At 70.1% G+C, this 56,805-nt stretch carries 48 protein-coding genes, 3 tRNA genes and 2 pseudogenes (1 of these 53 only partly in view); 21 read left to right on the top strand and 32 right to left on the bottom strand.

Annotated elements, in window-relative coordinates:
- Window positions 1-380, bottom strand: partial view of an ABC transporter permease gene (locus JIG36_RS47385; RefSeq protein WP_203383499.1) — the start only. It extends 448 nt beyond the left edge of the window; the window shows 380 of its 828 coding nt (coding positions 1-380); the start codon lies at window positions 378-380; the stop codon falls past the left edge of the window.
- Between the two features lie 56 nt (window positions 381-436).
- The gene (locus JIG36_RS47380; protein WP_203383543.1) at window positions 437-1,414 is read right to left on the bottom strand and encodes an ABC transporter substrate-binding protein; all 978 of its coding nucleotides are present in this window, start codon (window positions 1,412-1,414) and stop codon (window positions 437-439) included.
- A 263-nt stretch (window positions 1,415-1,677) separates the two neighbouring features.
- Here JIG36_RS47380 and JIG36_RS47375 point away from each other — a divergent pair, with 263 nt between their 5' ends.
- Window positions 1,678-2,604: an LLM class F420-dependent oxidoreductase gene (locus JIG36_RS47375; RefSeq protein ID WP_203383542.1), complete on the top strand. Its 927-nt coding sequence runs from the start codon at window positions 1,678-1,680 to the stop codon at window positions 2,602-2,604.
- A 6-nt stretch (window positions 2,605-2,610) separates the two neighbouring features.
- Here JIG36_RS47375 and JIG36_RS47370 read toward each other — a convergent pair whose 3' ends face one another.
- Window positions 2,611-3,246, bottom strand: a complete 636-nt coding sequence (locus JIG36_RS47370; protein ID WP_203383498.1) for a response regulator — start codon at window positions 3,244-3,246, stop codon at window positions 2,611-2,613.
- A complete protein-coding gene (locus tag JIG36_RS47365) occupies window positions 3,198-4,493 on the bottom strand; it encodes a sensor histidine kinase (RefSeq protein WP_203383497.1) in 1,296 nt (431 codons plus the stop codon). The genes JIG36_RS47370 and JIG36_RS47365 overlap by 49 nt, the downstream gene beginning before the upstream one ends.
- A 102-nt stretch (window positions 4,494-4,595) precedes the next feature.
- Between JIG36_RS47365 and JIG36_RS47360 the strand changes: the two genes are divergently transcribed.
- Window positions 4,596-5,603 carry a fatty acid desaturase family protein gene (locus JIG36_RS47360; protein WP_203383496.1) on the top strand — a complete coding sequence of 336 codons (1,008 nt, stop codon included), beginning with the start codon at window positions 4,596-4,598 and terminating at the stop codon, window positions 5,601-5,603.
- Here the strand turns inward: JIG36_RS47360 and JIG36_RS47355 are convergent.
- A complete protein-coding gene (locus tag JIG36_RS47355; protein ID WP_438870809.1) occupies window positions 5,600-7,348 on the bottom strand; it encodes a pyruvate dehydrogenase in 1,749 nt (582 codons plus the stop codon). The two genes, JIG36_RS47360 and JIG36_RS47355, sit on opposite strands and share 4 nt — an antisense overlap.
- 55 nt (window positions 7,349-7,403) lie before the next feature.
- Here JIG36_RS47355 and JIG36_RS47350 point away from each other — a divergent pair, with 55 nt between their 5' ends.
- The gene (locus tag JIG36_RS47350; protein ID WP_203383495.1) at window positions 7,404-8,183 is read left to right on the top strand and encodes an SDR family NAD(P)-dependent oxidoreductase; all 780 of its coding nucleotides are present in this window, start codon (window positions 7,404-7,406) and stop codon (window positions 8,181-8,183) included.
- Here JIG36_RS47350 and JIG36_RS47345 read toward each other — a convergent pair.
- Window positions 8,167-8,997, bottom strand: a complete 831-nt coding sequence (locus JIG36_RS47345; RefSeq protein WP_203383494.1) for an alpha/beta fold hydrolase — start codon at window positions 8,995-8,997, stop codon at window positions 8,167-8,169. The genes JIG36_RS47350 and JIG36_RS47345 overlap by 17 nt on opposite strands.
- A gap of 27 nt (window positions 8,998-9,024) precedes the next feature.
- On the opposite strand from JIG36_RS47345, the gene JIG36_RS47340 reads away from it, so the two are divergent.
- Window positions 9,025-9,756 (top strand): TetR/AcrR family transcriptional regulator, encoded by a 732-nt coding sequence (locus JIG36_RS47340; RefSeq protein WP_203383493.1) that lies wholly within the window; start codon window positions 9,025-9,027, stop codon window positions 9,754-9,756.
- On the opposite strand, the gene JIG36_RS47335 is transcribed toward JIG36_RS47340, so the two are convergent.
- From JIG36_RS47335 to JIG36_RS47310, 6 genes and pseudogenes are all read right to left on the bottom strand, one after another.
- A complete protein-coding gene (locus JIG36_RS47335; RefSeq protein ID WP_203383492.1) occupies window positions 9,698-10,387 on the bottom strand; it encodes an ArsR/SmtB family transcription factor in 690 nt (229 codons plus the stop codon). The genes JIG36_RS47340 and JIG36_RS47335 overlap by 59 nt on opposite strands.
- A gap of 94 nt (window positions 10,388-10,481) precedes the next feature.
- Entirely contained in the window at window positions 10,482-10,907 is a 426-nt protein-coding gene (locus JIG36_RS47330; RefSeq protein WP_203383491.1) for a DUF6069 family protein, read from the bottom strand.
- Window positions 10,900-11,355 (bottom strand): SRPBCC family protein, encoded by a 456-nt coding sequence (locus JIG36_RS47325; protein WP_203383490.1) that lies wholly within the window; start codon window positions 11,353-11,355, stop codon window positions 10,900-10,902. Before JIG36_RS47325 ends, JIG36_RS47330 begins: the two co-directional genes overlap by 8 nt.
- Before the next feature lie 173 nt (window positions 11,356-11,528).
- Window positions 11,529-11,846, bottom strand: a pseudogene (locus tag JIG36_RS54545) (ArsR/SmtB family transcription factor); the annotation flags it as partial.
- 68 nt (window positions 11,847-11,914) lie between these two features.
- Window positions 11,915-11,988, bottom strand: a tRNA-Arg gene (locus JIG36_RS47315).
- A gap of 4 nt (window positions 11,989-11,992) precedes the next feature.
- A tRNA-Met gene (locus JIG36_RS47310) sits at window positions 11,993-12,064 on the bottom strand.
- A 49-nt stretch (window positions 12,065-12,113) separates the two neighbouring features.
- Here JIG36_RS47310 and JIG36_RS47305 point away from each other — a divergent pair.
- Entirely contained in the window at window positions 12,114-12,506 is a 393-nt protein-coding gene (locus tag JIG36_RS47305) for a VOC family protein (RefSeq protein WP_236049821.1), read from the top strand.
- A 281-nt stretch (window positions 12,507-12,787) separates the two neighbouring features.
- On the opposite strand, the gene JIG36_RS47300 is transcribed toward JIG36_RS47305, so the two are convergent.
- A tRNA-Trp gene (locus JIG36_RS47300) sits at window positions 12,788-12,859 on the bottom strand.
- 711 nt (window positions 12,860-13,570) lie between these two features.
- Here JIG36_RS47300 and JIG36_RS47295 point away from each other — a divergent pair.
- Window positions 13,571-13,906 (top strand): hypothetical protein, encoded by a 336-nt coding sequence (locus JIG36_RS47295; protein WP_203383488.1) that lies wholly within the window; start codon window positions 13,571-13,573, stop codon window positions 13,904-13,906.
- Window positions 13,907-14,117: 211 nt separating this feature from the next.
- On the opposite strand, the gene JIG36_RS47290 is transcribed toward JIG36_RS47295, so the two are convergent.
- The 3 genes from JIG36_RS47290 to JIG36_RS47280 all read right to left on the bottom strand — a co-directional run bounded on the left by JIG36_RS47290 (window position 14,118) and on the right by JIG36_RS47280 (window position 18,817).
- A complete protein-coding gene (locus JIG36_RS47290; protein WP_203383487.1) occupies window positions 14,118-14,813 on the bottom strand; it encodes a DUF6745 domain-containing protein in 696 nt (231 codons plus the stop codon).
- A gap of 268 nt (window positions 14,814-15,081) precedes the next feature.
- Window positions 15,082-16,074: a TAXI family TRAP transporter solute-binding subunit gene (locus JIG36_RS47285; RefSeq protein WP_236049819.1), complete on the bottom strand. Its 993-nt coding sequence runs from the start codon at window positions 16,072-16,074 to the stop codon at window positions 15,082-15,084.
- Window positions 16,075-16,084: 10 nt separating this feature from the next.
- Window positions 16,085-18,817, bottom strand: a complete 2,733-nt coding sequence (locus JIG36_RS47280) for a TRAP transporter fused permease subunit (RefSeq protein ID WP_236049818.1) — start codon at window positions 18,815-18,817, stop codon at window positions 16,085-16,087.
- 188 nt (window positions 18,818-19,005) lie between these two features.
- Here JIG36_RS47280 and JIG36_RS47275 point away from each other — a divergent pair, with 188 nt between their 5' ends.
- Genes JIG36_RS47275 through JIG36_RS47265 form a run of 3 tightly spaced genes read left to right on the top strand, consistent with a single transcriptional unit; the run spans window position 19,006 to window position 23,004 of the window.
- Window positions 19,006-19,674 (top strand): dioxygenase family protein, encoded by a 669-nt coding sequence (locus JIG36_RS47275; RefSeq protein WP_203383485.1) that lies wholly within the window; start codon window positions 19,006-19,008, stop codon window positions 19,672-19,674.
- Between the two features lie 15 nt (window positions 19,675-19,689).
- Entirely contained in the window at window positions 19,690-21,366 is a 1,677-nt protein-coding gene (locus JIG36_RS47270) for an AMP-binding protein (RefSeq protein WP_203383484.1), read from the top strand.
- Between the two features lie 36 nt (window positions 21,367-21,402).
- Window positions 21,403-23,004 carry an ArnT family glycosyltransferase gene (locus JIG36_RS47265; RefSeq protein ID WP_203383483.1) on the top strand — a complete coding sequence of 534 codons (1,602 nt, stop codon included), beginning with the start codon at window positions 21,403-21,405 and terminating at the stop codon, window positions 23,002-23,004.
- Window positions 23,005-23,037: 33 nt separating this feature from the next.
- Here the strand turns inward: JIG36_RS47265 and JIG36_RS54540 are convergent, their stop codons facing one another.
- On the bottom strand, window positions 23,038-26,163 hold the full coding sequence (locus JIG36_RS54540; protein WP_203383482.1) for a YqgE/AlgH family protein: 3,126 nt from the start codon (window positions 26,161-26,163) through the stop codon (window positions 23,038-23,040).
- Between the two features lie 236 nt (window positions 26,164-26,399).
- On the opposite strand from JIG36_RS54540, the gene JIG36_RS47255 reads away from it, so the two are divergent.
- Window positions 26,400-27,812 carry an alanine and proline-rich secreted protein Apa gene (locus tag JIG36_RS47255; protein ID WP_236049817.1) on the top strand — a complete coding sequence of 471 codons (1,413 nt, stop codon included), beginning with the start codon at window positions 26,400-26,402 and terminating at the stop codon, window positions 27,810-27,812.
- Here the strand turns inward: JIG36_RS47255 and JIG36_RS54860 are convergent.
- Window positions 27,809-28,174 (bottom strand): AMP-binding enzyme, encoded by a 366-nt coding sequence (locus JIG36_RS54860; RefSeq protein WP_438870812.1) that lies wholly within the window; start codon window positions 28,172-28,174, stop codon window positions 27,809-27,811. The two genes, JIG36_RS47255 and JIG36_RS54860, sit on opposite strands and share 4 nt — an antisense overlap.
- 129 nt (window positions 28,175-28,303) lie before the next feature.
- A pseudogene (locus tag JIG36_RS54720) lies at window positions 28,304-29,390 on the bottom strand (AMP-binding protein); the annotation flags it as partial.
- Window positions 29,391-29,442: 52 nt separating this feature from the next.
- On the opposite strand from JIG36_RS54720, the gene JIG36_RS47245 reads away from it, so the two are divergent.
- The 3 genes from JIG36_RS47245 to JIG36_RS47235 are packed head-to-tail and all read left to right on the top strand — an operon-like array spanning window position 29,443 to window position 32,637.
- Entirely contained in the window at window positions 29,443-30,450 is a 1,008-nt protein-coding gene (locus tag JIG36_RS47245) for a zinc-dependent alcohol dehydrogenase (RefSeq protein ID WP_203383538.1), read from the top strand.
- Window positions 30,447-32,084, top strand: a complete 1,638-nt coding sequence (locus tag JIG36_RS47240; RefSeq protein ID WP_203383481.1) for an FAD-dependent oxidoreductase — start codon at window positions 30,447-30,449, stop codon at window positions 32,082-32,084. The genes JIG36_RS47245 and JIG36_RS47240 overlap by 4 nt, the downstream gene beginning before the upstream one ends.
- A 49-nt stretch (window positions 32,085-32,133) precedes the next feature.
- Window positions 32,134-32,637: a pyridoxamine 5'-phosphate oxidase family protein gene (locus JIG36_RS47235; protein ID WP_203383480.1), complete on the top strand. Its 504-nt coding sequence runs from the start codon at window positions 32,134-32,136 to the stop codon at window positions 32,635-32,637.
- A gap of 28 nt (window positions 32,638-32,665) precedes the next feature.
- Here the strand turns inward: JIG36_RS47235 and JIG36_RS47230 are convergent, their stop codons facing one another.
- From JIG36_RS47230 to JIG36_RS47220, 3 genes are all read right to left on the bottom strand, one after another.
- Window positions 32,666-32,836 (bottom strand): hypothetical protein, encoded by a 171-nt coding sequence (locus JIG36_RS47230; protein ID WP_203383479.1) that lies wholly within the window; start codon window positions 32,834-32,836, stop codon window positions 32,666-32,668.
- A gap of 320 nt (window positions 32,837-33,156) precedes the next feature.
- Window positions 33,157-33,897: an SDR family NAD(P)-dependent oxidoreductase gene (locus tag JIG36_RS47225; protein WP_203383478.1), complete on the bottom strand. Its 741-nt coding sequence runs from the start codon at window positions 33,895-33,897 to the stop codon at window positions 33,157-33,159.
- A 76-nt stretch (window positions 33,898-33,973) separates the two neighbouring features.
- A complete protein-coding gene (locus tag JIG36_RS47220; RefSeq protein ID WP_203383477.1) occupies window positions 33,974-34,318 on the bottom strand; it encodes a histone-like nucleoid-structuring protein Lsr2 in 345 nt (114 codons plus the stop codon).
- Window positions 34,319-34,600: 282 nt separating this feature from the next.
- Between JIG36_RS47220 and JIG36_RS47215 the strand changes: the two genes are divergently transcribed.
- Window positions 34,601-35,746, top strand: a complete 1,146-nt coding sequence (locus JIG36_RS47215) for a glycoside hydrolase family 12 protein (RefSeq protein ID WP_203383476.1) — start codon at window positions 34,601-34,603, stop codon at window positions 35,744-35,746.
- Window positions 35,747-35,988: 242 nt separating this feature from the next.
- Here the strand turns inward: JIG36_RS47215 and JIG36_RS47210 are convergent, their stop codons facing one another.
- From JIG36_RS47210 to JIG36_RS47195, 4 genes are all read right to left on the bottom strand, one after another.
- Window positions 35,989-36,681 carry a GNAT family N-acetyltransferase gene (locus tag JIG36_RS47210; protein WP_203383475.1) on the bottom strand — a complete coding sequence of 231 codons (693 nt, stop codon included), beginning with the start codon at window positions 36,679-36,681 and terminating at the stop codon, window positions 35,989-35,991.
- 196 nt (window positions 36,682-36,877) lie between these two features.
- A complete protein-coding gene (locus JIG36_RS47205) occupies window positions 36,878-38,917 on the bottom strand; it encodes a xanthine dehydrogenase family protein molybdopterin-binding subunit (protein ID WP_203383474.1) in 2,040 nt (679 codons plus the stop codon).
- Window positions 38,914-39,858: an FAD binding domain-containing protein gene (locus JIG36_RS54525; RefSeq protein ID WP_203383473.1), complete on the bottom strand. Its 945-nt coding sequence runs from the start codon at window positions 39,856-39,858 to the stop codon at window positions 38,914-38,916. Before JIG36_RS54525 ends, JIG36_RS47205 begins: the two co-directional genes overlap by 4 nt.
- Complete coding sequence (locus tag JIG36_RS47195) at window positions 39,855-40,295, bottom strand: (2Fe-2S)-binding protein (protein ID WP_203383472.1); 441 nt, start codon at window positions 40,293-40,295, stop codon at window positions 39,855-39,857. The genes JIG36_RS54525 and JIG36_RS47195 overlap by 4 nt, the downstream gene beginning before the upstream one ends.
- A 62-nt stretch (window positions 40,296-40,357) precedes the next feature.
- Here JIG36_RS47195 and JIG36_RS47190 point away from each other — a divergent pair, with 62 nt between their 5' ends.
- The 3 genes from JIG36_RS47190 to JIG36_RS47180 all read left to right on the top strand — a co-directional run bounded on the left by JIG36_RS47190 (window position 40,358) and on the right by JIG36_RS47180 (window position 45,925).
- Entirely contained in the window at window positions 40,358-41,437 is a 1,080-nt protein-coding gene (locus JIG36_RS47190; RefSeq protein WP_203383471.1) for an NAD-dependent epimerase/dehydratase family protein, read from the top strand.
- A gap of 86 nt (window positions 41,438-41,523) precedes the next feature.
- On the top strand, window positions 41,524-41,877 hold the full coding sequence (locus JIG36_RS47185; protein ID WP_203383470.1) for a CU044_2847 family protein: 354 nt from the start codon (window positions 41,524-41,526) through the stop codon (window positions 41,875-41,877).
- Window positions 41,855-45,925, top strand: a complete 4,071-nt coding sequence (locus JIG36_RS47180; RefSeq protein ID WP_203383469.1) for a trypsin-like peptidase domain-containing protein — start codon at window positions 41,855-41,857, stop codon at window positions 45,923-45,925. Before JIG36_RS47185 ends, JIG36_RS47180 begins: the two co-directional genes overlap by 23 nt.
- An 8-nt stretch (window positions 45,926-45,933) precedes the next feature.
- On the opposite strand, the gene JIG36_RS47175 is transcribed toward JIG36_RS47180, so the two are convergent.
- Complete coding sequence (locus JIG36_RS47175) at window positions 45,934-48,975, bottom strand: putative bifunctional diguanylate cyclase/phosphodiesterase (protein WP_203383468.1); 3,042 nt, start codon at window positions 48,973-48,975, stop codon at window positions 45,934-45,936.
- 80 nt (window positions 48,976-49,055) lie between these two features.
- On the opposite strand from JIG36_RS47175, the gene JIG36_RS47170 reads away from it, so the two are divergent.
- Window positions 49,056-49,691, top strand: a complete 636-nt coding sequence (locus JIG36_RS47170) for a class I SAM-dependent methyltransferase (protein WP_203383467.1) — start codon at window positions 49,056-49,058, stop codon at window positions 49,689-49,691.
- Here JIG36_RS47170 and galE read toward each other — a convergent pair.
- The 3 genes from galE to JIG36_RS47155 all read right to left on the bottom strand — a co-directional run bounded on the left by galE (window position 49,681) and on the right by JIG36_RS47155 (window position 51,450).
- Window positions 49,681-50,640, bottom strand: coding sequence for a UDP-glucose 4-epimerase GalE (gene galE / locus JIG36_RS47165; protein ID WP_203383466.1), 960 nt, complete (start codon window positions 50,638-50,640; stop codon window positions 49,681-49,683). The two genes, JIG36_RS47170 and galE, sit on opposite strands and share 11 nt — an antisense overlap.
- A gap of 9 nt (window positions 50,641-50,649) precedes the next feature.
- Window positions 50,650-51,165 carry a GNAT family N-acetyltransferase gene (locus JIG36_RS47160; RefSeq protein WP_203383465.1) on the bottom strand — a complete coding sequence of 172 codons (516 nt, stop codon included), beginning with the start codon at window positions 51,163-51,165 and terminating at the stop codon, window positions 50,650-50,652.
- Between the two features lie 117 nt (window positions 51,166-51,282).
- Window positions 51,283-51,450 carry a hypothetical protein gene (locus tag JIG36_RS47155; RefSeq protein WP_236049816.1) on the bottom strand — a complete coding sequence of 56 codons (168 nt, stop codon included), beginning with the start codon at window positions 51,448-51,450 and terminating at the stop codon, window positions 51,283-51,285.
- 533 nt (window positions 51,451-51,983) lie between these two features.
- Here JIG36_RS47155 and JIG36_RS47150 point away from each other — a divergent pair.
- On the top strand, window positions 51,984-53,081 hold the full coding sequence (locus JIG36_RS47150; protein ID WP_203383463.1) for a helix-turn-helix domain-containing protein: 1,098 nt from the start codon (window positions 51,984-51,986) through the stop codon (window positions 53,079-53,081).
- Entirely contained in the window at window positions 53,078-54,331 is a 1,254-nt protein-coding gene (locus JIG36_RS47145; protein ID WP_203383462.1) for an apurinic/apyrimidinic endonuclease family protein, read from the top strand. Before JIG36_RS47150 ends, JIG36_RS47145 begins: the two co-directional genes overlap by 4 nt.
- Here JIG36_RS47145 and JIG36_RS47140 read toward each other — a convergent pair.
- Window positions 54,328-55,053, bottom strand: a complete 726-nt coding sequence (locus JIG36_RS47140) for an HAD family hydrolase (RefSeq protein ID WP_203383461.1) — start codon at window positions 55,051-55,053, stop codon at window positions 54,328-54,330. The two genes, JIG36_RS47145 and JIG36_RS47140, sit on opposite strands and share 4 nt — an antisense overlap.
- 1 nt (window position 55,054) lies before the next feature.
- Window positions 55,055-55,810 (bottom strand): ROK family protein, encoded by a 756-nt coding sequence (locus JIG36_RS47135; protein WP_203383460.1) that lies wholly within the window; start codon window positions 55,808-55,810, stop codon window positions 55,055-55,057.
- Window positions 55,811-55,873: 63 nt separating this feature from the next.
- Between JIG36_RS47135 and JIG36_RS47130 the strand changes: the two genes are divergently transcribed.
- Entirely contained in the window at window positions 55,874-56,674 is an 801-nt protein-coding gene (locus tag JIG36_RS47130) for a TrmH family RNA methyltransferase (RefSeq protein ID WP_203383459.1), read from the top strand.
- Window positions 56,675-56,805: the final 131 nt, after the last annotated feature.

The following is a 56,805-nucleotide window of genomic DNA, read 5'->3' as shown; positions in this document are numbered from 1 at the left end:
ATCGCGACCTTGGGGACGGCGTTGAGGGCGACCAGCAGCGGGCCGAACGCGCGCTCGAACGGCTTCCAGGCGGCGATCGCCGTGCCCAGGGCGACGCCGATGACGATCGACAGGCCGAACCCGATCAGCGTGACCCGGACGGTGTCCCAGGTGGTGCTGAGCAGCAGGTCGGGGTAGGTGCCGAAGCTCTCGGCGACCCCGACCGGTGACGGCAGGATGATCGACTGGATGTCGAAGATCTCGACGACCGCCCACCAGACCGCCACGGTCAGGACGATGCCGAACACCGGCCAGGCCACCACGCCGGGAGAGAACCGCCGCGCCGGGCGGGTGGGGCGGGCCACTGCGGCCTCCGTCGGGGGTGTCAGGGTGTCGTGCACCGGTGCTCCTCAAGGGGCACGCCGTTGCCGGCGTGCCCCTGCTCGCTGAAGAACGATCAGGCCTTGGGGGTCAGATCGAAGTTGATGACCTGCTCGGGCTTGAGGCCCGGGTCGATCTGGCCGGAGCCCTGCAGGATGGCGATGGACCGCGCGACCCGCTCGGCGTCGAGCGCGCCGACCGGGATGCCGGCCGCGGCCGACTTCACGTACGGGCCCATCAGCTGCAGCTCGGCCGCGACGCCCTCGGGCTTGGCCGTCTGGACGTACTTGGCCATGATCGTGCCGGCCTCGGTCGGGTTCTCGATGGAGTCCGAGAGGCCCCTGAGCAGCGCCTCGGTGAACTTCTTGACCTTCTCGGGGTTGTCCGTCGCGTACTTGGTCGACGTGATCAGCACGTTGCCGTAGAGGTCCTGCAGGTAGTCGCTGTAGGGCAGCACGACGGCGTTCTTCTTGGCGACCGTCTCGACGGTCGGCTTGCCCACCACGAACTGGCCGATGCTGGGGACCTTGCCCGACGCGAGCGTGCCGATCAGGGTCTGGGCCTGCCCGTTCTGGAAGGTGACCTTCTTGTCGTCGATGTTCGCCAGCTTGGCGTACGTCGGGAAGAGCGTGCGCACCACCGAGCCGGGTGCGTCCATGATGGTCTTGCCCTCGAGGTCCTTGGGCGAGTTGATGCCGTTGCCCTCGAGCGAGATGATCGCCGACATCGTGCGCTGCTGGATCGCCGCCACCGCGGTGAAACCGGTGGTCTTGTCCTTGCCGCCGGCCGCGATGAGGCCACCGGTGAGGTCGATCGGCGTGAACTGGGCGGTGCCCGACACGATGTTCTTGATGCCCTCGCCGGAGCCGGCGCCGGGCTTGATCTCGACGTCGAAACCGGCGTCCTTGAAGTAGCCCTTCTCGAGGGCGACGTACGCGTAGGAGTCGCGTCCGAACGTGCCGAACGAGGTCAGGTAAGTGATCTTCTCGAGCGACGCGCCGGAGCCACCGTCGCCGTCAGCCGAGTCGTCGCTGCACCCGGCGGCCGCGCTCATGGTGAGGGCGAGCGCACCGGCGACAACGGAACGAACGAGGGTCCTTCTCTGCACCGTGATCCTTCCAGCAGGGCATCGAGGCAAATGGCGCGCCGAGGCCTAAGGGGTCGAACGTGGGACAGGGGTGCCCCGACCGGGGATCGTAGGGCAAACTGGCACATGCATCGATGACAAGTTCGTCTCAAACCCCGAAGTAGACGTATCTCTCACGATGGATCATGATGAGCCGCTATGCGTCCGAACAGCGTCTATTGGGGTCGATGATGCGCGTCTGTCTGTTCATCGAGCCCCACCGGGGTGCCTCTTATGACACCCAGCTGAGGTTCGCCCGGCATGCCGAAGACGCTGGTTACGAGGGACTTCTCCGCGCCGATCACTATCGGGCACTGACCCCTGACCCGGGGTTGCCGGGCCCGACCGACGCCTGGGTGGCGCTGGCCGGACTGGCCCGCGAGACGAAAACGCTGCGGATCGGCACGATGGTGAACTCCGCCACATTCCGTCTTCCGGGTCCACTTTCGATCATCGTGGCGCAGGTCGACCAGATGAGCGGCGGCCGGGTCGAGCTCGGCATGGGCGCGGGCTGGGTCGAGCGCGAACACACCGCGTACGGGATCCCGTTCCCCCCGGTCGGCGAGCGTTTCGACCGGCTCGAGGAGCAGCTCGAGATCCTCACCGGTCTGTGGGGAACGGCCGACGGCGAGACCTACTCGTTCGACGGCAAGCATTACCAGCTGATGGACGCCCACGCGCTGCCCCGGCCCGTGCAGCGGCCGCATCCGCCGATCATCGTCGGGGGCAAGGGCCCACGCCGTACGCCGGAGCTCGCAGCCCGCTACGCCGACGAGTTCAACATGCCGTTCAAGACGGTGGCCGAGACCGCCGCGGCGTTCGATCGTGTGCGCGAGGCGTCGGCGAACGTGGACCGCGCGGAACCGCTGACCCTGTCGGCCGGCATCGTGGTGGCGCTGGGCCGTACGGATGCCGAGGCCGAGCGCCGGGCCGCTCCCCTGCACGTCAAGAGCGCGCTGCCGCCGGAAGACCCGGTAGTCGGCTCCCCGGCCCGGCTGGTCGAGCGGATCCACGAGATGCGCGAGATCGGCGCCACCCGGGTCCACCTGCGGATCATCGAGATGGAAGACCTCGACCACATCGACCTGATCGCGTCCGAGGTCCTGCCGCATCTGTAAGAGCCGTCAGCTGTCCAGATAGGCGAGCACGGCCAGCACACGGCGGTTGTCGTCCTCCGAAGGCGGCAACCCGAGCTTCGTGAAGATGTTGTTGATGTGCTTGCTGACGGCCTTCTCGGTGACGTAGAGCTTGGCCGCGATCGCCGCGTTGGAGCGCCCCGACGCCATCTCGCCCAGCACCTCACGCTCGCGGGTGGTGAGCACGTCGACCGGCCGGGAACGGTCGAGCAGCCGGGCCACCACCTCGGGGTCCATGACCGTGCCGCCGCCGGCCACCTGCTGCACCGCGTCGATGAACTGGGCCACGTCGGAGACCCTGTCCTTGAGCAGGTAGCCCACCGCGCCGCGCCGGTCGGAGAGCAGCTCGCGGGCATAGAGCGGTTCGACGTGCTGCGAGAGCACCAGGATGGGCAGGCCGGGGACCTCACGGCGTACGGAAATGGCCGCTTGAAGCCCCTCGTCGGTGAACGTGGGTGGCAGGCGCACGTCGAGCACGGCCACGTCGGGCTTGCAGTCAAGCAGCGTGGGCAGCACGTCGGGCCCGCGGTCGACCACCGAGACGACCTCGAAGTCGAACGCCTCCAGGATCCGGGTCAGTCCGTCCCGGAGGAGAGCATGGTCCTCGGCGATGACGACGCGCACGGCAGCTCCATGGTCACGATGGTCGGTCCGCCCGGCGGGCTGGACAGGGTCATCGTGCCATCGAAGGCGGCGAGGCGGCGTTCCATTCCGGCCAGGCCCGTGCCGTTCGTCTTGTCGGCGCCCCCGTGGCCGTCGTCGCCGACTTCGAGGCGCAGCAGGTCGCCCTCGCGGTGCATGCTCACGTAGGCGAAGGTGGCGGCGCTGTGACGCTGCACGTTGGCCAGGGCTTCGGCGACCGCGAAGTAGGCGGCCGATTCCACCGGTGTCTCGAGCCGGCCGGTGACGTCGGAGTCCACTGTGGTGGGGATCACCGAGGTCAGCGCGAGCGCCCGCACGGCGCCGTCGAGGCCACGCTCGGCCAGCACGGGCGGGTGAATTCCGCGTACGAGGTGGCGCAGCTCGACCAGCGCGGTGGAGCTGTTCTCGCGCGCCTCGGCCAGCAGCTTGCGGGCGGTCTGCGGGTCGCGGTCGACCAGTTCCTCGGCGAGCCCGATGGCCATGCCCAGCGACACCAGCCGGGCCTGGGCGCCGTCGTGCAGGTCGCGTTCGATGCGGCGCAGCTCGGCGGCCTGGGCGTCGACCGTGTCGGCCCGGGTGACGGTGAGCTGGGTGACCCGCAGGCGCAGCTCGGCGGCGCGGGTGGGGGCCAGGAACAGCTTGGCGAACAGCCCGTCGACGCGGCGCAGCCAGGGCGCGACGACCATGCCCAGCGCGAGGAAGGCCAGGCCCTGGGGCAGCGAGAGGAAACCCTCGCCGACGCTCTCGATGGGCCAGTTGACGCCGTAGCCGTACCAGTCGGTGCCGAGGTAGAGCCAGAGCGGCAGCAGCACGATGCCCTGCACGCCGTAGAGCGGGATCGCGATGGTGAGGATCCCGAGCACGAGCCCGCCGACCGCCCCGGGCAGCAGCCACGCGAAGTCACGCCAGGTGGCCGGGTCGGTGACGATCCACCGGTAGCGCTTCCACCCGACCGGGCCCACACCCGCGGGCAACGGCCGGTAGGGCCGCGTGATCGTCACGCCGTGCCAGCCGGCGACGCGGCGGGCCAGGTCGGCCTTCAGGCGGATCAGCGCGGTCACCCCGGGCAGCGCGACCAGCCCGATGCCGAGCACCGGGGTGAGCGCCAGCGACACCACGAACAGGGCGAAGAGCGGGATGTTCAGGATCGCGAGCACGATCGAGAGCGCCCCGGCCGCCACTGATCGCAGCCCGTCACGAATCCAGTCTCTCGTCTCCACGCTTCTCATCCTGACCCACCGGCGCCGCCAACTCAGTAGTGCTAGCCCTACCAACCGGAGGGGTTCCTGCACTCCTGACCTTGAGGGTGGCCGCAGGGTCTGATTTGTGGCATGACGACGATGGCAGAACGGCCGCGCACGACGGCCGGAAGCGACTTCGCGGAGCTGGGCCGGCGGATCAACGCGGCGGGTCTGCTGCGCCGGCGGCCCGGGTACTACGTCCTGCGGCTCGGCCTGGTCGCGGGCGCGCTGATCGGCGGCTGGGCGACGTTCTTCGCGATCGGCGCCTCGTGGTGGACGCTGGCCGTGGCCGCGTTCCTGGCCGTGGTGTTCGCGCAGACGGCGCTGGTCGCGCACGACCTGGCACACCGGCAGGTGTTCCGCACCAACAAGCCGAGCGCCCGGGCCGGGCTGATCGCGGGCAACCTGGCGATCGGCATGTCGTACGGCTATTGGATGGACAAGCACACCAAGCACCACGCCAACCCGAACCATGACGATCTGGACCCGGACGTCGGGCCGGGCGTGCTGGTGTGGTCGCGGGAGGCGGCCCGGGGCAAGGGGTTCCTGACCCGCTACCAGGCGTACTTCTTCTTCCCGCTGCTCACCCTGCTCGGGTTGTCACTCAAGCGGGACAGCCTCCGCTGGATCAACGAGAAGAAGAAGCCGCTGGAGGCCGCGCTGATCGGCGTGCACCTCATCGGCTACGTCGCCGCGCTGGTCCTCGTGCTGAGCCCGCTGCAGGCGCTGGCCTTCCTCGTGGTGCACCAGGCGATCTTCGGGGTCTATCTGGGCATGACGTTCGCGCCCAACCACAAGGGCATGCCGCACCCCGACGGCAGCGAGGACTTTCTGCGCAAGCAGGTGCTGACCTCGCGCAACGTGCACGGCGGGCGATTTGTCGACGCGGCGCTGGGCGGGCTCAACTACCAGATCGAGCACCACCTGTTCCCGGCCATGCCGACCCCGAACCTGCCCAAGGCCCAGCCGATCGTGCAGCGGTACTGCGCGGAGATCGGGGTCCCGTACGAGATGACGAGTCTCACCGATTCGTACCGGCAGGCCCTGGCCCACCTGCACGACGTCGGCGCCGACCTCCGCGCGTCGTCCAGGAGCTAACGCGGGATGTTGCGCAGGTTGGTTCGCGCCAGGTGCAGCATCTGACCGACGCCGCCGGACATGACCGACCGTCCGGCGGCGAGCGCGAATCCGGCCGCCTCCTCCTTGGTGATGTGCGGCGGGATCTCCAGCGCGTCCGGGTCGGTGACCACGTCGAGCAGCGCCGGTCCGTCGTGGTCGAGCACGTCCCGCAGGGCACCCCGTACGTCGGTGGGCTTCTCCACCCGTACGGCGTGCAGCCCGGCCGCCCGCGCGATGGCCGCGAAGTCGACGTGGTCGTGGTCGGTCTCGTACGGCGGATCGCCCGCCACCAGCATCTCCAGGCGCACCATGCCGAGGCTGGAGTTGTTGAACACGACCACCTTGACCGGCAGGTTGTGCAGCTTGGCGGTGAGCAGCTCCCCGAGCAGCATGGCGAGCCCGCCGTCGCCGCTCATCGAGATCACCTGGCGGGACGGGTCGACCTTGGCGGCACCGAGTGCGTGCGGCAGCGCGTTGGCCATGGTCCCGTGCACGAACGAGCCCAGCACGCGGCGCCGGCCGTTGGGCGTGATGTAGCGCGCGGCCCAGCTCGTGCACATGCCGGTGTCGGCGGTGAACACGGCGTCCTCGGCGGCCTCCTCGTCCAGGATCGAGGCCACGTACTCGGGGTGGATCGGCACCAGATCTTCGACCTTTTCCGTGTACGCCCCCACGACGCGCTCGAGCTCATCCACGTGCTTCCCGAGCATCTTGTGGAGGAACTTGTGATCCTTGCGCTCCAGCCGGGGGATCAGGGCCCGCAGCGTGGCTCCGACGTCTCCGGCCACGCCCAGGTCGAGGGCGGTGCGGCGGCCCAGCCGGGACGGGTCGAGGTCGATCTGGACGGTGTTCTTCTGGGGCAGGAACTGCCGGTACGGAAAGTCGGTGCCGAGCAGCAGGAGCAGGTCGGCCTCGTGGGTCGCCTGGTAGCAGGCGCCATAGCCGAGCAGACCCGACATGCCCACGTCGTACGGGTTGTCGTACTGCAACGCCTCCTTGCCGCGCAGCGAGTGCCCGATCGGGGCGCCCACCAGCTCGGCCAGCTCCAGCAGCTCGGCCCGGGCCCCGGCGGCGCCGATCCCCCCGAAGATCGCCACCGTGCCGGCCGCGTTGATCCGCTCGGCCAGCTCCGCGATCACGTCGTCGGGCGGCGTGCCCAGCACCGGCCCGGCCACCGGGCTTCCGGTGCCGGTGTCGTTGGTCGCGTCGGCCTCGAGCACGTCGCCCGGCAGCACCAGCACGGCCGCCCCGCGCAGGCCGACCGCCTGCTGGATGCCGATCCGGGCCATCCGCGGCATCTGCTCGGGTGACGAGACCAGCTCGGTCCAGTGGCTAGCCTGCTCGAACAGGCGCTTGGGGTCGGTCTCCTGGAAGAAGCCGGTGCCGATCTCGGTCGAGACGATGTGCGAGGCGATCGCCAGCACCGGCGCGGCCGAGCGGTGCGCGTCGAAGACGCCCTGGATCAGGTGCGTGTTGCCCGGGCCGCAGCTGCCCGCGCAGACGGCCAGTCTGCCGGTGACCTGGGCCTCGGCGGCGGCCATGAACGCGGCCGACTCCTCGTTGTGCACGTGGACCCACTCGATGGCGTCGTTGCGGCGGATCGCGTCGGACAGCGCGTTGAGGCTGTCCCCGACGATCCCGTAGATCCGCTCCACGCCCGCCTGCACCAGCACCTCGACCAACTGGTCGGCGACGGTCTTGGACTTCCCGAACAACCCCAGCACCCCCCTCTTCGTGCGAACGTGCTGGGAGTACCCGATTGTGCGAACGGAGAACAGGATGGATCTGCATCTCACAGACAAGGTGGCCGTGGTCACCGGAGGGAACGCCGGGATCGGTGAGGCGATCGCGCGCGCTCTCGCCGCCGAGGGGGCCCGGGTCGTGCTCGTCGCCCGCGACCGTTCCCGCCTCGATGCCGTCGCCAAGACCCTGCCCGGCGCCCTGACCGTTCCCGTCGACCTGATCGAGCCGGACGCGGCCGACCGGGTCGCCGAGGCGGTGGCGGCCGAGTTCGGCGGGGCCGACATCCTGATCAACAACGCCGGCACCGGCAGCGAGGAGAAAATTCTCACCGCCTCCGACGACCGGTGGCAGTTCTACTGGGATCTGCACGTGATGGCGGCCGTCCGGCTCGCCCGCACGATCGCGCCCCAGATGAAGTCCCGCGGCGGGGGCGTGATCCTGCACAACGCGTCGATCTGCGCCACCCAGCCGCTGGGCTACGAGCCGATCTACAACACCACCAAGGCGGCCCTCGTGATGTTCTCGAAGTGCCTGGCCAACGAGCTGATCGGCGACAACATCCGGGTCAACGCGGTCAACCCGGGCCTGGTCATGACCGGGGACTGGATCAAGACGGCGAAGTCGCTGACCGAGGGCACCGACCAGACCTGGGAGCAGTACCTCCAGAAGATCGCCGACGACAACGCGCCGATCGGCCGGTTCGCCACGCCCGAGGAGGTCGCCGACTTCTTCGTCTTCCTCTGCTCCTCGCGCGCGGCGTACTCGGTCGGGTCGACCTACTACGTCGACGGGGGCTGGCTCAAAGTGACGACCTGAGCCACTTGATCAGGATCGGCAGCACCTGCGCCGCCTGCATCGCCACCATGTGATCGGCGTCGGGGATCACCTGCACTTCCCATCCGTACGTCGTGAGCTCGCTCTCGTGTGTTTTCAGCGGCTCGGCCAAGGCCACGTACGCGTTGTCCCAGGCCTCGCCGTACCGGATGTTGTCGTTGGCGCCGGCGAAGGCGAGGCGCGGGATGTCGAGGCGCACCTTGCTGTCGTCGAAACCGCGCAGCGACTCGTAGAGCGTCACGAACTGCCGCGTCTGGTCGGGTGTCTGGGTGAACGCCACGGAATCCCAGTCACCCGGCGTGGCCTCCCCGGCCGGCGGGGGCGGCGGGTCGAGCGCCATGCGGTGGGCCGTCTTGGTGACCGCGAGCATCGCCTCGTAGGGGCCGTCGATCGGCGGGAAACCACCCATGGCGAGGGCGGTCAGCCGATCCGTACGGAGGGCCAGTTGCAGCCCGGAGAGGGCGAGCCAGGAATAGCCGTAGTAGGCGAACCTGTCCGCCCCGCCCGCGTCGGCGATGGCCAGCAGGTCGGCCGCCACGGCGTCGGCGGTCAGGGTGAGGGGAGCGGGGTGGTCGTTGAGGTGGCCCTCGTAGTCGGCGGTGACCACCCGGAACCCGGCCTCGGCCAAGCCGGTGGCGAGGGTGTGGCCCAGGTGGGGGTCGGCGCCCCAGGCCCGCATGGTGTCGGCCTGCTCCCCCTCGATCAGCCTCGTGCTCACGGGGGCGAGGATGGCGGGGCCGCTGCCCTGGATCTGGACCTCGATCGTGGATCCGTCGTGCAGTATCGCGGTAGGCATGCAAAACACTATACACTGTCAGGGGTTATGGATCCTCATCTCGCACGGCTCTGGCGGCACCGTGGGCTGACCCTGCCCACGCCCCGCCGCGGGCCACGCCAGCAGCTCGACCTGGACGACATCCTCGACACGGCCATCGCCATCGCGGACACCTCCGGGCTGGACGCCGTGTCCACCCGGGCCGTGGCCGCGCGCTTCGACAAGACGGCGATGGCGCTGTATCCGTACGTGGGCGACAAGGAGAACCTGCTCGCGCTGATGCAGGACCACGCCGCCCCTCTGCCGGCTCCTGCGCCGGGCGACCTACGCGCGTGGGCGACCGCGCTCTACGAGGTCTATCTGGCCCACCCGTGGCTGACCGAGCGGTCGTGGGCGCGGAGCAGCCAGGGCCCCAACGAGCAGGACTGGATGGAGTCGTTGCTCGGCATCCTCGACCGGCTCGGAGTCGACCCGGTGATGCGGGCGCCGGCCGTCACCATGCTCTACGCGACCACCCGGGCCACCGCGCAGACGGCCGCCGCCTATCAGCACCTGACAGCCGCCGACGAGGAGGCCTGGGTGGCCCGGGCGACCGCGATCCCCGACTTCGCCGAACGCTATCCGCTCTCGACCGCGCTGCCCCCGGTCACCGCGGACTGGCGGGAGGCGCCGTTCGCCGGCCTGATGGCAGCGGTCGACGTCCTGGCCGCCGGGCTGGGCCTCAGTCCAGACGATCCACGCCCAGGTGGGTCCGCAGCGCGTCCCGGCCCTCAGGGGTGAGCCGCACCGCGCGCCCCGTGCCGATCCGGGTCACCCAACGCCTTGCGAGAAAGGTCTCGCACAGCCTCGCCCCCGCCACGCCCGCCAGATGGTGCCGGCGCTCGGTCCAGTCCAGACAGGCCCGCGCCACCGGCCTGCGTCCACCTTCGAGCGTCACCCCGAGCGTCGAGACAAGCCATTGTTTCCCGTACGGCGTGAGCGCGAACCCGCCGTCCTGATCCAGCATCTTCCGGCTGGTCATGGCGTCGGTGACGGCGACCCCGAGCCGCCCCGCGAGGTGGTCGTAGCAGGTGCGCCCCCGCCGCAGCGCCGCCGACGCCGTGACCGCCCGCAGCCCGGTGACCGTGGGCGGCCCCGGTTCCAGGCGCGCGGCCAGGTCTTCGACCAGTTGCGCCGCGCCCGGGTCGGCCAGTTGCACATAGCGGCGCCGCCCCTGCTTACGCTCGGCGAGAAGGCCGCCCTTGACCAGCCGGTGCAGATGTTCGGTGGCCGTGGACGGCGCGACCCCGACGTGCGTGGCCAACTCCCCCGCCGTCCAGGCCCGCCCGTCAAGCAGGGCCAGACACATGGCGGCGCGGCTCTCGTCAGCCAGCAGTCCGGCCAGCGAAGCAAGATCAGAAGCCGAGGTCATAACCCATTCTGAGCCGCCGCCAGTTCGGCCGTCACCGAACCGTCGGCGCACCGTATTACTTCTACCGCGGTCCCCCAGTTCGATCCTTCTCGGGTCAGGCGCTGACAGGCTCGGCGCGCCCGGCTCGGCTTCTTCCACCTCGGCCGAGGGCGAGCACCGCGGCCACACTGATCGGGGCGAGGGTCACGTGACAGAGGGACAGGGTGATCGTGCTCGTGGTGTCGAGGTCGGCCGGCACCGTCATGACGACGATCGTGGCCAGGGCCAGCGCCGGGGCGACGATCACGGCCGTCCGGGTCAGCCACGGGCCCAGACGTGAGAGCAGGGCTACCAGCGAAAGGCCGAGCAGCAGCGGTACGGCGGAGAATCCGGCCACGGTAACGGCGTCGACCTCGTTGAGGGTGCCGTCGGTGGTGAACCGGAAGCTGCCGCCGGCCGCCCGGCCGATCGCGTAGACGACCAGGTTGACGATGACCGCGGCGCCAACGGCGGCGGCGATGACGGCCGGGGCCCTACGCATTCGACTGCTCCCGCTTCAGGAACGCTTCGATGCGGGCGAACGCGCCCTGCCAGACCTCGCCGACGAAGAAGTCGCGGACCTCCGGCACGGGGAAGCCGCTCTGCACGACGGTCATCAATGTGCCGTCGCCTTCAGCCTCGAACGTGACCTCGACGCGCGTGGTCATCTCCAAACCGTCGGGACCGCCGCCCACCGACTCGGTCACCAGGCGGTGCGGGCGGTCGATCTCGAGGAATGTCTGCACCTCGTGGAACAGCGTGTCCTTGTCGGGACCCCAGACGGCGGTCTGCTTGCCGCCGACGCGCAGGTCCACCTCGATCTCGACGATGCCCGGCTCCTCGTCGAGGATGCTGAACCAGATCTTCTGCTTCTCGGCGTCGGTGTACGCGTCGAAGACCTCCTCCGGCGTGGCCGGAAGCTGCCGCGTAACCCGCATTTCAAGCGTCATCGTGTCTACTCCGTCTCGTCGCGCCCACGGCGCTGTTCCGTGTGCTCTTGTTCCTGGCGTTCGCCGGCCCCGCCGGAGCCGCCGCGCTGGTCCGCCCGGTCGCGCTCCCGGTTCCGGCCGGCCTCGTCGCGCGGGCTTTCCTCGCCGTGCGGGTTTGTCTCGTCGCGCCCGCGGCGCAGGGTGAAGTACGCGTCCAGACCGTCGAGACGGCGGGCCCACAAACGCTGGTAGAAGCTGATCCACGCCATCGCGTCGTCGAGCGGCGCCGGCGCGAGACGGCACTGCCGGGCCCGGCCGACCTTCTCGGTGACGACCAGCCCGGCGTCCTCCAGCACCTGGACGTGCTTCTTCATGCCGGTCAGGGTGATGCCGGCCGGTTCGGCGAGCTCCCCGATCGTGGCCGGACCCGCACCGAGCCGGATCAGAACCTCCCGGCGGGTGGAGTCCGCCAGCGAAGCGAACACCCGATCCAGACCCTCTTGCTGAACCATGTGGTTCACCTTACGAAACTGAACCAACAAGTTCAACGTTTCGACCGACGGATCATGAAGTGCTTGAGTGCCCTCGGAGAGATTCGAACTCCCGGCCTCCAGGTTCGCCGCCTGGCGCGCTGTCCCGCTGCGCTACGAGGGCTTCGTGTCGTCGGGTGGTCTCGAACCACCGGCCTCCGCCTTATGAGGGCGGCGCTCTCCCGCTGAGCTACGACGACGGGATCGTTCAGGAAGCGGATCGTCCGCTTCCGGTTCTAGGGTCGGTTCATGCAGTCACGAACCTCAGGCATGTGGTGGGGCATGGCCGTGGAGGCGCCCGACCCGGCCGCCCTGGCCCGGTTCTACGCGGAGCTGACCGGCTGGCCGCTGGTGCACGAGGAGCCCGGCACCTCGATCCTGGCCACCCGCCCCGACGGCTCGAACTACATCGTCTTCCAGCAGGCGACCGGCTACGAGCCGCCCACCTGGCCACCGGCCAAGGGCAGCCAGCGCCCGATGATGCACTTCGACTTCCAGGTCGGAGACCTCGACCAGGCCACGACCGAGGCCGAGTCACTGGGCGCCACGCTCAGCACCCACCAGCCCCAACCCCACGTACGCGTCCTGTTCGACCCCGCCGGCCACCCGTTCTGCCTGGTCCGCGACGACGCCGACGAGTAGGCCGGCAACACCGAGGACACGCGGCCAGCTTGGCCAGGGCACGCGCCCAAACGACGGCCATAACCACCCGACGCTCGCCCGAGAACCGTCTGGGACACGCGGCACCCGCCCACAGAGCAGGCCGGGCGGGTGGCCCCTGGGGCGGCGGCGTGACGCGTTGGCCGGGTAGCGCAAGTATTCCCGTCCAGCGAGCCCGGCGGTCGCCCTACCCGCCGCAGCCGGCCCGCATCAGCCGTCGCCCCATCCCCGTGGAACCTATTAAATTGTCGATCGGAGAAGAACACGGGCGGCAGGACTCGAACCCGCACCTAACGGAGTTGGAATCCGTCGCTCTACCATTAAGCTACGCCCATAAGTCAATTTCCGGCACGCCGAAGAAAGCTCCAAGAATGACACAATCAGCGTCGCCGAAACCCGGTCCGGCCCGGCGCAACCCACCCCTGAGCAATGATCAGGCCGCCGATCGAGAGCCCCCGAGCGGCAACCGTGGCCTTCCTCGCCGCCATCCAGCATCTGCCTGGCCGCCAGCGCGCGGTGGTGATCCTGCACGCTCGCGAAGCACCTGCCCCTGAGCCACGATCACGGCCGCCACGGTCACCTGACCAACGACCAAAGAGACCACTCGAGACAGTGACGGAGACCCGCCTGCGCCGATCAAAGGACCAGCGCAACAGCAAGACACCGCGGAGCAAGGACCAACAGCACAAACGTCGAGACGCCGCGCTCCGCCCCTACCCCGCTCGGCGGATCAGCCCCGAGCCGGCACTGCGGCGGGCCGCGCCCAAGCAGGCACCGACGGCCTCAGAAATCTGAGCCACTCGTCGAGCGTCGCCAGCTCCCGGCCGACCATCGCCGTCTGCCGGCGTATCGCATTCGGGCCTGCGGCGCACAAGCACGGAACGACCCGCGCATCTCCGCGGCACCCACACCAAGGCCGACGATGGCGGCACCATGCCACATCATCTCGATCCCCTTTCGTGCGGCGCTCTCGCGGACTCCTCAAACAATAGGTCCTGCCATTCCCGAGCGCAATTCTTTTTGGACGCGACTTCTAGACTGTTCGCGTGAGTATGAGTCTCGAGTCGGGCAACGTCAGCGGCTGGGTTCACGAGAACAACGTGGTTCGGCTCATGCGGCTGGTCAGCCACTACGTCGATTACCCGTACGACGATCTCGACGAGTCCGCGTTGGACGGCGCGCTCGACGCCACCGACGACGAGCGGGACGACGGCTGGTTCGACTACCCGCTCGAGGGCACGCCGCCGGTCACGGTGCGGCTGGCGCGCTCGCCGGGCAGCGCGGTGGTGAGCGTACGGGTGGATGGGGAGCTTGATCCGGTGCTCGCCGCGCGGGTCGAGACGGTGATCGAGATGCTGTCGGACCCGCCGGGCGCGCGCTGACCGAGCAGTCATGAGCCGTCCGACAACAGAAGCAGGTCCGGAGAGCAGGTCCGGAGAGCAAGGCCGGAGAGCAAGGCCGGAGAGCAAGGCCGGAGAGCAAGGCCGGAGAGCAAGGCCGGAGGAAGCCAGCCGACCGGCAACAAAGCAGGGCCGGAGGAAGCCGCGAACAAAGCAGGCCCGGCGACCCGGGGAGGGCCGCCGGGCCGACGGATCAGCTCACGGCCCAGCCGTCGCCGTACTCGACGAACAGCGGGTCGGTCCGCAGGGTCACGGGACGTTCGACCAGCACACACCGGCGTTCGCCGGGCCACCACCAGCCGCCCGACCGGGTGAGCGCGGCCCACACCTCGAACTCACGCGTTTCCCGTACGGGAGCCAGGCCCGTACGCCGCAGCACATCCGCATAGGCGATCCAGTAGGCATCCTGGTTTCCGTACCACCCGACCGGCACCGGCCCGAGCGCCGCCCGGATCGGCAAGTAGACCGCGGACAGGCGGCGGAACACCTCATCCCGTACGCCTCGGAGCAGCACTTCGCGGAACGGAAGCCCGATCTCCAGGGCCTGTTCGGGTGGCATCGCGGGCCACGTCTCGCCCTTCTTCCGCTTGGGCACCGGCCGGTCGGCGGGCGGTTCCGTGTAGTCGGCCTCCAGCGCGCTCCGCAGCCGGGACAGTCCGGCCGCGATGTCACTGGCCAGCGGCGGATCGTTGAGCCGGGTCCGCAGATCCTCGTGAGCCGGCAACCCGTCGAGGTGTCCGAGCGCGGCCCGCGGCGAGGTCACCCAGACGAATTCGGGGCGCCGACGGCGGTGCCGGGCATAGACCGAGGCGATCGCCTCTTCGGTGGTGCCGTGGTCGACCGGTTTGGTGGTGGTTCCGATGTCGAGCCACTCCCGGCGGATCTCCACTGCCCGGGACCAGAGTTCTTTGCGGAGCGCGGCCTGTCGCCGCGCGGTCGCGATCAAAGCGCGAGGGCGCACGCGCCCTTCCGAGAGAAGGTCATCATGCGTTCATGATGACCTTCCGCCCGGTCGGTCGTCCATCGGTTATCCGGGTGCCGAAGAAGGTGCCGGCGGGTGCCGAAGAAGGTGCCGGCGGGTGCCGAAGAAGGTGCCGGCGGGTGCCGAAGAAGGTGCCGGCGGACGCCGAAGAAGGTGCCGGCGGGTGCCGGTGGACCTACTTGGGTGCCCCGAGATCGTCCAGGGCCTTGACCGAGCCGCGGTGCAAAGGCACCGGATCGGTCTTGCGGGCCTGCTCCAGGGTGATCTCCTTGGCGGCGGCGTTGGCCTGCTCCAGCTGCGGCTTACGGTCGAACAGGGTCTTGGTCAGCACGCAGGCGACGTTGGCGTCGAGGTCGTTCTTCACCAGCAGCATGTTCGGGACGACGATGGTCGGGGTGTCGGCGGCGAGCTTGTAGGTGGCGGCGGGGATGGTCCCGGTCTCGTACACCTCGTTGATCTTCTGCATCTCGGGCAGCAGCGGCGTGATGTCGAGGAACGCGACCTGGCCGCCCGACGTGGTGAGCAGGTCGGTGATGCCGGGGGTGGGCAGGCCGCCCGACCAGAACAGCGCGTCGATCGAGCCGTCCTTCATACCGTCGACGGTCTTGGTCAGGTCGAGCTTCTGGGCGCTGATGTCCTTGGCGGGGTCGAGCCCGGCCGCGGTCAGCAGGCGGTTCGCGATCACCTCGGTGCCCGACTTCGGCGAACCGGTGGAGACGCGCTTGCCCTTCATACCGGCGACGTCCTTGATCCCGGCCGCCTTCCGGACGATCACCTGCGTGTAGTTGGTGTGGATCCGGGCCAGCGCGGCGACCGGTTGCTTGCTGTCGAAGCTGCCGGTGCCGTTGACCGCGTCGGCCGCGGTGTCGGCCAGCGAGAACGCGACCCCGTAGGTGCCGGCGACGAGCTGCTGGATGTTCTGCACCGAGGCGCCGGTCTCGGCCGCGGTCGCCTTGACCTTGCCGCCGGCCGCACCGATCTGCTCGGCGTAGGCGTTGCCGAGTGCGAAGTAGACACCGGTCGCGTTGCCGGTGGCGATCCCGATCCGCGTCTCGTTGGCCACATCGCACGTCACCTCACCCCCCGCGTCGGTCGAGGCGGCGTCCTGCCGTCCCCCACAGGCGGTCAGCGCGCCGGCCAGGGCGAGCGCGGCGCCCACAGCTGCCATTCGTCTCATATCAACCCCGTTCCTCGGTGTGCGTGGTGTCGCGTTCTTCCGTCGCGCGCGGTTCCGTCACGTCCGGATCAAAACCGTTTCCTCGTACGCCCTCACGCCCGCCCCCCGCCGAATCCAGACGTCCCCTCCGTACGGCGTCCGTGGTGCCGCGTTCCCCTGTGCCGCGATCCCTAGTGACAGCGTCCGTAGTGCCGCGATCCCCAGTGCCGCGATCCCCAGTGCCGCGATCCCCAGTGCCGCGATCCCCAGTGCCGCGATCCCCAGTGCCGCGATCCCCAGTGACAGCGTCCGCAGTGCCGCGATCCCCAGTGACACCGTCCGTGGTGCCGCGATCCCAAGTGGCGTGATCCCTCGTTCCGGCGTCCGTAGCGCCGCGATCCCTCGTGACGGCGTCCGTGGTGCCACGGTCCCCAGCCACAGCCCGCCCAGTGCCACGATCCCCAGGTCCGCGATCCCCCGTGACAGCGTCCGCAGTGCCGCGATCCCCAGTGACACCGTCCGTGGCGCCGCGATCCCCAGCCACAGCCCGCCCAGTGCCACGATCCCCAGGGCCGCGATCCCCAGGGCCGCGATCCCCCGTGACGGCCTCCGTGGTGCCGCGATCGCCAGCGCCGCAATCCTCAGTGGGCGCGGCGTCAGCACCATGCGTCGGCACGGCAGCGCGGTCCTCACTTCGTACGGGAAGCGGGTTTTCCGATTGTGGGGCGGTTCGGTCCTCATGTCGTACGGGAATGCTGTCGGTCGGGGGTTGATCTGTGGTGGAACGGCGGCGGTCCAGGGCCGTCCATGTTGCCGCCGCGGCCAACAGCAGGACGCCCAAGCCGATCGTCAGCGGCTCCAGATAGAGGAGCAGCAGCCCGGCCAGCGCCGCCAAGACCCGGGGGCCGGTGGTGGCACGGCCTACGCCCAGCACCCAGCCGCCGGTCGCGACGGCCAGACCGGCCACGCCCAGCATCGCCGCCACCGAGGCCCAGACGATGTCGAGGAACGGGCCGCGGGCGAGCAGGTAGGAGCCGGACGGCGTGAGGACGAACGCGATGGGGGCCAGGAACGCGGGAAGCGCGTACTTGAGGGCCTGCCACATCGTCGGGATCGTGCGTCCACCGGTGATCGCGCTCGCGCCCACCGCGGCCAGGGCGGTCGGCGGAGTGACCTCGGAGAGCACCGAGTAGTAGAAGACGAACATCGCCGCCGCGGGCGCGGGCACGCCCAGGGCCAGCAGCGCCGGGCCGATGATGACCCAGCCGATGATGAAGCTGGCCGTGACCGGTACGGCCAGGCCGAGGATGGCCAGCGCGACCGCGGCCAGAATCACGGTCAGCGCCAGCACGACGGTCGGGTTGTCGGTGACGGCTTGCGCACCCCGTACGAGCAAGGAGGCCAGCTGGGCGCCGAGGCCGGTCTTGGTCGTGGTGGCGGTGATGATGCCCGCGGCGGCGCAGACCGCGACGACCGGCAGCACCCCGCGTACGCCGGCGCTGAGCGCGGTGAACAGCCGTTGCGGGGTCAGCCAGGAACGCCGGTCGAGGAACGAGAGGGCGAAGGCCAGCAGTGTCGCGTAGACGACCGCGCGCGTCGCGCTCTCGCCCAGGGCCAGCAGCAGGACGATCAGCACCAGCGACGAGAAGTGGTAACCGAAGCGGCCCAGCAGCCGCAGCGTGCTGACCGGCGGAGTCTCCAGCGAGCGGACCCGGAACCGCCGGACGTCGATCTCGACCGCGAGCAGGATGCCCAGGTAATAGAGGACCGTGGGGATCATCGCCCAGCCGAGGACGGTCAGGTAGGAGACGTCGAGGTATTCGGCGACGATGAACGCGGCCGCGCCCAGCGTGGGCGGCGACAGGATCGCGCCGACACCGGCCGCGGCCAGCATGCCGCCCGCCTGTTCGGCCGGGTAGCCGGCGCGGCGCAGCATGGGCCAGGTGACCGCGCCGACGCTGACCGCGGTGGCCGTGCCCGACCCCGAGACCGTGCCGAGCAGAAATCCGGCGGCGACCGCGGTCCGCCCGGCGGCGCTGCGCGACTTACGGAACGCGGCCACCGACAGGTCGACGAAGAACCGGCTGGCCCCCGACAGATCAAGCACAGCGCCATAGATGGTGAACAGCACGATGTACGTGGCGGCGACGTCGAGCGGGGTGCCGTAGAACCCGCTGCCCGAGTTGTAGAGCGCGTCGACGATCTGCGAGAAGTCGAGCCCCGCGTGGGCGATCGGCCAGTTCTGGGGGAGCAGGCCGCCGTAGTAACCGTACGCGAGGAAAGCGAGACAGACGACGGGCAACGCCCACCCGGTGGTGCGGCGGCAGGCCTCGACGACCAGCACCAGAAGCACGGCCCCGAACGCGATGTCGGCCGGTTCGAGCAGCCCCTGCCGGTTGAGGAAGCCGTCGTAGCCGCCGCCGAACGGCCCGATCGGATAGAGGCAGACAACGAGGGTGGCCGCCGCGAGAACCCAGTCCAGCATGGTCGGGCGGTCGCTCTTCTTCCGGGTGAGGCGCGACCGGTAGGCCAGGAAGACCAAAGGAAGCGTGCCGGCCAGAAAGATGATCAGGTAGTACTGGCTGCCGCGGGCGAGCGGGCGAAAGACCTGCCAGAGAACCAGAACGGCAACAGCGAACGCGACGACGGCGACGGCCCGGCCGATGCGGCCCTTGAGTTCACGGGCCGGCAACTCTTCGTCGTCGTAGTGCAGGGCGTCGAGCTCCCGAACTTCGGAAGATCGATCATCACCCATGGAACGGACAGTACCGGCTGTAGAGGCGCTTGGTAACCGCACGGTTCATAACGGATCAACAGCAGCTCACGTAACGAATCCCCACGAGACCGACAATCAACGCTGCTACCGGGTGGCAACCGGGCACGACCGGCGGCCGCAACCCGGGGGCCGTGTCATGGAACCTGATCGTCAACGGAGGGGGCCGGATGACCACGCAGGTGAAAGCGAAAGTGCAGCAGCACGGCGTTGGGCTCGCCGTCGACTTCCCGGTGTTGCGCCGCCGTCGCCTGATGGGCCTGGTCAACGGCATCACCGTGACGGCCCTGGCGGGTGAGGACACGGATGTCCTCACCCGCTCGGGCATCGTCCGCGACGACATCCGGCGCAGCTTCGGCATGGCCTCGGGTGTGGCCCGCGGGGTGCCGCTGAGCGTGCGCCTGCGTCTGGTGAGCGCGAACTCGGGACAGCCGCTGGCGGGGCACGCGCTCTACCTCTGGCATGCCGACCGCGACGGCGCCTACTCGCTGCACTCGCCCGGCCTCGAGACGCAGAACTACCTGCGCGGCATTCAGGTTGCCGACCGGCGGGGCTGGGTCGCGTTCACGACGATCTTCCCGGGGGCCGGCGAGGGCCGCTGGCCGCACCTGAGCTTCGAGATCAGCCCGGCGGTGACCGCGGCTCCCGTGCGCGCCGGCCAGATCGGCCTGCCCGCGGATGTCTGCGTCCAGGTCTACGGCACCCCGGCGTACAGGGAGAACGCGACCCACCTGGCACTGGCCGGCCCGGTCGAGGACGACGGCGGTGCGCTCGCCATGGCGACCGTCACCGGTGATCTGGACCGTGGCTTCGTGGCGACGAGGACGATTAGCATCTGAGCCGAGGGGGCTCCGATGACCACGATCTCGTTCCGGGACGCACGCGACTTCCTGCTGGCCCACAGCACGGACTACCCGACCGCGGTCGAGGGGTTCCGATGGCCCGACCTCGGTGACTCCGAGTTCAACTGGGCGCTCGACTGGTTCGACGTGATCGCCCGCGGCAACGACGCGCCCGCGCTCTGGATCGTCGAGGAGGACGGTTCCGAGCAGCGGTTCTCGTTCGCCGAGATGTCCCAGCGCTCCGACCGGGTGGCGGGGTGGTTGCGGGCCCAGGGCGTACGGCGTGGTGACCGCATCGTGGTGATGCTGGGCAACCAGGCCGAGCTGTGGGACACGATCCTGGCCGTCATCAAGCTGGGCGCGGTGCTCATCCCGGCCACTCCCCTGCTCGGGCCCGCCGACTCGGCCGAGCGGGTGGCGCGTGGGGGCGCTCAGCACGTCATCGCCACGTCGGCCGCCGCCGAGAAGTTCGCCGGGGTCCCACCCGAGATCACCCGCATCGCCGTGGGTGAACCGGTCGAGGGGTGGCGGCCATTCCACGACGCTTATTCCGGAAATGTCGGATTCGAAAAGGACGGCGCGAGCCGGGCGAGCGACACCCTCCTGCTCTACTTCACCTCGGGCACCACGGCCAAGCCGAAGCTGGTCGAGCACACCCACGCCTCGTACCCCATCGGGCATCTCTCGACCATGTACTGGATCGGTCTGCGACCGGGCGACGTGCACCTCAACATCTCGTCGCCGGGCTGGGCCAAGCACGCCTGGAGCAACGTCTTCGCGCCGTGGAACGCGCAGGCCTGCGTCTTCATCTACAACTACACGCGCTTCGACGCGGGCCGCCTGATGGCCGAGATGCAGCGCTGCGGCGTGACCAGTTTCTGCGCCCCGCCGACGGTGTGGCGGATGCTCATCCAGTCCGACCTGTCCGCGCTGGCCACGCCGCCGCGGATCGTGGTCGGGGCCGGCGAACCCCTCAATCCCGAGGTCATCGACCAGGTCAGCAAGGCGTGGGGCGTGACCATCCGCGACGGCTTCGGCCAGACCGAGACGACCGTGCAGATCGCCAACACGCCCGGCCAGCCGGTGAAGCCGGGTTCGATGGGCCGGCCGGTGCCGGGCTACCGGATCGCGCTGCTCGACCCGACCACCGGCAAGGAGGCCGAGGAGGGCGAGATCTGTGTCGCGCTCGACCCGCGCCCGGCCGGGTTGATGGTCGGCTACCACGGCGACGCCGAGCTGACGGACGAGCGGATGGCCGGCGGTTACTACCACACCGGTGATGTGGCCGCCCGCGACAAGGACGGCTACATCACGTACGTGGGACGCACCGACGACGTGTTCAAGGCCTCCGACTACCGCATCTCCCCGTTCGAGCTGGAGAGCGTGCTGATCGAGCACGAGGCGGTCGTCGAGGCGGCGGTGGTCCCTTCCCCCGACCCCGTACGCCTCGCCGTGCCCAAGGCCTACGTGGTGCTCGCCGAGGGCTGGCAGGCCGACGCCACGACGGCGGAGACCATTTTCGCGTACGCCCGTGAGCACATGCCGCCGTACGCCCGGATCCGCCGTCTCGAGTTCGCCGAGCTGCCCAAGACCATTTCCGGCAAGATCCGCCGCGTCGAGTTGCGGGAGGCCGAAGCGGCCAAGCACGCGGACCCGGCGGCCACTCCCGAGGGTGAATTCCGCGGCTGATGTGATCTTGGCCGATCGCCGGGCTAGATTGGCGCGATGCTTCGACGGCGCCTGTGGTACCCGCTCGTGGTGGTGCTGTTACTCGGGCAGATGGCGTTCGCCATGGTCACCACCGCCGTCCAGCAGTCCCCGACGATCGACGAGCCGGTCTACGTCGGCACCGCCCAGTACTACCTCGACCAGCACCGCGTGCTTTACAACCCGGAGCATCCACCGCTGGCCAAGCTCGTCATCGCGACCGGGCTCGCCTTCACCGATGCCGAGCTCGATCCCGCGTACCGGGGAAACCAGACGAACCTCGGCCGGCACCTGCTCTATGAGAACGGCAACAACCCGGCCGACCTGATGCTGGCCGCGCGCCTGCCCATCATGGTGCTCACGCTGCTGTTCGGCCTGGCCGTGCTGTTCTTCGCCCGCGATCTGGCCGGACGATGGGCGGGTTTGATAGCCCTTTCCCTGTACGCCTTCTCGCCCGACATCATCGCGCACGGCTCGCTGGCTACGCTGGACGTGCCGGCCGCCGGATTTGTTCTGGTGACGTTCTGGATGCTGTGGCGGGCCCGGGACAAGCCCCGCCTCTATCTGCCGCTCGCCGGGGTGGCCCTGGGCGCCGCGCTCGCCACCCGCATGAGCACCCTTCCCGCCGTACCGGTGGCTCTGCTCCTGGCTCTTCTGGCTCCCGCTGTTGTCACTGTCGCCGGGGACAAGCGCCGGCTGCGGGAGTTAGGGCTGCGGGTGCTGGGCGCGATCGGGGTCGGCCTGATCGCCGTCGCCACGGTGTGGCTCGTCTACCTGATCGTCGACCCGCGGCTGCGCTGGACCACACCCACGTGGCTGACCGACCCGGGCGGCCTCAGAGGGCTCGCCGTCGACCTGCTGCCGCTGCCCCAGTCGTACAAGGACGGGGTGTTGATCCAGTTCCGCTTCGAGAACCGGACCTTCAACGGGTTCCTGCTCGGCGAGGCGTACCGGGGCTCCCTCTGGTACTACCTGCCGGTGGCGCTGCTGATCAAGACACCGATCGGCATGCTGCTGCTGTGGCTGGCCGGCACGATCACGGTGCTGGTGAAAAAGTGGATCGCCGCGCTGTACCTGCTGGTGCCGGCCGGCGTGCTGCTGGCGGTGTCGATGACGGGTTCCCGCGACTACGGCACCCGCTACATCATCTTCATGCCCATGCTGCTCGCCGTGGCCGCCTCCACGGTCGTGCTGCTGCGCCGGCGGTGGACGTGGGTCCCGGCGACGGCGCTGGTCGCGTACGTCGGGGTCAGCTCGCTGTTGACGTTCCCGTACTACCTGCCCTACTCGAACGAGGCCTTCGGCGGCACGTCCAACACCCACAACAACCTGCACGACTCCAACGTGGACTGGGGCCAGGACCTGCCACGGCTGGGCGCCCACCTGCGCTCGGAGTATCCCGGGCAGCCGGTATGGCTGGTCTACAAGGGCGCCGGGGTGCCGAGCTATTACGGCATCGAGGGCCGCAACCCGCTGACCGTGCCGATCGACGAGGTGCACGGCCTGCTGGTCGTCTCGGACTCCCGGGTGGCGCTGGCCCGCAACCGCCTGAAGCAGCTGATCGACACAAGCACCCCCATCGACGAGGTCGGCCACTCCATTACCATCTACCGCCGCTGATTCCCGGTGCCGGCCGTACGCCCCGACGAGCCCCTATCGATCCTGGTGCAGCCGCTGCAGCGCCATCGCGGCGTGCGCGTTTCCCGTCGCGGCCGCGGCCTCCAGCCACCGGTCGGCCACGTTGCTCCGGCGCGACAGCAGCGGGTACAGGTCATCCGGGTGGGCGGTGAAGGGCTGCTCGCCGGCCGTGCCCACCAGCCACGTCGTGCCGCTGGCCAGGTCGCGTTCCAGCTGACCGGCCGACCAGGTCACGTGCCCGGCGAAGACCCGCACCGAGGCGAAGAACTCCGGAGCCCGGCCGAGATCGGCGGCGTCCGGGTCGAGGGTGTAGATATCGCCGGTGACCGGGTAGCTCCACGGCGGCGGGTGATGTCCGCCCCGCAGCCGGCCCAGACACTTGTGCAGGTGGGGTGAGGCCTCGCCGCCGGTGAAAACCATCGACCGTGGGAAGGCATCGTCGCTCAGCACGGCGAACTCGTCGCCGGCCGGCCGGGACGTCGGCTTGTTGAGCAGCAGTCCGTCGGCGCCGTCGGCCCGATGTCGCACCACCATGACGACGGCCGCGCCCTCATTGCGGTGGGACAGGTCGGGGGCGGCGATGAGGAGGGCGCCGGCCAACCCGGCCGGGAAGACCCCGGCCCGGGCGTAGGCGATCTCGTCGAGGAGCCGGTCCGGGTCGACGTCGAGGCGCCGCAGCAGCCTGACGGCGGTGCTTCCGCTGTCGGCCAAAATGGCGCGCAGGACGTGATCGACCCGGATCTGGTCGTCACCCCGATAGGCCGCATCCATCTCGGCCCGGTGCAGCGACCGCGCGGCCCGATCGGTCACCGGCGAACCGGGCGACCGCGCTGGGGACGGCGGGGTGGCCAGGCGGTCGAGCTCGGCTCGCACACGTTCCGCGGTGAGGCCGAGCTTGGGCCACACGTCGGATTCGGGCCGGCCACCATGGCGCAGCAGGCCGAGCAGGAGCTGACCGGTGCCGACCGGCGTGCCGTTCCCGCTCGTCGCCTGAGTGGCGAGGTGCATGACGTGGTCGACGACCGCTCGGTCGGCCGCGTCCGGCCGGGCCCGATGGGTGCGGCGCTCGGGCGTACGGCCGGCGAGATGGTCCAGCAGCGTGATGTGGAGGAACTGGTAACCGTTGGACGACAGACGCATGAGGATGCGCTCGTTCGCGTGGTCGAGGAAGGCGGCCAGCGGCCGGGGGAACGCCCCGGACACGGCTCCCCAGGCTCGGGCCAACGGGCCGGAGCTCCAGGACACCGCACCGCCGCAGAGCGCGGCCCAGCCCACGATGATGCTCGGCCCGACGCAGACAGCCATCGCCTGTTGGGCGAACAAAGAGTCGGCGAGCGGCCCCCGGGCGAGGGCGATCGACGCATACGGGATGGCCGCGATCACCACGAGGGCACCGAGCTCGCCCAGGAGCACCAGTTTCGTTCCGCGCCGACCGCCGTCCAACCCGAGGTCGAGGTCTTTGTCAGAGACGAAAGCGAGCACCAATCCGACGCCCACCGGGCCGAAAGAGTTGATCAGGATGAGTCCGGTGATCAGACCGGGGCCATCGTCGACGAACTCAATCATGAGCCCGATGAGCGCGGCGATAGGCAGCACCATGCCCGCGCCGGCCAGCAGCGCGAGCGGCGAGAACCAGACGGTGCCCAGCCGAGCGACGCTGACCAGGCCGGCGGCCAGGCAGAAGAAGGCCGACAGAGCCGACACGATCCACGCCAGAGTGGCCGTGCCCGTGCTGTGCCCGTTGGTGAGGCGGAGGAGGATGAACACGGCTCCGGCGACCAGAAGCAGGCTCCACAGCGTCGCCATCACGATCGACAAGCCCAACGCCTGCGTTCGGGGCAGCCAGAGCAGGCTGAGGTATTCCCGGCGGAACTCGACGCGGTCGTCCGAGCGCATGCCCCGGGCGATCCGCCGGAGCCATTGCTCGGTGCGGCTCGGCGGAAAGCGCGGATCGCCGAGGTGATCGGTAAGCGCGTCGCGGCGCCGGTGCAGCATCTGCGTGAGGTATTGCCGCCACAACTGGTCGAGCCGTTCGCCGGCCGATCCCTCCTGGATCTCGGGACCCGGTGCGCGGCCACGGTAGGCGAGCACGGCAACCACCAGAGCGAGCGGGTCCTGGAACAGCGTGATCAGGGTGCTGTCGGCCAGGCAGGCCTCGCGCAGCCCGGCGGCCGGCGGACCGGCATCGGCTAGATAACGGTCGATTTCGCCGCTGGTCAGGGGGAGGATCTCGACCGCCAGGCCGAAGTTGAGCCGCGACTGCAACTGGAAGTATTCGGCTTTGCGGCTGGCCACCACCATTCCGAACGTGTACGAGTCGCGCAGTTCGCTGAGCATGCTGGTGCACGCGTCGCGGGCGGTGAGGTCGGGGATCTCGTCGAGCCCGTCGAGCAGCACGACCAGCGGTGATTCGGTGGCGGTGAGCCAGGCCGTCACCTGCTTGACCGGCACCCGATAGCGCGCGGCGATCTCGGCTGCCATCCAGTCGAGCGTGAGACCCACCGATCCGCCGATCCGCGACCACTTCGCGGCTGACAGCGGCAGGAGCACCGGGACGGGCGCCGAAGGCCGGCCCTTGGCGTCCTCGAGAAGGCTCTCCAAGACGTGCAGCAGTTGGGTCGTCTTGCCCGCACCGGGCCGTCCCACGACCAGCAACCGGCGCTCGGCCTCGTCGAGCCGGAACAGATCCGCTACTGAAGTGGCGGGCATCAGTGTCGCGCCGTTCTTGCGGACGCTGATGTTGTGCCGCAGGGCGCCCGAGGCCCGGGCGAAGCCCAGTTCCAGCGGTACGACCTTCTCGAGCGAGTGGGCCAGCACGTCGTCGATCCAGATGCTCTCGACCTTGTGGCGCAACTCGGTCAGGGTGCGATCGCGGTTGTCGTAACGATGTTCGTGCAGCTCCGGCGCGGCGATGGGAGCCGGGCGACCAGTGAACAACGAGACCACGACCGCCGCGACGACGAACAGGACACAGCCGAGGAACAGGTTGCTCTGCATCCATTTCTGGCCTGGGAGCACTGGATTGGCGGCGACCCAGTCACCCAGCGGGGCGAAGTAGACGCCCGCGAACGCCGCCGCGAGCGCCGCCCCGAACGTGAAACCGAACCGTGATGACCATTCGCGCCGGGGCCTGCGCACCACCTGAGGCCTCCTCGCCGCACGACAAGATCGAGATCGATCTACGAGCCGTCGATGCTAACGACGACGCCCGACGCCACCCATCCCCCGAACCGGGGAAGGAACGACGCCGTCAGGGCGACACCGCGACCACTACGGCGGCCTCCTTTTGTTTTCCTTTGCTTTCTTGCTGCCTCGGGCCAATTTGGGAGCGTTCCCACTAGAGTCGCTGCGGCCACCGAACGAGGAAGCGAGGGCCGATGAGCGAGAGTTCGCCGCCACCGTCACGGCACCGCCGGCCGGCCCGCCGGTCGTTGCTCGTCGCCTCGCTCGCGGGGATGCTCGTCGCTGCGGTCGCCTTCCCGGCCGGAGCCTGGGCGCTCGGCTGGTGGGCGCCACCCAGGACCACCGCCGGTTCGACGCCCTCGACCGGCTCGGCGGCGGCAACCCCCGCTCGGCCGCCGGTCCCCGGGGCAACCAATACCAAGCCATCTGCCACGCCATCGGCCGCTAAGAACGCCAAGACCGCCGAGACCAGGACCGGCCCCTGTGGACGGAAGCGCGGCACCACCCCCACCACCCGGATCACGCAGGTCAGCCTCGGCTCCAAGGTCGTCGGGTACGGCGGTGAAGGCGACACCGAAAAGCTCCCCATGGCGATCGCCGCCACGCCGGGCGGCGGCAGCTGGCTGGCCTGGCTCGGCACCGACGGCAAGGTGCACCTGGGCAAGCTGGGCTGCGACGACAAGCTGACCGGCAAGCCGACCACCTTCACCGGGATCGACCTTCAAGACGTGCAGGCCGACGCCAACGGTGGGGTGCTTCTGCTGACCCGCAAGGGCACCTGCCACACCGGGCCGCTGTGCGGGGGTGAGAGCAGCCCGTGCAACACGATGCACATGGTCCGGTTCGACAACGCGGGTCGGCTGGTGTGGGAGCGGCAGGTCACGAACCTGACCAGCGGCCGCGGCGGCTACGACGACGGGGCCCGGTTCGTCTGGTGGTACCAGCACCACGGGCGGCTCGCGGGCGACGGCAGCGGCAACTACGCGGCCTACTTCGGGGTCGCGATCACCGTACGGAACGGCAACTGTGTCGACATCCACCAGGGCGACCGCATGCAGGTGGTCACGGCGGCCGGGAAGCCCGCCAAGAATATAGATGTGGGCTGCAGCCACTCCTGGACGCCGCGCATCGTCTGGGATCCGCGGACGAAGAAGTTCGTCACGGTCTGCGCCACCGACAACGGCTGCCGCATCGCTCAGCCCGCGCCCTACCGCACGGTCGCCAAGGGCACCTGCGACGGCACGCTCTTCGGGGGCGACCTCGTTCTGGCCAAGACCAAGGGCTACTGGACGGCGTGGAGCCAGGGCGGCCAGGTGCGGCTGTCGAACTTCAGCGGCCGGACCGTCACCACGGGCGTCTCGTCACGGCATCCGCACCTGGTGACGTACGGGAATGGTCGCATGCTTCTGACCTGGCAGTCGGGAACGTCGATGCGGGCCCAGGTCCATGACTCGGGTACGGCGGCGGCACTGGGCAAGCAGTTCACGATCGCCGTGAAGGACCACGACTACCAGGCCTTCAAGGCGTACGCGGACGGCAGCGCGGCCTACCCGGCGGCCGGCCCGAGCAGCGGCACGATCAAGATCGCTCGAGTGATGCCAAGTTAGGACAGGCCGAGGATGCCGACGGCCTTCTCGCGCATCTCGACCTTGCGGACCTTGCCGGTGACGGTCATCGGGAATCCGTCGACGACGTGGACGTAGCGGGGCACCTTGTAGTGGCTCAGCTTGCCCGCGCTGAACGCCCGTACGGCCTCCGCGGTCAACGGTGTCGCACCGGGGCGCATGACCACCCAGGCCATCAGCTCCTCGCCGTACTTGCTGTCGGGCACGCCGATCACCTGCACGTCGGCGATGTCGGGGTGGGTGTAGAGGAATTCCTCGACCTCGCGCGGGTAGACGTTCTCGCCGCCGCGGATGACCAGGTCCTTGATGCGGCCGACGATGTTGACGTAGCCCTCGTCGTCCATCGTGGCCAGGTCGCCGGTGTGCATCCAGCGGGCGGCGTCGATCGCCTCGGCCGTCGCGTCGGGCTGGTTCCAATAGCCGAGCATCACCGAATAGCCGCGGGTGCACAGCTCGCCCGGTTCGCCGTGCGGGACGACCCGTCCGGTGTCGGGGTCGACGACCTTGGACTCGAGGTGCGGCATGACCCGGCCGACGGTCCCGGTGCGCCGGGCCAGGGTGTCGTCGGGGCGGGTCATGGTCGAGACCGGTGACGTCTCGGTCATGCCGTAGCAGATGGCGACCTCGCTCATGTTCATCTCGGCGACCACCCGCTTCATCACCTCGACCGGACAGGGCGATCCGGCCATGATTCCCGTACGGAGGGTGGACAGGTCATACCCGGCGAAGTCGTCCAGGCCCAGCTCGGCGATGAACATGGTCGGCACCCCGTACAGGGAAGTGATCTTCTCCGCACCGACGGCGGCGAGCGTGGCGGCGGGGTCGAACCCGGGCGCGGGGCAGCACGATGCAGGCGCCGTGCGAGGTGGCCGCGAGGTTGCCCATCACCATGCCGAAGCAGTGGTAGAGCGGAACGGGCAGGCAGACACGGTCGTGCTCGGTGTAGTTGATCAGCTCGCCGACGAAGTAGCCGTTGTTGAGGATGTTGTGGTGCGACAGCGTGGCGCCCTTGGGGAAGCCGGTGGTGCCGGACGTGTACTGGATGTTGATCGGGTCGTCGAAGGCCAGGCCGGACATGTCCACTTTGTCACCCGAGAGGAACAGGTCAGAAAATCCCGACGTGCCGATGAAGACAGCGTCGCCGAAGCCGATCTCGGAGACCATCGCGCGATAGTCGCTGGTCTTGAACGACTCGGCGCTGACGAGCAGGCTGAGCCCCGACTGCTCGACGACAAACTTCAATTCGTGCGTCCGGTACGCCGGATTGATGTTCACGAGAACGGCGCCGATCTTGGCCGTCGCGTACTGGGTGATCACCCACTCGGCACAGTTCGGCGCCCAGATGCCGACCCGGTCGCCCTTGCTGATGCCCCGCGCGAGCAGCCCCCGGGCCAGCCGGTCGACGTCCCGGTCGAACTCCGCGTACGTCCAGCGCCGCCCCGCCGCCACGTCGACCAGGGCCTCCCGATCCCCGAAGCGCGCGACCGTGCGTTCCAGGTTCGCGCCGATCGTCTCACCGAGAAGGGACAGGTCCGAGACACCCGAGGCATAGGACGACATGTGGGCAGCATCACCTATTTCCTCGTACGGAAGCTAGGGTCTGCTGGTGGGAATGCGTCGAGTGATCGTCTCCAGCGACGGAGTGTCGGTAGTTCCGGCCGAGGCGCCGGAACCTGGTCCGGGTGAGGTTCTGGTGCGCACCGCCGTCGCGGGCGTCTGCGGATCGGACACCCATGCGCTGGCCGGGCTGCATCCGTTCATCCAGCTTCCGTACGCGCCGGGCCACGAGGTGTGCGGCACGGTCGAGGCCACGGGGTCGTCGGTGACCGCGGTGACGGTGGGTCAGCGCGTCACCCTCGAACCGTTCCTGCCCTGCTGGGAGTGCAAGCAGTGCCTGGCCGGGCGGCAGAACGTCTGCGAGCGGCTGCGCTTCTTCGGCTGCGCCCACGATCAGGGCGGCATGGCCGACTACTTCACGGTCGACGAGCGCCGGCTCCACGTGATCCCGGATGCGCTGACCTGGGAGCAGGCCGCTTTCATCGAGCCGCTGGGCACTCCGGTGCATGCGGTGGGGCTGGCCGGGGGCGTACGGGAAAAGGCCGTGGCGATCCTCGGCGCCGGCACCATCGGCATCCTGACCCTGCAGGTGGCGCGGGCGTACGGCGCTCGCCGGATCGTGATGACGGCGCGGTCGCAGGCGTCGCGCGACCGGGCTCTGAGCTTCGGGGCCGACGCAGTGGTCGACGCCTCCTCGCCGTCGTGCGCCGAAGACGTGCGGGCGGCCCTCGGTGAGAGCGCCGACGTGGTGTTCGACTGCGTGGCCGAGCAGTCGACCACCGATCAGGCGCTGGCCATGGTGATGAAGGCGGGCACGGTGATCGTGGTCGGGGTGCCGCCGGCCGACGTACGGATCCCGTTGCCGCTGATCCAGGACGCCCAGTTGCGCATCCAGGGCAGTGCGACATACCTGCCGGCCGACTTCACCGAGTCGATGCGGCTGCTGGTCGAGGGCGGGGTCGACGTCTCCCGCATGGTCACGGCGAAGCACCCCCTGGACCAGGCCGCGGCCGCCTTCGCCGACGCCGCCTCGGGACGCCACCTGAAGGTGCTGCTGATATGACGGACTACGACGTCGTGATCGTGGGCAGCGGCTTCGGCGGCAGCGTCAGCGCCCTGCGCCTGGCCGAGAAGGGCTACCGGGTCGGCGTGCTCGAGGCGGGCCGGCGCTTCACCCCCGAGACCCTGCCCAAGACGTCGTGGGACCTGCGCAACTTCCTGTGGGCGCCCAAGCTCGGACTGCGCGGCATCCAGCGGATCACCCTGCTCAAGGACCTCGTGGTGCTGTCGGCGGCCGGGGTCGGCGGCGGTTCCCTGGTGTACGCGAACACGCTCTACCGCCCGCCGCCGTCGTTCTTCGCCGACCGGCACTGGGCCGCGATCACCGACTGGGCCGACGAGCTGGCGCCGCACTACGACCAGGCGTCCCGCATGCTCGGCGTGACCGAGCAGCCCTCGATGACCCCCTCCGACGTGGTGATCCGGCAGGTCGCCGACGACATGGGGGCAGGCGGGACCTTCCGCCGTACGCCGGTGGGGGTGTTCTTCGGCGAGCCCGGCCGGACGGTGCCCGATCCGTTCTTCGGGGGAGCCGGACCCGCCCGTACGGGATGCACCGAGTGCGGCAACTGCATGATCGGCTGCAAGGTGGGTGCGAAGAACGCCCTGGACGTCAACTACCTGCATCTGGCCGAGCGGGCCGGGGCTGTGGTGCATCCGTCCACATCGGTCACCGGTTTACGGCGGCGCCCGGACCACTGGGAGGTGACCACCTCACGCGGCACCTTCACCGCTCGCGACGTGGTTCTCGCGGCCGGGGCCCTGGGCACGCAACGTCTCCTGCACGCCCTTGTCGCATCGGGCGTTTTGCCTGATTTGTCGCCGCGGTTGGGGCACCTGACGCGCACGAACTCCGAAGCGCTCCTGGGCGCTCAGACGGCCGCGGTTCCGGCCGAGCCGTTCTCGCGCGGGGTGGCGATCACGTCGTCGTTCCACCCCGACGAGACGACCCACATCGAGCCGGTGCGCTACGGCCCCGGCAGCAACGCGATGGGCCTGCTCACCACCATGCTCGTCGACGGCGGCGGACGACTGCCCCGGCCGGTGCGCTTCCTCGCCCAGGCGCTGCGACACCCGTACGTGCTGATCCGCTCGTTGTCGGTGCGGCGCTGGAGCGAACGTACGATCATCGCGCTCGTCATGCAGACGGCCGACAACTCGCTGACCGTACGCCGCACCCGCCGCGGCCGCCTGACGACCGGTCCCGGGCACGGCGCGCCCAACCCCACGTGGATCCCGATCGGGCACGAGGCGGTACGCCGGATAGCGAGCCGGATCGGCGGCTTCCCCGGCGGCGGGGTCGGCGACATCTTCAACATCCCGATGACCGCACACATCCTGGGCGGCGCCACTATCGGCGAGTCCCCTGCCACGGGCGTGATCGACGCTTATCACCGCGTTTTCGCGTACGAGGGTCTGCACGTCATCGACGGCTCGGCCGTTCCCGCCAACCTCGGCGTGAACCCGTCCCTGACCATCACCGCGCTAGCCGAGCGGGCCGTCTCCCTATGGCCCAATCGTGGCGAACCCGATCCGCGGCCGCCGCTGGGTTCGCCGTACGTGCGGGTGGCCCCGACCGCTCCCGTCTCCCCCGCCGTGCCGTCCCACGCTCCCGCCGCGCTGCGCTTCAACCGGTAGCGCCCTCTTACTCCTGCGTGACCGGCCGGTGAGCCCTAGCCTGGTCTCCATGGTGGACCCCGATCAGCCGCACGAGAGCCTGGCCGCGCACGCCCGGGAGCTGCTCGACACGAACCGCTACCTCACGCTCGGCACCGTCTCCCGCGACGGCCGGCCGTGGACGAGCCCGGTCTATTTCTCGGCCGGCCCCGACTGGGACTTCTACTGGATGTCGTCGGTCGACGCCGAACACTCCCGCAACCTGGCGACCCGTCCCGCGGTGAGCATCACGGTCTTCGACTCCACCGTTCCGCCCTACCACGGCCGAGCGGTGTACGCCGTGGGCGAGGCCCGCGAGATCCCACCCGCCGCCCTGGACGACGCCCTGCCGTACTACCCCGGCCCGCCGTCCCGAGGCGGCAGCGCCATCACCCACGAGGACATCACGGGCGACTCGACGTGGCGCATGTACCAGGCAGCCGCCACCGAACTGTGGGTGCTGTGCCCGCGCGAGCCACGCCAGGGTTGCGCTCTGCACGACATAGCCCAGGACCACCGCGCGAGGGTCCTCTGAACGCCGCCGTTGCGGGACGGGCTGTTGGTTATTCGACCGGTCGTTTTAATGGGGGCAGTTCGTCCCCCAAATTCGCGGGCACGGTCGGCTCATCGCCACCACCGTGCGCCTCGTCGTACTCGTAGTCGCCATCCGCCGCTTCCGCCCCGCTGGTGCCGGGCTCGGCAACGCTCGAGAAGTCATTGTCCGGATCGCTCATGCCCTCGGTATACCCCCGGACGACCCACCGACGCACCCCCACCGAGGGCCAGGCTCAGTCGATCTTCCCCTGGAAGTTGATCTTCCCTCTAGGAGCAGCCATCCCAAACCCCCACCCGCCCTGGGGAGCGGTTGGGACGTTACGCCTTGTCAAGCCCGCCCGCGGGTTGTCCACAGCGGGGTCGCGCTGTCCACAGGTTGAGAGGTTGCCCTTGACGGCGCCCGTGTCGACGGCCCCGCCCTCGCTCAGAGACCGCCTCGACGCCACCCCGGCCGACAGCCCTACCCGAGCCCAGAAACCGCGGACGGCCCTACCCAAGCTCAGAGGTTGCCTTTGACGTCGCCCTTGCCGGCGGCCTTGCCCGCGTACATGCGGTCGGCCACCGCGGGCAGCACGTTCGCGGCCAGGATCGCGACCCGGTAGCGGGCCGGCACGATCATGCGACGGCGCGGGCGCCGCAGGGCCTTCTCGACGGCGGCGGCGACGATTTCCGGGCCGGGCAGGCCGCTGCGGTTCCGGTTGGCGGCGCCGGCGATGTAGCCGGGCTCGATCAGGGTGACGCCGATTCCGGTTCCGGCGAGCTCCCTGCGTACGGAATCGGTCATGCCCCTCAACGCGAACTTGGTGGCCGAATAAACGCCGCTCATGCCGACCTCACCCGCGACCGAGCCGATGTTCACGATTGCTCCGCCGCCCTGGTCGCGCATGAGCGGCACGACCGCGCGCATGAGGCGGATCGGGGCGAGCAGGTTGACCTGGATCATGCCCTCGACCGCGTCGTCGGCCGAGAGCACGGACGCCACCCCGCCGACTCCGGCGTTGTTGACCAGGCCGTCGACCCGACCGTTGATCTCGGCGGCCCGCGCGACGAGGTCGGCGATGGCGGCCGGATCCCGTACGTCGGTGGGCACCGCGACGGCGTTCGGCAATTCGGCGGCGAGGGCGGTCAGTTTGTCGGCGCGGCGGGCGGCCAGCACCACCGTGGCGCCGTTGCGGGCGAGCCGTTCCGCGGTGACCCGGCCGATTCCGCTCGATGCGCCCGTCACGATTACCACCGGCATGGCCCACCCCATTGTCGAAGAAAACGGCGCCGCCGGGGATCGGCGACGCCGTCATTTCAGCGCTTGCTGGGTCAACCTATCGCTTGCTGTGGTACGCCTCCACGATGTGGCTCGGGATGCGCCCGCGCTCGGAGACCTCGTAGCCGTTCTTGTTCGCCCACTCGCGAATCGCCTGATTCTGGTCGCGGCTGGCCCGGCCGGTGCTCGCCGGTGCGGCACGCCGCGTCGGGGAGACCACCGCCGTACGGCCGACCCTGGTCGCGGCATTCAGGAACGGGTCGAGCGCCTTACGCAGCTTCCCGGCGTTCTTCTCGGAGAGGTCGATCGTGTAGTTCACACCGTCCAGTCCGAACTCGACGGTGCGGTCGGCCTCGCCGCCGTCGAGGTCGTCGGTCAGAAGGGTTATTACCTGCTTGGCCATGGTGTGCCCCGCTCCTACAGCGATGTCATTTGAGCCACGACTATGCGCGTGCGGCATCGCCGTGGAATGTCGATACGCTTTCATTCTGACTTGCGATAACTCCTAGTGCAAATTGCCCCCTTCCGCATGTCGCAATTCCACCCCCGGTTACTCCCCACGGGTGGCGGCTCGCCGAGGCCCGACTTCCGGCTCTTTTCACACTCGTGAATGTCCTGTAACGTAGCGTGGGAGCGCTCCCAAGACCCGTCCCCGCGGGTTCCCCCTCCCCGAGGAGCTGACGAAATGCGCCGCCTTCTCCGCGCCGGCCTCGCCGCCGGCCTGCTCGCAGCCGCCACCGTGACCGGCTTCGCCGTCGCCGGTCCGGCCGCCGCCGACACCCAGATCTGCGACCAGTACGGCAGCACCACGATCGGCGGCCGCTACGTCGTGATGAACAACCGCTGGGGCACCTCGGCCCAGCAGTGCATCAACGTCACCAGCACCGGTTTCGCCATCACCAGCCAGCAGGGCACGGGCAACACGAGCGGCGCCCCGGTCTCCTATCCGGCGGTCTACCTCGGTTGCCACTACACGAAATGCTCGCCCGGGACGAACCTGCCGATCCGGGTCAGCGACATCACGAGCGCGACGAGCAGCATCAGCTACCAGTACGTGTCCGGCGCGACCTACGACGCCGCGTACGACATCTGGCTGGACCCGGCACCGAAGACCGACGGCGTCAGCCAGCAGGAGATCATGATCTGGTTCAACCGCCAGGGCTCGATCCAGCCGATCGGGTCGGTGGTCGGCAACGCCACCGTCGGCGGCCGGACCTGGCAGGTATGGCAGGGCAGCAACGGCTCGAATGCCGTCGTCTCCTACGTCGCCCCCTCCGCGATCTCCAGCTGGAGCTTCAGCGTCCTCGACTTCATCCGCGACGTGCAAAATCGCGGCGCCATCACCAGCAGTTGGTATTTGACAAGCATTCAGGCCGGATTCGAGCCGTGGATCGGCGGCGCCGGTCTCGCGGTCACCGATTTCGCCGCACAGGTGAACGGCAACGGCGGGACCACTCCCAGTAATCCTCCTTCCACCACTCCGCCGACTACTAACCCGCCGACACCCGGTACCGCTGCGTGCCGCATCACTTACTCCACGAACACATGGAATACCGGCCTCACCGCCAATGTGACAGTGGCGAATACCGGATCGACGGCGTTGAACGGCTGGACGCTCGGCTTCACGTTGCCGGCCGGCCAGGCGATCACCAGTTCCTGGAACGCCGCATTGACCGGTTCCAGTGGCGCGGTGACCGCCCGGAACGTCTCGTGGAACGGCGCGATTCCGCCCGGCGGCACCACGTCGTTCGGATTCCAGGCCACCCACTCCGGATCCACCGCCGCGCCGTCCGCTTTCACGCTGAACGGTTCCCCGTGCACGACAGCCTGACCCGCTGAAACGCCCTCGATCCCGAGCCGCCTCGTCGCCGATTCTCCGACGCCGGGGCGGTTCGTTCATTCCCCCAGTTGATCTTCATGAATGCCGCAGAATGACCCGCACCCTCGCTTGCTCTTCACGCAAACCGCACGCTGACCCGGCCTTCGCGCGCTCTTAACGCAAACCGCACGCTGACCTGGACCCCTCGCCGGCTCTACACACACCGCACGCCGACCCGGACCCTCGCTTGACCTTCATGCCAACCGCACGCTGACCTGCACCCCCAGTTCCCGGAACCCCAGCGCCCGCGCCACCCGCCTCGACGCCTCGGGCCGCGCCCGCCACTGCGGCAGAAGCCCCGCCTCGAGCGCCTCCCCCACCGCCGCCGAGGCCGCCCGCCGCGCAAGCCCCCGCCCCCGATGCTCCGGGTCGGTGAGCACGCTGAGATGTGCCGTCCCGTGCGGCCAGACCTCATATCCCGCGGCCGCCAGCACAAGACCCTTTTCCCGTACGCCAAATGCCCGCGACGAGATCTCGCCCAGCCCCCCTTCCCCGTCGTCCTCCGCCGACACCCGCCCCCGCAACGCCTCAAGCCCCGCCGCCTCGATCACGCCCGCGGCCGCCCCCGGCACCGGCCGGAACCCGGTCGCATCGCAGTAGGCCAACGTGGCCGGCCCGAGCACGTCGGCGATCGGCAGCCGCTCCCACAGAACAGCGAGCTCGGCCGACTCCTTCAGGGCCGGCCGCAACAGCCCAGCCGACTCCTCGTCGGGCGCGGTCGCGATGGTGGCCCCGCCCAGCGTGACGATGCCCGCCCACCCCGGCGGACACAGCCGCGACCCCGGCGAGACAGCCACATCGGCCTCGCCCTCCACGAAGCCGACCGGCGCCCCCGCCAGCTCGGCCCAGAGGTGCCGCACCCGCTGAAGCAAGGATTCGTCACCCATGGACGCATCGTGGCAAGCCGGCAGACGCCGACGCCACCGAGAATCCCGCAGCCTATGGACAGCCCAGAATTGTGGATAACCCGAGGTGACCGGGAACGACTTCGCCCGTGAGGCGCTGCCCCGCGAGATCGGGATGCTCCGGGCCGACGGGGGGCCGCTACCTCGGCTTCACCCGGGTGATCGCCAAGAAGGAGAGCTAGAGCGACGGCAACAACTTGTCCAGGCGCGCGGGCAGATCACGGACCCGGATTCCGGTCGCGTGGTGGATGGCGTTCAGGATCGCGGCCGGCGACCCCACGATGCCGATCTCGCCGATTCCCTTGCTGCCCATCGGGTTCAGGCCCTCGTCGGGGTCGTCGAGCCACTCCGCCTCGATCGACTCGACGTCGGCGTGGACGGGCACGTGGTACTCGGCGAAGTCGTGCGTGACCCAGGTTCCCATCGCGGGGTCGAGCACGCTCTCCTCGTGCAGGGCCATCCCCATCCCCATGATCATGCCGCCGATGAACTGGCTGCGGGCGGTACGCGGGTTGAGGATGCGCCCGGCGGCGTACATGCCGTACAGGCGGGACACCCGCACCTCGCCGGTGACGGCGTCGACCCGTACCTCCGCGAAGTGGGCGCCGAAGGCGTGCTTGCCTTCCTGGTTCAGCTTCTCGACCAGGGCGGTGCTGTCGAAGGTGGCCTCGTCCAGGCCACCCGACTCGCGGAGCGCGCGGCACGCCCCGGTGACGGCCCAGCCCCACGAGGCCGTTCCCGACGAGCCACCGGCGACCGAGGCCTGCGGCAGGGTGCTGTCGCCGATGCGGACGCGGACCCGGTCGTACGGGAGACCGAGCGCGTCCGCCGCGATCTGGGTCAGCACCGTGCGCGCGCCCGTGCCCAGGTCGGCCGCCGCGATCGAGACCTCGACGTCGCCGTCGGGCTGGCGCCGGGCCCGCGCCGAGGACGGCTGGATCATCGCCGGATAGGTGGCGCCCGCGACTCCGGTGCCGATCCACCAGTCGCCCTCGCGGCGTCGCCGGGGGCGTGGATCGCGGTCGTGCCAGCCGAAACGGTCGGCGCCGAGACCCAGGCATTTCCGGTACGAGTCGAAGCCGGTGTTGCGTACGCGAAGCTCGACCGGGTCCAGCTCCAGCGAGCCGGCCAGCTCGTCCATCGCGCACTCCAGGGCCAGCATGCCGGGCGCCTCACCGGGCGCACGCATCCAGCGCGGTGTCGGCATGTCGAGGCGGGCCAGCCGGTGTCCGGTGCGCACGGCCGGAGCCTCGTACATGTGCCGGGTCGACACCGCGGTCTGCTCGGCGAACTCGAACAGGCGGGACGTGTGCCCGACCGCCTGATGGTCGACCGCGGTCAGCTTGCCGTCGGCGGTCGCCCCGAGCCGGATCTGCTGGATCGTCGGCGTGCGGTGGCCGACCATGCTGAACAGCGCCTGCCGGGGCAGCGCCAGCCGCACGGGACGGCCGGTCACCTTGGCCCCCATCGCGGCCAGCACGGCGTTGGGCCGGGCGGTGCCCTTCGAGCCGAACCCACCGCCGACGTGCTCGGTGATCACGTGGACCCGGGCCGCGGGCAGGTCGAACAGCGCCCCCACGGTGGCGGCGATGCCCGGCGGGTGCTGGTTCGAGTCGTACAGGACGAGGTCGTCGCCGGCCCACAGCGCCGTGGTCGCGTGGGGTTCCATCGGGCTGTTGTGCAGGGCCGGGGTGCGGTACGTGACATCGACCCGCACCGCCGCCCCGGCGAACGCCGCGTCCACGTCGCCGGTGGACGACTCGCTCGGGAAGTCGGGGTTCACTTTCTCGGGCGTGTAGAGGTCGGGGTGGTCGGCCCGCAGCACCGTGTCGTGCGGCTCGGCGTCGATCGCCAGCTGCAGCGACGCCGCGGCTTCCCGGGCGGCCTCCAGGGTGCGGGCCACGACGAGGGCCACCGCCTGGCCGCGATAGCTGATCCGGTCGTTCTGCAGCACGGCCAGTTCGGGGTCGTCGGCCTTTCCCAGCCGGGGCGCGTTGCCGTGCCAGAGGACGGCCAGCACGTCGTCGGCCTCCACCAGCGGGTCGACGGCCACCGCGGTCAGGGTGCCGCGGGCGACGGGCGACTGCACGACCCACCCGTACGCGAGATCGTCGCCGACCTGATACTCGGCGGCGTACCGGGCGGCGCCGGTGACCTTGTCCGGCCCCTCGACGCGGCGGTGCGGCTGCCCGACGGCCCGTTCGGTTGTGGTGGTCATGCGAGTCCCTCCAGCACCGAGGCGACGAGGTTCCGGATCAGCGTGATCTTGTAGGCGTTATCGCGCAGCGGGGTGGCCGCGGCCAGCTCGGCGTCGGCCGCCTCCAGGAACGAGGAGCGGGTGGCGGGCCGTCCGCGCAGCGCCTCCTCGGCCCGGTAGGCACGCCACGGCTTGGGCGCCACGGCTCCGAACGCGAGGCGGACGTCCGCTACCGTGCCGTCGTCGACCCTCAGCACCGCGGCGACCGAGCCCACCGCGAAGGCGTACGAGGCCCGGTCACGCACCTTCCTATAAGCTGATTTTCCCCTTGGATCGGGCAGGTCGACCGAAGTGATGAGCTCGCCGTGCGAGAGCACCGTCTCCTGCTCGGGGGTCGAACCCGGCAGAACGTAAAGATCGCCCAGCGCGAGAGAGCGCCGATCGGTCTGAACGACGGCATCCAGTGCGGTCAGAGCAACAGCCATGTCCGACGGATGGGTAGCGATGCACGAAGGGCTCCCCCCGAGGATCGCCAGATTGCGGTGGTCCCCCTCCTGGGCCGGGCAGCCCGACCCCGGCTCGTGCTTGTTGCACGGCATGGTGGCGTCCATGAAATACCGGCAGCGGGTGCGCTGCAGCAGGTTCCCGGCGGTGGTGGCCATGTTCCGCAACTGACCGGACGCGCCGGCGAGCAGGGCCTGGCTGAGCACCGGATAGTCCTGCCGCACCCGCGGATGGACGGCCAGGTCGCTGTTGCGGACGCCCGCCCCGATCCGCAGCCCGCCGTCCGGCCGGTCGCTGACCTCGTCGAGCGGCAGCTTGGTCACGTCGACCAGCACGTCCGGGGTGGCCACCCCGAGCTTCATCAGGTCGACCAGGTTGGTGCCGCCGGCCAGGAACGTCGCGCCCGGCTCCAGGCCCTCGTCGAGCGAGGTCGCGGTGCGATAGGTGAACGTCTTCACCGGGCCGCCACCTCCCGGATCGCCGCGACGATGTTCGGATAGGCCCCGCACCGGCACAGGTTGCCGCTCATCCGCTCCCGGATCTCGGCGTCCGGCAGCGATGCGCCGTCCGCCTCGGCCAGCATCCCCACGGCCGAGCAGATCTGCCCCGGCGTGCAATAGCCGCACTGAAACCCGTCGTGCTCGAGAAACGCTTCCTGTACGGGGTGGGACAGCCCCTCGATCGTGGTGACCGAAGCGCCGTCCAGCGTGACGGCCAGGATCAGGCAGCTGTTCACCCGGCGCCCGTCGAGCAGCACGGTGCAGGCGCCGCACTGCCCGTGGTCACACCCCTTCTTCGCGCCGGTCAGGCCCATATGCTCGCGCAACGCGTCCAGCAGCGTGGTGCGCGGGTCCAGGTCGAGGCTGTGCGGTTCGCCGTTGACGCGTAGATCCATGGCTGCGGGCGTACCCGGGCAGATGTGGTTCAACCACCCGGGCGCCGGGTAGGCGTGAAGACATGCGTGTCGTGATCGTAGGAGCCACCGGGAACGCCGGAACCGCCCTGCTGCGCCGCCTGAGCGCCGAGCCGGACGTGGAACTCGTGGGCGTCGCCCGTCGATTGCCGGCCCCGGCCGGGGTGTACGCCCAGGCGTCGTGGCACTCGGTCGACATCGGTTCCTCGCCCGCCGAGGAGCAGCTGGCTGAGGTGTTCGCCGGGGCCGACGCCGTGGTGCACCTGGCCTGGCAGATCCAGCCGAGCCACGATCAGAAACTGCTTTACCGTACGAACGTCCTGGGCAGTCGCGCCGTGGCCAAGGCGGTGCTGCGGGCCGGCGTCCCCGCGCTCGTGCAGGCCTCGTCGGTCGGCGTCTATTCGGCGGGCCCCAAGGACGCCTTCGTACGGGAATCCTGGCCGCGCGCCGGGGTGCGGCCGTCCTCGTACAGCCGGCACAAGGTGCTCGTCGAGTGGATGCTCGACCAGATCGAGGCCGACCACCCGCAGCTGCGCGTCGTCCGGCTCCGCCCCGGCCTGATCTTCCAGCGCGCCGTCGGCACCGAGATCGCCCGCTACTTCGCGGGCCCGCTGCTGCCGGCGCGGCTGCTGCAGCCGCAGTGGCTGCCGGTGGTCCCGTCCCACCCGGGGCTGCGGATGCAGGCCGTGCACGCCGACGACGTCGCCGACGCGTACGCCCGGGCCGTGCTCTCCGACGCCCACGGCGCGTTCAACATCGCCGCCGGCCCGGTCCTCGATCCCGCCCTCGCCGCGCGCACGTTCCACGGCGTCCAGCTGCCGGTGCCGGCCTTCGCCCTGCGCGGCGCCGCCGCCGCGAGCTGGTGGTTGCGCCTGCAGCCGATCGACGCCGGCTGGGTCGAGCTGGCCCTGAGGTCGCCGCTGATGTCCTGCGACCGGGCCGCCTCCGAGCTGGGCTGGCGCCCCCGGCACAACGCCGTGGACGCCCTGACCGAGCTGGTGGCGGGCATGGCCGACCGCGCCCACGATGACAACGCCCCACCCCTGACCGGCGACCCGGCCCGCCCCGGCCGCCTGGGCGGCCTGCTGAAGGGCCGCCTCCCCGGAACCGGCAACCCCTACTGACCGGTACCCGACCACGATCGGGTGACCTGAGATCGCCGTGCGCCGCGCTGGCATTATGTGGACAGTCACGCACTCAGGGAGGCGAAGTGACGTCCTCACAGGTGGTCACCTACACGGTCGATGACGGGATCACCGTAGGGTTCGAGATCGAGCCGGTCGAGGGTTTTGTGCCGGCCGGGGCCGACGATGTGGCGGGCTATGTGAAGGCGGCGGTCGAGCCCGCGGTCTCGGCCGCCCGCGCGGTGCTCGACCAGGTCCGTCAGGTCGCCCCCGACACGATCCAGGTCAAGTTCGGCGTCAAAGTCACCGGCACGGCCAACTGGCTGGTGGCCAAGGCCGCCACCGAGGGCAACTTCGAGGTCACCATGACCTGGGGTCCCGATCAGCAACCGGACGCCGGCGACGACGGATCCGCCGATGACGGCCAGCCCACCGAATAACCGCCCGCGCAAGGACCCCTGGACCGTCAGCATCCATGACGGTCCGACGGGCGAACGCACACTCGGCAGCGGTGTCGTCATCGACGGCACCCGGGTGCTCACCTGTCATCACGTCGTGGCGAAGCAGGATTCGGCCGTCTGGGTGGCTTTCCCCAAGGCGGGCGTTCCCCGGTCCCTGCGTCGGCGGGTCACCGAGGTCCGGGCGGCGGCAGACGCCGACGTGGCGGTTCTCGAACTCGTCGAACGGGTTCCCGAGGCGGTCATCCCCGCTCCGTTGCTCTGCCCGGACGGCACGGATCTGGTCGACGAGCCGTGGTGGGCGTTCGGCTTCCCCGAGGATGTGCCGAAAGGCCTCGGGAGTGACGCGTGGGGCAGTGTGGGCGCCACACTCGGATACGGCTGGGTGCGTCTGGAGACCGATTCCCGGTACGTGGTCAGCAAGGGTTTCAGCGGTACGGGGTTGTGGTCGCCCCGCTATCAGGCCATCGTCGGCCTGGTCGGGCAGGCCCGCACCTCCGGTGAGCGCCGGGGCGACGCGCTCGCCATCACCCTGTCGCAGGCCGACCGCGAACTTCCGGGCGAGAAGATCTCCGGGCTCGCAGCCTGGTCGATCGCGACCGCCGGCGAGTCGGCGCTCGCCGCCTGGGGATGGTCCCTCGAGACCGACGCCGAGGCCGGGCGCCACTGGCGGCCACGAGCCCGCGGGGTCTCGGTCGACACCGAGGCGGGTTACCGGTTCCGGGGCCGCCGGACCGCGCTCACCGAGATCGTGGACTGGCTGGACCGCCCGGATACGGACGACCGGATCCTGGTGATCACCGGTTCCCCGGGGGTGGGCAAGTCCGCCGTTCTCGGCCGCGTGGTCACAACGGCGGACATGGGTATCCGGGCCGCGCTGCCGGCGAACGACGACAACGTCAAGGCCAGTGTCGGCTCGGTCGGATGCGCGGTGCACGTCAAGGGCAAGACCGCTCTCGACGTCGCAGTGGAGATCGCCCGAGCCGCGTCGGTGCGTCTACCCGTACGGGTGTCCGACCTGGAATCCGTGCTCCGGAAGAGGTTCACGGCCCGGCCCGAGGGCCGGCTCAACCTCGTGATCGACGCGCTCGACGAGGCGAACACGCCGCTGGAAGCACGACAGATCATCGACGAGATCGTCCTTCCGCTCGCCCGGCACTGCGGCAAGCTGGGCGTCCAGGTCGTGATCGGCACCCGCCGTGCGGACGACGGCGGCGATCTGCTGACCCGGTTCGGTTCCGGCCGGACCGTCATCGACCTCGACGACGAGAAGTACTTCCAAGTCAACGATCTGGCCGCCTACGCGACGGCCACGCTGCAGCTCATCGGGGCCGAGCGGCACGACAATCCGTACGCCGACGACGCCGTAGCCGAGCCGGTCGCGGTCCGCATCGCCGAACTGGCCGAGCGCAACTTCCTGGTGGCCGGCCTGGTCGCACGCCGACACGGGCTCTACGACAAGACACCGGTCGACACCGCCGAAATGACCTTCCCACCCGACGTGGACACGGCCCTGGCCGCGTACGTCCGACCGTTGAACCCGGTCGGCTCCGCGCCGGCCGAACTGGTGCTGACGGCGCTGGCCTACGCCCAGGCTCCGGGTCTGTCCCCCGCTTTGTGGCGATGCTTCCTGAGTGCGCTGGGCGAACAGGTACGACTGGACGACCTGGAGACCTTCGCCCGGTCCTCGGCGGCGAACTTCCTCGTCGAGGTCACGACGGACGGGCAGGGCAAACGGTTCAGGCTGTTCCATCAGGCGCTCAACGACGCCCTTCTTCGCCACCGCGATCGGGCGGCGGCCCAGGACCAGGCTGCTATCGCGGACGCGCTCATGTCCCTCGGCGGCTCCACCGGGTGGCGTAAAGCGGATCCCTATCTGTTGCGGTCGCTGCCTTATCACGCGCATGCCGGCGGCGTGATCGACGACGTTCTCGCGAACGAGGAGTTTCAGCTGCACGGCGATCTCTTGCGGCTCACCGCGCTCGCGGCCGATGCCACGACCGAGGCCGGCCGGCAACGCGCTCACCTCCTGCGCCTGACCCCGGGCGCCGCTACCGTGGGCGCCGACGAGCGCGCCGCGATGATGAGCGTGACGGCGGTTCTCGAAGGCGTGAAGACCGACGTGGCCGCCGGCCGGGCCGCGCCCTACCGAGGGCTGTGGGCGACGGCCGGCCGGCGCTCGGAGTGGACGGTGCTGGAGGGCCACAAGGCCGGCGTGGCGGCGCTCTGCACGGTCCAGGTCGGGAACAGGACGCTTCTCGTGTCCGCTGACGTCGAGGGAACGCTCAAGCTCTGGAACCCCGAGACCAGCCAGGCCGAACGGGAAGTGGCCGGCCTCGCCAAGCAGGTCCTCACGCTGCGTCCCACGGTGTCGAACGACCATGCGCTGCTCGTCGTCGGCGCTCAGAACTCGATTCTGGCGCTCGATCCCGAAAGCGGGCATCCGCACCAACTTCTGAACGGCAACGCCCTGCGTCCCCCGTGCTGCGTCGTTCCAGCGGGGGAACGGGTCCTGCTGGCCGGTTGCGACGCCGACGGCATCCTCACGCTGTGGGACCCCGTCACCCGGCAGAAACGCGAGCTGGTGGGCCACGTCGGCGACGTGCTCGCGCTCTGCCCGGTGGTGACCGGCGGCGAGACCTTACTGGCATCGGCCGGATACGACCGGACGGTGCGCTTCTGGGACGTCGAGAAAGGCGTCGAGCGGCGCCGGCGTGACGACCACGATCGCAAGGTCGCCGCGCTCTGCACCGTTTCGGTGCCGGGCCACATCGTCCTCGCCTCCGCATCCGCCGACGGCACGATCAGGTTGTGGCACCCGGCGAGCGGGCAGGAGATCGACCGGTGGCAGCACCACTTCACCGTCGTCAACGCGATGTGTGAGGTCCGCGTCGGCGGGAACACCCTGCTCGCGGTGGCCGGGGACGGCGAGGAGCTCCGCCTGTTCGACCCGACCAACGGACGGCCGATGGGTGAACTGGCCGGGCACACCGGCCCGATCCGCGATGTCTGCACCGTGCCCGTCGGCGACCGTCCGTTGCTGGCCACCGCCAGCGAGGACGGCACCGTCCGGCTGTGGGACCCGGCGGCTGGTGAACGACAGGACTCGGAACCTCCGCGCGCCGGCTCGCTCCGGGAGGCTCTGACCATCAAGGTGCAGGGGCGCACGCACCTGGCGGTGGGAGCGCACGACGGGACGGTCCGGTTCCGGGACGGCCACACCGGCCGGCAGCTACCGGACATCATCGGCCGCGTCGACGCGATGTGCTGCTTCCCCACCGACGACGGCGTACATCTGGCGCTGGCCCGCAGCGACGGCACCGTCGTCGACTGGGATCCCGCGACCCGGCAACGCCGTGACCTCGGCGCCCGGCTTCGGTACTACCCGTTCGTCATCGGCCCCACCTTCGTCGGCCAACAGCCCGGGCTCGCCGTCCTCGGCCGCGACCTCACCTTGCACACGTGGCAGCACCAGGCCGGTTGGCAGCGACACAGCACGGTCCGCCAACGCTTGCGCACCCGTTTGTTCCCGGAGCGCTACTTCGGCGGCTTCCGGGAGCACACCGTGGCGGCCTGTTTCGTCGCGGTCGGCCGAAACGGCATGCTCGCGTCGGCCGACAATCTCGGCAACATCCGGCTCTGGGAGGTGGAGTCCGGACGCCTCGCGTTCGTGCTGCCCGGCAACCGGCCGGTGCACCGGATCATTCCTCTCCCCGCCACCGGACGTGACCTGGTGGCCTCGTCAAGCACCGACGGCCGGGTTCGTATCTGGGATCCCCGTTCCGGCACCCTCCAGCACGAACTGATCGCCTACACCGGCGAGGCCCACGGCATCTGCGGCGCCACCATCGACGGCCGCACCGTGCTGATCACCGCAGGCGAGGATCGGATCGTCCGGGTCTGGGATCCGCTGAACGGCACCGTTCTCATGACGGTTCCGGTCCATCACGCGGTCTACCACTGCGCTGCGCAGGACGGACTGGTCGTCTTCCAGTTCCGCACCGGGTTCCTCGCCATCGAGTTCGGCTAGGCCCTTTTCTAGGCGACCAGCGGCAGGTGGCCGGACATCCGGCTCAGGGCCTCGGTGCCGTCGAGCGGGCTCGAGAGCAGGTAGCCCTGGCCGAGCGGGCAGCCCAGCCGGATCAGCAGGTCGCGGTGGGCCGGGGACTCGACGCCCTCGGCGATCACCGTCAGGCCCAGGGTGCGGGCCAGCGTGACCAGGCCGGCGATCAGCGTGGTGTCGTCGGCGAAACCCTTGTCGATCTTCACCACGTCGACCGGGCGGCGGCGCAGGTCGCCGGGGGACGCGTGGCGCGTGCCGAAGTCGTCGACCGCGATGCCGACGCCGAAGTCGCGCAGCACGGCCAGGTCGTCCCAGATCGCGTCGTGCCCGCCGTCCAGCAGGGCCTCGGAGAGCTCCAGCATCAGCGCCTGCGGCGGCACCCCGGCGTACGCGAGGGACTGCTTCACCTGCTCGACGAAGTTGCCCTCGCGGAACTGCCGGGCCGACACGTTGACGCTGACGTACGGCCGGCGGCTGCGCGGCAACGTCCGCCACCACTGCGCGACCGTGTGCAGGGCCTGGTCGAGCACCCAGCGGCCCATCGGCACGACCAGGCCGCTCTCCTCGGCGACCTCCAGGAACTCGGCCGGCGCGATCACCCCGCGGGTCGGGTGGTGCCAGCGCACCAGGGCCTCGAAGCCCACCGCCTCGTCGGTCGTCAGATCCACGATCGGCTGGTACGCGAGCAGGAAGTGGCCCTCGTGCACCGCGTGGTCGAGGGCCGAGCGCAGTTCCAGCCGCTCCACCATCGCGCCGTGCAGGTGGGCCTGGTAGCGGCGCCACTGGTTCTTGCCGGCCCCCTTGGCCACATAGAGGGCCAGGTCGGCCTGGCGCAGCAGCTCGTCCGCAGTGTCGGCCTCGGGCGTGGTGGTGATGCCGATGCTGGCCACCGCGGTCAGCTCGGAGCCGTCGTCGAGGATGATCGGCTCGGCCATCGCGGCCAGGATCCGCTGGGCCGTCTCCTCGACCGCGCCCGGGTCCTGCACGTTCTCGACCAGCGCGGCGAACTCGTCACCGCCGAGCCGGGCCGCGGTGTCGTCGGCCCGCAGGGCGCCCGCGATCCGGTTGGCCACGCCGATCAGCAGCTGGTCACCCACCGCGTGCCCGAGCGTGTCGTTGACCTTCTTGAAGTCGTCGAGGTCGATGAACAGGACGCCGACCACCGAGCCGTCGCGGGCGCCGCGGGCCAGCGCGTGGCCGAGCCGGTCGTGGAACAGCACCCGGTTGGCCAGCCCGGTCATCGCGTCATGGAACACCCGGTGGGTCAGTTCGGCCTCGAGCCGGCGTCGCTCGGTCACGTCGCGCAGGGTCAGCACGAGCGCGGCCACGGTCGGGTCGGAGCGCAGGTCCTGGCCGTGCATCTCGAGCACGACCTCGGCCCGGTCGGCGGTCACGGCGCGGAAATCAAGGCCTTCGGCAGACCCTTCCCCCGTACGCAGGGAGGCCAGCACCTCGATCAGGCGCGAGCTCTCGGCCGGGTGGATCACGGCGGGCATGTCGAACCCGGTCGGGTCGGCGCCGAGCACGGTGGTCGCGGAGGGACTGGCGTACCGGATCCGGTCCGCCTCGTCGACGATGAGGATGACGTCGGAGGTCTTCTGCACGAGCGTCCGGAAATAGGTCTCGCTGTTGCGGCGGATCACCTCCTGGCTGAGCCCGATCCGCTCGAGGGCGAGGGCGGCCTGGGTGGCCAGCACCTCGATCGCGCGCAGCAGCCCGGGCAGCACCGGCGCCGGGGCGGCCACGTGCAGCACCCCGACGAGCGGGTCGCCGGTGGGCCGGTCGGCCAGCACCATCGGGCAGCGCAGGGTCAGCGGGTGGTGGGCCAGCCGTACCGACACTGCCCAGTCCACGTCGCGGGTCGGCACCAGCCGGGCGGCGGTTCCGGTCGAGCGGTCCAGCGCCGCCTGCTCGGAGGCCTCGGGTGAGAGCGGCCCGTTCTCGGCGATGGTGACGGCCAGGACGACCCCGTGCGGGGTGTCCGGGGGAAGCAGATGAGCCACCGCCGTACGGACGGCCGCTCCGACCTCCTCGGTGTCGGCGGCCGAGACGAGGGCGGCCGAGGCCTCGCGCAGCGCCCGTTCCCGGCCCAGGGCCAGCCGGTGGCTCGCCATGATGTCGGCCATCCGGGCCAGCACCAGCAGGAACGTCAGCGCGCTGAGCACGGCGACCACGGTCAGGTCGGGCACCTCTCCGTCGCGCACCATGCGGACCAGCAGCACGGCCGGGGAGATCATCGAGGCGATCCCGAGCAGGGCGAGGCGGCCCCGGCCCAGCTGGGCGACGGGCAGCCCGGCCGGGCGGTCGAGCTCGGCCATCGAGGGGTGCAGCGCGGCCAGGCCGGCGGCGGTGTAGAAGGCGATACGGCCGAGGCCGACGATGGTGGTGGTGCCGTCGAGCAGCGAGATCTCGTACCCGACGTCGCTGATCAGCATCAGCACCAGCCCGGCGCCGAGCAGCCGGCCGGCGCGGGCCGTGACGCCGCTGACGAACAGCCGGGCCAGCAGGCCGACCAGCAGCAGGTCGCCGAGCGGGAACGCGATCTGCTGCCAGGTCTCGGCGACCGACCCGCGCAGGTTGGGGCCGAGCAAAAAGCTCCAGACGAGCAGCGCGACTCCGGACGTGACGGTCAGCGAGTCGAGCAGCGCGGCCCGGTCCCGGGGATTGCCGGCCCGGCGGCGCACCAGGGCCACGAGCATGACGGCGAGCACCGGATAGCTGACCAGCACCAGCAGCGAGCCGACGTCGACCAGGTCCGGCAGCACCGAGTGGGCCCAGTCGGGTGCCCGGTAGAGGCCGGTGCCCAGCACCGAGAGCACGAGCGCGGTCGTGAGCATCCGCCACGGGAACCGGTGGGCGGGCCGGTTGCGCCGCACGCCGAGGGTCACCACGACGACGGCCGTGAGACCGGCGAGCAGGCGTACCGGGGTCTGCGCGCCGGTGGGCACCAGCACGAAGGCCACCGCGAGCACCGCCATCCAGCCGCCGAAGAGTGCGGCGGCCCACCGTGCCGGCATAGGGGTTCCTTCTCTGTGGGGGACGGTCCGTCTGATCGGTCCGGCGCGGGCCAGGTTGAGGAACCGGGCACAATCGTCTGGTGCTTCTCGAGTTCATCCGCGGCAACACCGCCCCCGCGCCCGTCCCGTTCGTCCCCGAGATCACCCTCTTCCAGGCGGACGAGCCGATCGCGCTGTGGGAGAAGACGGAGGAGCTCGGCGCCGAGCAGCCGCCACCGTTCTGGGCCTTCGCCTGGGCCGGTGGGCAGGCCCTGGCCCGGCATGTGATCGACCACCCCGACCTGGTCTCCGGCCGCTCGGTTCTCGACCTCGCGACCGGCTCGGGCCTGGTCGCGGTGGCGGCCGCGGTGGCCGGCGCCCGCCCGGTCACGGCCAACGACATCGACCCGTATTCGCTGGCCGCCACCACCGCCAACGCCATCGCCAACGACGTCGAGGTCCGCACCCTGGAGGCGGACATCCTCGACACCGACGACGAGTACGGCGTGGTGCTGGCCGGCGACGTCTTCTACAGCCGCGAGATGGCCGCCCGAGTGCTGCCGTTCCTGCGCCGCGCGGCCGGCCGCGGTTCCCTGGTGCTGGTCGGCGACCCCGGCCGGGCCTACCTGCCCGACTCGGGCCTGATCGAGCGGGCTGTCCACGACATCCCGGTGCCGGTCTCGCTGGAGAGCGTGCCCACCCGCCGTACGAAGGTCTGGCAGCTGGTCAACCGCTGACCGGCCACGCCTCCCACGCGGACCGGACGGCCTCGGCGAAGCTGAGCTCCGCCTTCCAGTGCAGGCGCTGCGCGGCGCGCGCGGTCCGGGCCACGATCGCGGGAACATCGCCGTCGCGCGGTGGAGCGATGCGGAACGGCACCGGCCGGTCCGCGGCCTCGCCGACCGCGTTCAGCACATCGCGGACGCTGTGCCCGGCACCCGTGCCCACGTTGACGATCAACTGGTCCTCACCCGCGCCCGACCGCAGATGGTCGATGGCGTCCAGGTAGATCCGCACCACATCGGCGACATGGACGTAGTCGCGGACCCCGGTGCCGGTCGGGGTGTCGTAACGGTCGCCCAGGACGGCAACCGGTTCGGCGCCGGGCGCCATCGCCCGGAACACGGCGGGCAGCAGGTTCGTGGTGCCGGTGTCGGCCGCATGCGGGTGGGTGCCGGCGCCGATGACGTTGAACTGCCGCAGGACGACCGACCGGATGCCGTACTCCTTGATCAGGCGCTCGCCGTCGAGCTTGGTGCGGCCGTACGGGTTGATCGGGTTGGCGCGGGACCGCTCGGAAACCGTCCCCCCGGCGGGCCGACCGTAGACCGCGGCCGATGACGAGAAGACCATCCTCGATACGCCGGCCTCACGCATCGCGTACAGGAGGTGTTTCATGCCGTCGACGTTGACGGACTGGTACCGCCCGGGCTCCGCGACCGACTCGGCCACCGACTTGAGCGCGGCCAGGTGGATCACGCCGTCGACCCGGCGCCCCCGGAGAAGCCGGTTCACGTCGTCGGGTTCGGTGATCGAGCCCCGCACCAGCTCGACGTCGCCGGGGAGCCGGTCGGCCCGGCCGCCGGACAGGTCGTCGAAGACCACCGCATCCAGGCCGGATACGCGCATCCGCCGCACGACGTGCGCGCCGATGTAGCCCGCGCCGCCGGTCACGATCCAGGTCACCGCCGCAACCTACGCGGTCGGCGGAGTCAGCTTCTTGACGAACACGCGACAGTATTCGATTTCGCTCTTTCGGCCATCCTTGTACGTCTTGATGCGGCCGAATCGCCACTCCGAGTAACCAAGCTTGCGGTAGAAGCCGATCGGGCTCGTCGGCACCGGAGACTTCGGCTTCCGCGCGACCACCACGCCCAACGCAACCTGCCGGCGCCGGTGTACCCATGCGGTCGCCTCCGCCATGGTCACGAGCATCCGACCGATTCCCTGGAGCCGGTTCTCCCGTTCCACCCGCAGCCTCTCCAGCAGCGGCGCCTTGTTCAACAGCAACCGCAGCTTGAGTTCCTCAGCGGTCTCCAGCCGTAGGTAGACGTATCCGACAGCGCGATCGCCGTCGATGGCGAGAAAGACCCTCCCGCCCTGCGCGCCTCGACGACGAAGGCGGTCGAGGAAGAAATCCCGGTCATCCTCGTCCCGGACGAACTTCTCGACGTCCTGCTCGTTCGCCTCCGTTATCCGCACCCCGGTCACGTACTGTTCGCCCTCCCCCCGGCACCCTTCCGGGTGACCCCCTGAGGATCGATACTCCCTGCGCGGCACGCGGCTGTCGATCCGAGCCGGGCAGCCGCGCACCGGATAGGTCCTAGATCACTGCGCGAGGAGGGCGAACACGAGAAGCGCGACCGCGACCGCGATCAGCGCGAAGCTCGCGACCGCGGCCAGGGCGGCCTTGAGGATCCCGACGACCGGGCCGACCGCGCGGCTCATCTGCTTGGCGGTCAGGATCAGAACGCCGATCGCCACCATGATGATCACGAAACGACCGCCGAGGGGGCTCGCCGCGTCGGCGGAGGCCAGGTAAATGGTTTGAAAACGGTCTACACTAGACATGGAGTGAGTGCCCTTCAGCTAGCCCTGAAATCACCACTTCGGGAGCACCTTCGGCTGCCACCGGGGGTGCTTCGCTTTCGACGCCTCGCGGAGGACGCCGTTGCGGGGCCCTGTCACGCTGGGGCTCAGCCGCTGAGATCGGTCACGGTCGGCGGATCGGTCACCGGACGACTCTGTCGGGTCGGAGCGCGGATCGAAGGTCGGATCCTGGGGAGCTTCACGGGGCCACCTCCCGCAGTCTTTCAGCTAGAATTTCAGCTGTTGACTTTATGACTCTTGATATCAGGTTAAGCTTCCAGTTCGCCTCAAGGCAATCCATGCAAGCTTTTTCAATGATCCTCCCGCACAACCTGCACATCGCCCACGGTGAGCAGGTTGCGACTCCCAAATCGCTCGACTTCGCGAGACGCAGGCGGTATAACATTTCAGTCCAGAGCTGAAATTAGGAGGTGACAGCGGTGCAGCCAACTGAAGATCCGGCTGTCGAGCTCTCCGCCCGGCTGCGAAACCTCCGCCTCGACGGCCTGGGCCTGAAGATCACACAGGGAAACCTGGCGCGCGCCTTGGATTGCAGCATCGCGCTGATCTCCTCGTGGGAGCGCCCGGTCGACCCGGTGACGCCACCGATCGAGCGCATCGAGCAGTACGCGACGTTCTTCAGCACTCCGCGGTCAGTGGAGAAGAAGCCCTTTCGGCTCCTCCCCGAGCGCGACCTGGCGCCGGTCGAGGTCGCTCAGCGCGCCGAGCTTCTGGGCCGGTTGACCCGTCTGCGTGACGCGGCCGCCGGTGACTCGCCCGCGGTGAACTGGGTCAACCGCGACACCCTGGTCGGCCGCGGACCGTGGTACTTCCCCAATGCCGACCCCGAGCGGCCGGTCGTCCTGGTCTGCCCTCAGCTGCCGCCGAAGGAACTGGCCGTGGTGCCGCACGGCGATCCGGCCGACCCCGACTACTCGGAACTGTCCCGGCTCACCGATCTCGACGCGCTGCTCGAGCTCTACGGGCACATCCGTGCGGTCAACCCGGATCTCCGGGTCGAGTTCCGCAGCGTCGCCAGCCTGCGCCGTGACGACACGACGGGGCACTTGGTCGTTCTCGGTGGTGTGGACTGGAACGCGGCGTCGAAGGACATCATGTGGCGGATCAACGCACCGATCACCCAGATCTCCGAGAAGCACCCGATGAACCGAGGGTGTTTCCGGGTGACCGACGACGCGTCACAGTCGTACACGCCGGTGGTCGAGCAGGACGGCGATCGGCAGGTGCTGCTGGAAGACGTGGGCTACTTCTTCCGAGGACCGAATCCGTACAACTCCGAGCGGACCGTGACGCTCTGCAACGGGATGTTCGGCCGCGGGGTGCTGGGCACGGTCCGTGCGCTGACCGACAGGGAACTCCGGGACAAGAACGCGGACTTTCTCGAGCACCGGTTCGGCGACCACGACTCGTACAGCATCCTCTTCCGGGTGCCGGTGCTGAATGAACGGGTCGTGGTGACTCCCGACTGGAACAACCCCCACACGGTGCTCCACACATGGTCGGAGAAGAGCGAATGACGCGCGCCGTCCGCCCGGTGGTTCGAGACCTGCCCGTCCCCGCACCGAGCGCCCAGGAACTGCACCACGGCTCTCATACCCACCTGCTCTCGTTCCTGCCGGCCGCACTGGTCGACCGCACCGACACGCCCGACCGCGGGGGTGAGCCGGATCAGCCCTCGCACGACTCGCCCGGCCACGGTTGCCTCCCCGAAAGAGTCGAGCGCCGCATCGACGCCATCGTCGTGCCGACGTTCCGGCCGCACCACGCGCTGCGCGACGCGATGGCGGCCGCCCAGGAGCTCGGCTGCCGGCTCGTCGCCCTCTGCAGCGGGCCGGCCCAGGCGTGGCGCGCCGTCGAGCTGGGCGACGAGTTCGGCGTCGACGTCATCGCGGTCGACCTGCACGAGAACCGGCCCGACATGCCCCGGTTCCGCAGCGACGAGGTGCTGGCCCGCAACGGCTTCGTGCACGGCAGCGACCTCAGCCTCAAACGCAACCTGGGCCTGCTGCTGGGCCGCATGATCGGCTGGAGCCGGGTGCTGTTCCTGGACGACGACATCGCCAAGCTGCGGGCGGTCGAACTGAACGGCGCGGCCCGCCACCTCGACAGCGGGGAGTTCCGGGCGGTCGGGCTGCAGAACACCGGCTACCCCGACAACTCCGTGGTCTGTCACGCCTACCGGGCCGTCGGCGGCGTCCAGGACAGCTTCATCGGCGGCGGCGCCATGATCGTCGACCCCACGCAGACCCGCTCGTTCTTCCCGAACATCTACAACGAGGACTGGTTCTTCCTGCTCGGCGACGGAGTGCCGTTCAAAGCGGCCGTCTCGGGCTCGATGTACCAGCGCTCCTACGACCCGTTCGCCTCGGCCGGCCGCGCCACCGGAGAGGAACTGGGTGACACGCTCGCCGAAGGCCTGTTCTGGCTGCTCGATGGCGGCTCCCAGCCGAAGTCCGGCGACGCGGGTTTCTGGGGCGACTTCTTGTCCCGCCGCCAGGGTCTGCTCAGCTATGTGCTCGACCGGCTCGACGACCACGTCGACGACCCGCCGCGCCGGGAGCTGATGAAGGCGTCGCTGCGGGCGGCACGCGCCCGCAGCCTCGACATCAACCCCTGGCTGTGCGCGTCGTTCGTCGGGGCGTGGCGCGAAGACCTGGTCACCTGGGGGCGGTTCCTGAGCCAGCGCTCGTCCTGCCTCGACGACCCCGAGAAGGCGCTGGCCGAGCTGGGCCTGTCGCACGTGGCGATGCGGACCGCCCAGAGCTAGAGGTTCTTCTCGATCAGGGTCAACAGGCCGAAACCGTCCTCGACCGTGTCGTCGGGGGTGGGGCCACCCGGCTCGGAGCGGGTGCGGGGCGAGGGCATCAGCACGGCCCGGCCGATGCCGGCCCGGCGGCCGCAGACGATGTCACGGCGCGGGGTGTCGCCCACGAACCAGCAGGCGGCCGGGTCGAGGCCCAGCTCGTCGGTGGCGTTCCAGATCATCTGGGGGTTGGGTTTGCGGACGCCGGCCTCGTCGCTGTAGATCTGCGTGGCGAACAGGTCGCCCAGGCACGACTTGTCGAGGAAGTCGCGGTGGGCGGAGCCCGACAGGGTGTTCGACACGACCGCCAGCACGATGCCGGCGTCGTGGGCGGCGTGCAGCGCCTCGGGAATGCCGGGGCGCAGCGCCCACGTGTCCCGCCAGGCCCACTCGTAACTCAGTTTGCGCACCGCACCGCGTACGGGAACCTGGGCCGCCGGCGGCCACCCGGGCAGGATGAACCGTTCCCACACCTCGGCCTGGCTCAGCTCGTCCGGCCAGTCCTCGTCACGCCACGCGGCGTAGGCGACCGCACCCTCGGTGAGCGACCGCTGGATCTCCCCCGGGGTCAGCGTGCCATGGGTCAGGTTGAAGATGCGCAGCACGAGCCCGGGCGGCGCGGTGCGCTGCGGCGGCGCGTCGGCCAGCACGCCGCCGAAGTCGAGCAGGATCGCAGCGGGTCGCATGTCAGCGGGTCGGCCCCAGCGTCCAGGCGCGCACGCCGCCCACGATGCCGGCCGTGTTCGGCACGACCACCACGTCGTCACCCATGCGCGCGAGCTGGGTCGGGGTGATCAGGCGCGAGTTGCCACCACCGAGATAGAGCCGGTCCCACAGGAACACCGGCCGCAGCCCCTCGACGACGTTGCGCACGCGGCGGGACCAGAGAGCGTCACCGAGACGACGACGCTCATGCTCGCCGATGTACGTGTCGTAGGACATTCCCCACCGTACGGGGGCCTGGCTCATCTCCAGATGCGGTGCGAGCGAACCGCCGTCGAAGAGCGCGCAGCCCAGCCCCGTCCCCAGGGTGAGCACCAGTTCGCAGCCGGTGCCGGCCACCACACCGGCCCCGTGCACCTCGGCGTCGTTGAGCACCAGCGTGGGGCGGCCGAACGCGTCTTCGAGGGCCGTACGGGCGTCGAACCCGAACCACGCGTCCTGCAGCTCGGGGTCGATCCTCGTCCGCGGGCCGGAACGGGTGATGTAGTGCGGCGTCGCGACCACCACGCCGTGCCGCAGCATGCCCGGCATGCCGACGGTGACCCGGTCGTGGGACGGCAGCCGCTCGCCGAGCTGCACCAGGGTCTTCACGAAGAGCTCGGGGGGCAACGGGTACGGGGTCGGCACGCGCAACGGCTGGGCGCGCATGGTCCCCGCCTCGTCGAGCACGGAACCCTTGATGCCGCCGCCGCCACAGTCGATCGTCAGGGTGAAAGCCACGCCGCCAGTTTGCACGGAGTACACCTCCTCGCACAGCAATTGTGACCCGGTATCGTCGCTGCGGTGTCCAGGGCCGTGAAGGTGAGCACCCGCAACGCGAGCTTCCAGCAGTGGCAGGCATTGCTCACCAACCGTACGAAGAGGCACCGCTCCGGCGAGTTCCTGGTGCACGGCGTACGCCCGATCTCGCTCGCCGTCGACCACGGCTGGGAGATCCGCGACCTGATCTATCCCGACCGCCGGTCGCTGTCGGCCTGGGCCCGCGAGATGATCGAGAAGAGCGGGGCGCGCCCGGTCGCGATGGCCCCCGAGCTGGTCGCCGAGCTGGCCGACAAGGAATCGGCCGAGCTGATCGCCGTGGTCGGCCTGCCCGAGGAGCCGCCGCTGCCCGCCGCGGACGACCCGCATCTGCTGGTGGTGGTCTTCGACCGGCCCTCGACCCCGGGCAACGTCGGCACGCTGATCCGCTCGGCCGACGCGTTCGGCGCCGCCGCGGTGGTCATCTCGGGGCACGCCGCCGACCCGTACGATCCCCGGTCCGTACGGGCCAGCACGGGTTCGCTGTTCGCCCTGCCGGTGATGCGGGCCGACGGTCCCGACGACGTGCTCGAGTGGGCCGCGCGCTCCGGGGTCCAGCTGGTCGGCACGGACGAGCACGGCGCGGTGGACGTCGCCGACCACGACCTGACCGGCCCGACCACGCTGCTGATCGGCAACGAGACGAGCGGGCTCAGCGCGGCCTGGCGCTCGGCGGCCGACGTGCTGGTCCGGATCCCGATCACCGGGGCGGCCAGCTCGCTCAACGCCGCCGCGGCGGCCACGGTCGCGCTCTACGAGACGTCCCGCCAGCGCGCACGCCCCTGACCCACCCGCGCGCACGCCCAATGACCCGCCCGCGCGCACGCCCAATGACCCGCCCGCGCGCACGCCCAATGACCCGCCCGCGCGCACGCCCAATGACCCGCCCGCGCGCACGCCCAATGACCCGCCCGCGC

This window comes from Paractinoplanes ovalisporus, assembly GCF_016834655.1.
In the GTDB taxonomy this organism is placed as follows: domain Bacteria; phylum Actinomycetota; class Actinomycetes; order Mycobacteriales; family Micromonosporaceae; genus Actinoplanes; species Actinoplanes ovalisporus.
Note: the sequence above shows the minus strand (reverse complement) of the source record. Positions and strands in the feature narration are given on the sequence as shown.

Bases quoted from the DNA above. Each gene is read 5' to 3' on its own strand.
- JIG36_RS47230 (WP_203383479.1), bottom strand. From the start codon at position 32,836: ATGAGCGATCCGGACAATGACTTCTCGAGCGTTGCCGAGCCCGGCACC.
- JIG36_RS47210 (WP_203383475.1), bottom strand. From the start codon at position 36,681: ATGGGTGACGAATCCTTGCTTCAGCGGGTGCGGCACCTCTGGGCCGAG.
- JIG36_RS47280 (WP_236049818.1), bottom strand. From the start codon at position 18,817: ATGGGTGATGATCGATCTTCCGAAGTTCGGGAGCTCGACGCCCTGCAC.
- JIG36_RS47245 (WP_203383538.1), top strand. From the start codon at position 29,443: ATGCGTCGAGTGATCGTCTCCAGCGACGGAGTGTCGGTAGTTCCGGCC.
- JIG36_RS47375 (WP_203383542.1), top strand. From the start codon at position 1,678: ATGCGCGTCTGTCTGTTCATCGAGCCCCACCGGGGTGCCTCTTATGAC.
- JIG36_RS47340 (WP_203383493.1), top strand. From the start codon at position 9,025: ATGGATCCTCATCTCGCACGGCTCTGGCGGCACCGTGGGCTGACCCTG.
- JIG36_RS47255 (WP_236049817.1), top strand. From the start codon at position 26,400: ATGAGCGAGAGTTCGCCGCCACCGTCACGGCACCGCCGGCCGGCCCGC.
- JIG36_RS47325 (WP_203383490.1), bottom strand. From the start codon at position 11,355: ATGACGCTTGAAATGCGGGTTACGCGGCAGCTTCCGGCCACGCCGGAG.
- JIG36_RS47215 (WP_203383476.1), top strand. From the start codon at position 34,601: ATGCGCCGCCTTCTCCGCGCCGGCCTCGCCGCCGGCCTGCTCGCAGCC.
- JIG36_RS47345 (WP_203383494.1), bottom strand. From the start codon at position 8,997: ATGCCTACCGCGATACTGCACGACGGATCCACGATCGAGGTCCAGATC.
- JIG36_RS47350 (WP_203383495.1), top strand. From the start codon at position 7,404: ATGGATCTGCATCTCACAGACAAGGTGGCCGTGGTCACCGGAGGGAAC.
- JIG36_RS47380 (WP_203383543.1), bottom strand. From the start codon at position 1,414: ATGAGCGCGGCCGCCGGGTGCAGCGACGACTCGGCTGACGGCGACGGT.
- JIG36_RS47225 (WP_203383478.1), bottom strand. From the start codon at position 33,897: ATGCCGGTGGTAATCGTGACGGGCGCATCGAGCGGAATCGGCCGGGTC.
- JIG36_RS47195 (WP_203383472.1), bottom strand. From the start codon at position 40,295: ATGGATCTACGCGTCAACGGCGAACCGCACAGCCTCGACCTGGACCCG.
- JIG36_RS54860 (WP_438870812.1), bottom strand. From the start codon at position 28,174: ATGGACGACGAGGGCTACGTCAACATCGTCGGCCGCATCAAGGACCTG.
- JIG36_RS47335 (WP_203383492.1), bottom strand. From the start codon at position 10,387: ATGACCTCGGCTTCTGATCTTGCTTCGCTGGCCGGACTGCTGGCTGAC.
- JIG36_RS47175 (WP_203383468.1), bottom strand. From the start codon at position 48,975: ATGCCGGCACGGTGGGCCGCCGCACTCTTCGGCGGCTGGATGGCGGTG.
- JIG36_RS47190 (WP_203383471.1), top strand. From the start codon at position 40,358: ATGCGTGTCGTGATCGTAGGAGCCACCGGGAACGCCGGAACCGCCCTG.
- JIG36_RS47275 (WP_203383485.1), top strand. From the start codon at position 19,006: ATGACCACGCAGGTGAAAGCGAAAGTGCAGCAGCACGGCGTTGGGCTC.
- JIG36_RS47265 (WP_203383483.1), top strand. From the start codon at position 21,403: ATGCTTCGACGGCGCCTGTGGTACCCGCTCGTGGTGGTGCTGTTACTC.
- JIG36_RS47240 (WP_203383481.1), top strand. From the start codon at position 30,447: ATGACGGACTACGACGTCGTGATCGTGGGCAGCGGCTTCGGCGGCAGC.
- JIG36_RS47205 (WP_203383474.1), bottom strand. From the start codon at position 38,917: ATGACCACCACAACCGAACGGGCCGTCGGGCAGCCGCACCGCCGCGTC.
- JIG36_RS47360 (WP_203383496.1), top strand. From the start codon at position 4,596: ATGACGACGATGGCAGAACGGCCGCGCACGACGGCCGGAAGCGACTTC.
- JIG36_RS47330 (WP_203383491.1), bottom strand. From the start codon at position 10,907: ATGCGTAGGGCCCCGGCCGTCATCGCCGCCGCCGTTGGCGCCGCGGTC.
- JIG36_RS47140 (WP_203383461.1), bottom strand. From the start codon at position 55,053: ATGCGACCCGCTGCGATCCTGCTCGACTTCGGCGGCGTGCTGGCCGAC.
- JIG36_RS47220 (WP_203383477.1), bottom strand. From the start codon at position 34,318: ATGGCCAAGCAGGTAATAACCCTTCTGACCGACGACCTCGACGGCGGC.
- JIG36_RS47270 (WP_203383484.1), top strand. From the start codon at position 19,690: ATGACCACGATCTCGTTCCGGGACGCACGCGACTTCCTGCTGGCCCAC.
- JIG36_RS47285 (WP_236049819.1), bottom strand. From the start codon at position 16,074: ATGGCAGCTGTGGGCGCCGCGCTCGCCCTGGCCGGCGCGCTGACCGCC.
- JIG36_RS47365 (WP_203383497.1), bottom strand. From the start codon at position 4,493: ATGAGAAGCGTGGAGACGAGAGACTGGATTCGTGACGGGCTGCGATCA.
- JIG36_RS47235 (WP_203383480.1), top strand. From the start codon at position 32,134: ATGGTGGACCCCGATCAGCCGCACGAGAGCCTGGCCGCGCACGCCCGG.
- JIG36_RS47305 (WP_236049821.1), top strand. From the start codon at position 12,114: ATGCAGTCACGAACCTCAGGCATGTGGTGGGGCATGGCCGTGGAGGCG.
- JIG36_RS47180 (WP_203383469.1), top strand. From the start codon at position 41,855: ATGACGGCCAGCCCACCGAATAACCGCCCGCGCAAGGACCCCTGGACC.
- JIG36_RS47145 (WP_203383462.1), top strand. From the start codon at position 53,078: ATGACGCGCGCCGTCCGCCCGGTGGTTCGAGACCTGCCCGTCCCCGCA.